The organism is Amycolatopsis sp. NPDC088138 (assembly GCF_044741685.1).
Lineage (GTDB): Bacteria > Actinomycetota > Actinomycetes > Mycobacteriales > Pseudonocardiaceae > Amycolatopsis.
Map to the genome: position 1 here is coordinate 1 of NZ_JBIUTB010000002.1, position 55537 is coordinate 55537.

A 55537-nucleotide genomic window follows, 5' to 3' on the forward strand; every position below is an offset into this window, starting at 1 on the left:
TATTTTTTGTCCTTCTGGTGCGTGGCTTGGCTGGAAAACCCTTGTTTACCATTGGGGGTTTCGGGCCTTGGGGGTTACCCGCCCCGGGGGGGCCGGGCGGGGCCCCCCCCGGCCCGGCCGTTCGCGGGTTCCGTGGGTGCTCGCCGTGCCCGCCACGCTCGCGCTGGCGCTGGTCGTGCTCCCCGTCGTCGGGCTGCTGGTGCGCTCCGACCTCACGCGCTTCCCCTCGCTGATCGTCACGCCGTCGTCGCTGCACGCGCTGCGGCTGTCGCTGATCACCGCCGCGCTGTCCACTGTGGCCTGCGTGCTGCTCGGGGTACCGCTGGCCGTGGTGCTCGCCCGAGCCCGGTTCGCCGGCGTCCGCCTGCTTCGCTCGATCGTGCTGCTGCCGCTGGTGCTGCCGCCCGTCGTCGGCGGGCTCGCGCTGCTCTACCTGCTCGGCCGCAAGGGCTTCCTCGGCATGCTGATCACCACGCTGACCGGGGAGTCGGTGCCGTTCACCACGGGCGCGGTGGTCATCGCGCAGACGTTCGTCGCGATGCCGTTCCTCGTGGTCAGCCTCGAAGGAGCGCTGCGCGGCTCCGGCGACCGCTTCGAACAGGTCGCCGCGACGCTCGGCGCGCGGCCCTGGACCGTCTTCCGCCGGGTCACGCTGCCGCTGCTGCTGCCCGCGCTCGGCTCCGGCGTCGTCCTCAGCTTCGCCCGCGCGCTCGGCGAGTTCGGCGCGACGATCACCTTCGCCGGCAGCCTCGAGGACGTCACGCGCACGCTGCCGCTCGAGGTCTACACGCAGGCCGAAGTGGACGTCGACAGCGCGGTGGCGCTCGCCCTGCTGCTCATCATCGTGGCGGTCGTCGTGATCGCCGTCGCGCGCCCGCGCTCGTGGGAAGGCGGCCTGCGATGAGCCTGGCCGCCCGGATCGACGTCGTCCGCGGCTCGTTCGAGCTCTCGGTGGACCTCGACGTGCCCACCGGGACGGTGCTGGCGCTGCTGGGCCCGAACGGCTCCGGCAAGTCGACGGTGCTGGGCTGCCTGGCCGGGCTGGTCGCGCCCCGGTCCGCGGAGATCACCGTGGCCGGCCGCTCGCTGGCCGAGCTGGCGCCGCACCGGCGGGGCATCGGCCTGCTCTCGCAGGACGCCCTGCTCTTCCCGCATCTGTCCGCAGTGGACAACGTCGCCTTCTCACCCCGCTCGACCGGCGCCGGCCGCCGCGCCGCCCGCGACCTCGCCTACTTCTGGCTGGCCGAAGTGGACGCCGTCGAGCTCGCCGACCGGCGGCCCGGCCAGCTGTCCGGCGGGCAGGCCCAGCGCGTCGCGATCGCCAGGGCGCTCGCTGCCCAGCCCGACCTCCTGCTGCTCGACGAGCCGTTCGCCGCTCTCGACGTCGACGCCGCGCCCGCGATCCGCGGCCTGCTGCGGCGGGTCCTGAAGACCGGGCCGACGACCGTCCTGGTCACCCACGACCCGCTCGACGCGCTCGCGCTCGCCGACCACGTCGCGGTGATGAACGACGGCCGCGTCGTCGAACGCGGCCCGACCCGTGACGTGCTGTCCGCCCCGCGAACGGCGTTCACCGCGCGGATCGCCGGCCTCAACCTGGTCGCCGGCACAGCGGTCGAGGATGGCCTGCGGACACCTTCGGGCGACGTCGTTTCCGGCATCCCGGCGTCCGATGTGGTCCAGGGCGAGCCGGCGGTCGCGGTGTTCCCGCCGAACGCCGTCGCCGTCTACCCCCACGACGGTGAGCACCGGGGGAGCCCGCGCAACACGGCCGACGCCGTCGTCGCGGCCCTGGAGCCGCACGGGCCGGTGATCCGCGTCCGGGCCGAGGCCGGCGGTTGGGCGCACGGCCTCACCGCCGACCTCACCCCGGCCGCCGTCGCCGAGCTCGCGCTGGAACCCGGCTCGGCGGTGACGCTGTCGGTGAAGGCCGCGACCGTGAGCGTGCACCCGGCCGCGACCTCCTGAGCCTGCCGCTCAGCCGTCGTGGTGGTGGCCGCCACCGGGGTGGACATGGAACTTCGCCACCTCCGGCGGGTGCACGACGAACGGCCGCATCATGCCTTCGTCCTCGTGGTCGAGGATGTGGCAGTGGTACATGAACTGGCCGGTGCCACCGCCGAACTGCCCGGCCACGCTCACCCACTGGCCGGGGTTCACGATGATCGTGTCCTTCCAGCCCTCCTCGTACTTCTCCAGCGCGACGTCGGTGAACCCGGTGAGCGGCGCGGTCGTGCGCGCCGACGCCTGGTCGAACGTCGTGGTGAAGGCCCGGCGGAAGAGCGCCTGGAACTCCGTCAGGTGGATGTGGATCGGGTGCGCCGGCCCGCCGTTCGCGACGTGCAGGATGTTCCACACCGCCCACCGGTCGTGGTCGATGAAGATGCCGGTGGTGTCGTCGAAGATCTTCCCGATCATCCGGAACGTCCGCAGCGGCCCGGCCGGGTCCTGCAGCTGGATGATCCCCGCACCACCGGGGTCGGGGGTGTCCAGCTCCTCGAGGTCCCACATCTCCGGGTGGCCCTCGGTGTTGAGCAGGAGCGCGACCCAGACGTGGTCGTGGTCCTCCGGCAGCGTCGAGCCGTGCACCAGCCGCCGGTAGGACGTCGAGATCTTCTCCGGCAGCCGGAACGGGTCGTGCTTCGCGCGGGCGTCGACGCGGAACTCCATCAGGTCCGGCTCGACCGTGCCGAGCCGCGGGTCGGCGTTGCGCAGCTTGAGCTTGCGGCCCTTGAAGCGGCTGAAGTCGATCAGGACGTCGAAGCGCTCGGCCGGGGCGACGGTCAGGCCGCCGGCGGGCAGCGCCGCGGGCGCGGGCAGCAGGCCGCCGTCGGTGCCGATCAGGCGGACGGCGTCGTTCACCGGCTGGTTGTCCTCGTCGACCAGGTTCAGCGTGTAGAACCGCGAGTTGGCCGCGTTGAGCAGCCGGAAGCGGTACCACCGCGCCTCGACGTCCAGGTGCGGCCAGATCACGCCGTTGACCAGGTTGAACGGGCCGGTGAACGGGATCATCGGCCCGTTCGGCACCACCGGGACCTTGAACAGCAGCTGCCCGGTGAGCGCGCCGGTCGCCGGGTCGGTGTCCAGGTTGCGGTCGGTGATGATGAGCGGGATCTCGTGGTCGCCGTGCGGCAGGTCGAGCGCGTCCTCCTCGTCGTCCCGGATGAGGTACATCCCGGCGAGGCCCGTGTGGACGTTGAAGCGGGTGATCGCCATCGCGTGGTCGTGGTACCAGAGCGGCATCGCGGGCTGGACGTTCTGGTACTCGGTCAGCTGCGAAGTGCCCTTGAGGCCGGCGTTGTGCGCCCAGCCGTCGTTGCCGGCGTTGGTGCGCGCGCCGTGCAGGTGCACCACGGTCCACGACGGCAGGTCGGCGACGCCCTCGATGACCGAGTAGCCCGGGCGGTCCAGCTCCCGGCCCGGGCGGCTGGTCGGCGCGTCCGTCACCGGGCCCTGAACGGCGACGAGCGGAAACTCGCCGTCGATTTCGTTGGACCACGAAATCCGCAGTTGTTTGCCGGTGCGCACTTCGATCGTCGGACCCGGGAAATGGCCCGCGTACGTCCACAACGTGCTCGGCGGCAATTGTGAGTGCAGCCGCTGGTGCTTCACGACCAGCGGAATGGTGATCACGTCGTGGCCCCAGGAATGCGGCCGCAGCGCCGGCGGAACGCGCAGCGGGTCGAGGAACTTGGTGAGTCCCCAGTTCGGCGCGGTGATCGGCCCGGTCGTCGCCGGGCGCTCGATGATTTCGGTCATGCGATTTCTCCCCCTCGCTGTGCGGGGGCAGGACGAATTGCGCCACGACGTTTCCGCCGGCGACGTGCGAAGTAATTCCCCCGAACCCCCTCGTGTGCCGGGCACGCGACTCCCCTCGCGATACCCGCAATTCCCACTGTATCGCTTTTCGGTGAAGAACGCAGGTGTCTCGCGCGCGTGATAGGTTTCGCGCATGGATGAGCGCCGGTGGACGTATCTCTCCGACATGGATGGCGTCCTGGTGAAGGAGGAGCACCTCGTTCCCGGGGCCGACGAGTTCCTCGCCGAGCTGAAGTCGAACGGCATCGACTTCCTGGTGCTGACGAACAACTCGATCTACACCCCGCGCGACCTGCGGGCCCGGCTGGAGCGCACCGGGCTCGACATCCCCGAAGAGGCGATCTGGACCTCGGCGCTGGCGACGGCGAAGTTCCTCTCGTCGCAGCGGCCGAACGGCTCGGCGTACGTCATCGGCGAAGCGGGCCTGACCACGGCGCTGCACGAGGTCGGGTACGTCCTGACCGAGCGCGACCCGGACTACGTCGTCCTCGGCGAGACCCGTACGTACAGCTTCAGCGCCATCACGCGGGCGATCCGGCTGATCGAGGGCGGCGCGAAGTTCATCGCGACCAACCCGGACGCGACCGGCCCGAGCGTCGAGGGCTCGATGCCCGCCACCGGTTCCGTCGCGGCGCTGATCGAGAAGGCCACCGGGCGCTCGCCGTACTACGTCGGCAAGCCGAACCCGCTGATGATGCGCTCGGCGCTGCGCCGATTGGGTGCGCATTCGGAGTCGACGCTGATGATCGGCGACCGGATGGACACCGACGTGCATTCGGGCATCGAAGCCGGCCTGCAGACGATTCTGGTGCTCACCGGCATATCCACCCGGGAGTCGGCCGAACGCTATCCGTATCGGCCGACCCTGGTGATCGACTCCATCGCCGACCTGATCGGGCGAACCGCGGACCCGTTCGGCGAAGGCTGATCGACGTCGAAACGGAAGCAGGGCTTATCGTCAGCGGATGAGCAACTCCACGTACGTTGTCGGCGACGTGCACGGCCACCGGGATGAACTGGCCGATGCTCTGCGCGCCGAGGGGTTGGTGGACGACGAAGACAACTGGTCAGGGGGCGAGGACCAGCTGTGGTTCCTCGGTGACTTCGTCGACCGCGGCCCGGACGGGGTCGGCGCGATCGACCTGGTCATGCAGCTCGAGGAACAGGCGGCCGAGGCCGGCGGCCTGGTGCAGACGCTGCTGGGCAACCACGAGATCCTCGCGCTCGGCATGTACCACTTCGGTGACGAGCCCGTGCCGTCCGACTTCGGCCCGCGCAGCTTCGCCCGCAGCTGGGAGATCAACGGCGGCCTGCTTTCCGACCAGGACCGGCTGACCCCGGAGCACATCGAGTGGCTGGCCGCGCGCCCGCTCGCCGCGCTCGCCGCCGACCACCTGCTCCTGCACTCGGACACCCTGGAGTACCTCGACTGGGGGGATTCGGTCGAGGCGATCAACGAGTCCGCCCGCGAGATCCTCACGGGGTCGGACATCGAGTCGTGGTGGGACGTCTGGCGCCGCATGACGACGCGCTACGCCTTCCGCGGCCCGGAGGGTGAGGAAAACGCCCAGAAGCTGATGGACGCGCTCGGCGGCTCGCGCATCGTCCACGGGCACAGCGTCATCGCGGACCAGCTGGGCATCCACCCGACGCAGATCGAGGGCCCGTTCCTGTACGCCGGGGGCAAGGCGCTGGGTGTCGACGGCGGCCTGTTCGTCGGCGGCCCGTGCCTGGTGGTGCAGCTGCCGTACGAGCCGGAGCCGTGATCAGGGGAGCTCGACGATCTCCTTGCCGAGCGGCATCAGGGACACCGGGATCATCTTGAAGTTCGCCACGCCCAGCGGGATGCCGATGATCGTGACGCACAGCGCGATGCCCGTGAAGACGTGCCCGATCGCCAGCCACAGCCCGGCGAAGAGGAACCAGATCACGTTGCCGATGAAAGACGGGGGGCCCGCGTCACGCCGGTCGACCACCGTGCGGCCGAACGGCCAGAGCGCGTAGCGCGCGATCCGGAACGAGGCGAGCCCGAACGGGATCGTGATGATCAGGATGCAGCAGATCACGCCCGCGACCAGGTAACCCAGCGCCATCCAGAAGCCGCACAGCACGAGCCAGATGATGTTCAGCAGGGTGCGCATCAGACGTGCAGCTCCCCGCTCACGACCGTCACGGCCTGGCCGGACAGGTGGACCCGGTCGCCGTCCTGGCGCGTCCGGACGATCCCGCCGCGCGCCGACGCCTGCTCACCGGTCAGCTCGGTTCGGTTCAGTCGCTCGGACCAGTAGGGCGACAGGATGCAGTGCGCCGAGCCGGTGACGGGGTCTTCGTCGACACCGACACCGGGCCCGAAGAACCGGCTGACGTAGTCGACGCCGTCGACGTCCCCGGCGGCCGTGACGAGCAGTCGGCCCTTCCAGGTGGCCTTCAGCTCGTCGAGACGGGGTTCGAGGGTCCGGACGGCCTTGGCGTCCGGGAGGACGGCGAAGAGGTTGTCGACCCCGCGTCCGGTGCGCTCGATCTCGACGCCGGGGAGGATCGCGGACAGGTCGTCGTCGGTGTCGGCGGGCGGGTCGGAGGGGAAGTCCAGCTCGACCCAGCCGTCGGCGGCTTTCGCGCGCAGCTCACCGCTGAGGGTGGTGTAGACCTGCTCGCCGCCGAGGACGTGCGTGGTGGCGACGGTGGCGTGCCCGCACAAGGCGACCTCGGCCGCCGGAGTGAACCACCGCAACGACTTGGGCCCGTCTCCGGTGGTGACCACGAAGGCGGTCTCGGAGTGCCGCATCTCCGCGGCGACAGCCTGCATCCAGGCGGCGTCGGCGGGCGCGTCGAGGAGCACGACCCCGGCGGAGTTCCCGGCGAAGGCCCGGTCGGTGAAGGCGTCGACGATGAAGAAGCGCATGCTTCCACTGTATCCAGGGCTTTTGTCCTGGTGGTGGTGACGCTTTTCTCGCGGGACCAGGGCAACCCCTTAGGGGTTACGCCTCCCCGATGGTCGGCCGGACGATCTTCTCCCCGTCCGGCCCGCGTTCCGGCTTGAGGTCGAAGAGGTCTTCCTCGAGCTGGATCTTGTTCTTGTGTTCCTTGTCGTCTTCCTTCTTCTTGCCGGCGCCCGCCCCGGCCGCACCGGCACCGCCGGCCTTGCCCTTGGCCGCGGCGGCCGCGGTAGCCCCGCGCTCAAGCCGTTCCCCGGTGCCCTTGGCGCCCGTCTTACCGCCCTCGCCCGCGGTCTCCTTCGGCCCGCCGGTGGCCCCGCCACCGGAAACCCGAGACCCGGCAAAGCCACTACCGGCCCGCCCAACCCCGGACTTGCCGCGCGTGATGTCCCCGCCGGCGCCACCCGCCCCGGGCGCACCGCCCGGAGGAATGGCGAGCCCGTCGGGCCCCATCCGCGGAAAGGCGCTGGGGCTCGGAGCCCCGCGGAAGCCGGTGTTGCCGCCGCCGAAGCCCCCGGCGTTCCCGGTCCCGCTGGCGGTCCCAGGCCCCACGAAGGTGCTCGGCGGCGTAGTCCCCGGGGGCGTGGTGCCGGGGAAGCTGCCGCTGGTCCCGCCAGTGCCGCCGACCCCACTGAAGCCGCCGGTCCCACCGGTTCCGCCGGTGCCGCCTGAGCCGCCGATGGTGGGGGTGCCGGTGAAGCTGGTGCTGCTGGTGCCGTGGAACCCGCTGGCGGTGGTGCCGTCACTGGAGCCCAGCTGAGGAGGCGGCGAGTAGGTGGGCTGAGTGCTGGCGGTCTCGTGGTAGGTGCCGTCGAGACCCTGGAGAACCTGCACGGCCTGCTGGTGCGCGGCATCGGCCTGCTGCTGCTTGGCGGCGACGCCGTTCATGGTCTGCGCCCCGCCGATGAGATCGCCGGCCTGGTACTGCTTGGTCGCCTTGTCGACTTCGGCCTGCTGGTTGAACCCAGTGGGCTCGGGCATGTTCTTCTGCGCGTAGTCGGCGGCGGCCGCCTGCTGGGAATAGCGGTTGGAGCTGAGCTGGGCCGCGTTGGCCGTGTCGGCGGTGTAGGTGGCGGTGTTCTGGAAGAAGCCGTGAGCCTGCGCGGCCCCGGAACCCTGCCACTGCACTTCACTCGAGTTGACGGCGTCGTTCGCGGCGTTGGAGACGTCGGCCAGCCAGTTGCCGAGCTTGTTGGCGACCCGGCCGCGGTCGTCGAGGTCCCCGGGATTCATGTTCTCGTGGACCATGTTGTAGAGGTCTTCGTGACTGCTGGCGGGGTAGTTCTGCCCCGGCGCGGGCGCGTCCCCGCGGGTGGCCCGGTCGTGCAGCAGCTGCTTGCCCTGCTCGACGGAGTACTGCGCAGCCTGGTTCTGCGTCTGCGGCGTGACTCCGTCACGGGCGTCGCCCTGGTCTTCGGCGCCGAAGTGGTGCACGTTCTGCTGCAGCTTCTGCTGCGTCTGGGCGTAGAAGTCACTTTCGTACTGCCGGTGCTCGGCGTGCTCGTGCGCCATGGTCACTCGCTCCCGCGAAGCTTGGCGAAGGTCTGGCTGTGCGCGTCCTCGGTCTCGCTGTAGTTCTTCCGGGCGATCGTGAGGGCCTCTTTGACCTGCTTGAAGCCGTCGATGAGCAGCTCGAGGTTGGGCACGAGCGACTCGGGATCGCCGACCGCGACCTTGACGTTGAAGTTCGCGACTTCCTGGGCGTAAGTGCTGTTGCCCATCTTCGCCGCTTGGCCGAGAGCGAGCAGGTCGGCTTTGATGTCGCTGTAGCCGTCGATGAAGGTGTCACACACCTTTTGATAGCGCTGCAAGCCTTCTTCGTTGATGGCGAACCCGCCGTTCTGGGCGAGTGACTTGAACTGCTGCGCGCCATCGTTGACCCGCTTCGCGCCCGCCGCGTCCACCGGGACGTCGAGGAGGCCGGACAGGAAATTGTTGCCGGCGTCGCCGGCCGGAGGTGTGGGAGGTGGCCCTCCGAACTGGGCTCCCGTGGCCATCGGTCCCTCCCTAGACGCGGCTGCGTAAGATTACCCTCTGTGTCGCACCGCTACTGTAGTAGTGACCGGGCCTCATGTCACTGACTCCGCCACTCCTGTGACGCAGTCACCAAGATCTGATCAGGGCCTACTTCGGCAGCATGGGCTCGAATTTGGTGGCGAGGTCGTTGACGTCCGTGCATGCCTGATCGGTCGTTCCGACACCGAGCGTTACCGCGACGATGGCGCGAGACTTCGGTTTGACCTCCATCTTGACGTCACACTGGCCTTTGGCGCCGATGGGTTCGCGCTCTTGGACGGCAGGGCGGTCGTTGACCGTGCCGGTCGAAGCCTTGCTCGGGTCAGCGATGTTCTCGTTGATCGTCTGACCGGCGTGCAGGGACAGGCTGACCCTGATCGAATCGTCGCCGACCTTTTTCACGGCCGTGCAGGTGCGCGCCGAGTCGGCCGCGGTCGGAACGGCGGCCGGGTAGCCCTGGTCGCGGAGCAACGCGTCAAGTGTCGTGCACGGCTTCATGTCCCCGAACGGGTTGTCCGCGGTCGCGCCGCTGGGGCTGGTCGCGGGTGCGCTGCTCGGCGGTGTGTCCGCGGCCTGCGGGGTGCCCCCGACCTTGCTGTCGCAGGCGCTCAGCGCCAGCGAGAGGGCGGCGAAGGTGATCAGTGCGGCGCGATGGCGAACTGCTCGGGTCACGACGTGAACACTACGGGTAGGCCGCGCCGGGGCGCGAGGATGCAGGTCACCGGCCCGTCGTCTCCGCGATGCGCTCGTGCAGCCACGCCCTCAGGTGACCGCCGTCCGACGGGACGAATCGCAGGCGGGTCTCGTTGCCCGGCAGGTGCTCGGTGAACGTCAGGTACCTACCGCCGTCCGAGTCGAGGAAGGTCACCGTTCCCGCGGGGCGGAGGGGGCCTTGGCCGTGGCGGGTGGACAGCTCGAAGGTGCCGTGGCGGTGCGGGGGCCAGGATGCGTACGGCGCCAGCGCGTCCCGGTCTCGTGTGCTCGGCGCCTGGCCCGCGCGCTGGGTGATCGTCACCGGGGGGAGGGGGACCGGGCCGTAGCCGGGGAGGATCCCGATCAGGGAGTCGACCAGGTGGTCCGGGCGGATCTGGACGAAGTTGATGCCGTCCGGGACCAGCTCCGAGTAGACGCCCAGGCCGTGGCCGATGGTCGCTCGGTAAAGCACCTGCCGTCCGTCCGCCAGCTCTGCCGCCCGGACGATGATCAGGACCTCCGGCTGGGTCCAGGACCTCAGGGTCTGCTCGACCTCGATGTCCAGCTTGTCCGGGCCCGCCAGGCCTCGCGCGCGCAGAGCCTCCCAGGAAGCGGCCGCCAGGCGGTCGTGGTCCTCCAGGGTGTGGCCGGCGCTGCGGATCTCGAACGGGTGCCAGCTCGCCGGGAGACCGGTTCGCCGGACCGCGACGTCGACCTCGTTCAGCCCCAGGGCGAATTCCTCCGGCACAGTGCCGAGCGTAGCGGAACCGGCACCCGGCGCTCAGATGTCCAGCTGCCGCACGCCCGTCTCGCGCTGAGCGATGACGGGCACCTGGCCCGCCGTCGCGCGCTCTCGCAGCCGGACTATCTCGTGTGGCTGCAGGCCCACCGCGACGCCGAACGCCTCCACGTCCGGGAAGCCGCCCTGACGCCGGCGTAGCTCCAGCGCCTCGTTCACCCGCTCGGGAGTCATGCCCGGCAGGTGGGCCAGCTCCGGGCCCGCGGCCGCGTTGACGTCGACTACGGGAACAGGCAGCGGAGCGGAAACAGCAGCAGGCGGGGGCGCCAAAGCCTGAACCGGCGCGTCGGCCGGGATGTACGTCTCGACGATGTCGTTCTGCCGCACGTCGCGCGTCGCCAAGCCGAGGGTGAACACGCCCGTCCCGGCCGCCGTGCGCATCGCGACGCCGCCCCGGGCCACCGACAGGATCCGCAGGTCGGTGGCGACGACTGTGCTGCGCTCGTTGAACGTCGTGCCCACCGGGCGCAGCAGCCGGGCCCTCGTGCCGACCGTCAGCAGGTTGTTCGTCCGCGCGTCCGGGACCTCGACGGCGGCCACGACCGAGCCGTTGCCCAGGTCGGTGACGCCGTGGACGTGCGCCGTGCCCTCCCGGCGTTCGAGGTAGTCCGAAGACGGCTCCTCGTACGCCGTCAGCGCGTCACCCGCCATCGGGGGGACGTCGCACTGGAAGCCGAGCAGCACCGTGCCCAGCTGCCCGGCCGGCAGCTCCGGGAGCGGGCCGGCCGGGCCGAACAGGCCCAGCACCCGCATCGGCTGGCCGACGGGACGTCCACCCCGGAACAGTCCGGTCAACGCCCCGGAGCGCAGCACGCCACGGTCCGCGCGCACCTGCACGTGGAAGCCGGTCAGCTGGTCGTACGCCGGGGCGAGCACCGCGGCGGTACCGAGCGGACGGCTGGTGTCCGGCCCGATCGTGTCGTCGGTGTACAGCTCCAGGGCGTCGCCGGGCCCGAGGTCCGTACGCCCGACGGCGACGAAGACGTCCTTCAGGAACCCGGCGTCGGTCACCGGCTCGACGTCGCTGGAGAAGAACTTCTTCCGCACCATGATCCCGAGGCGCAGGTTGTCCGCGAGGATCCGGTCGGCCCGCTTCAGCCGCGCGCGGGCGCCGCGGACCGCCCGGCCCGCGCTCACCTGGCCGCCCGGCAGCTCGCCGAGGCCGGGCAGGGTGACGCTGGCGTTGAGCGCCTTGCCGAACTCGATCAGCCCGACCCTGACCTCGGTCACGACGTGGCGGCCAGGGTGACGCTGATCGACTGGTCGGCGTTGGTCCGCTCGGACTCGACGCGCATGCCGGACCGGGCCGCGCGCTCCTTCAGCCGCGTGAGCACCGCGCGCTGCACCTCGGCGCCGTACGCCTCGTCGACGGACAGCACGAGCCGCTCGGCCTCGGCGGGGGTCAGGCCGGGGCCGTCGACGTGCGCCACCTGGACGCCGTCCGGGCCGTAGCCGAACGCGATCCGCCGCCCCTCCCACGCGCCGACGACGGTGGTTCCGTCGTCGCTGACCTGGGCGCGCAGCCCGGACAGCGCGCGGGCCAGCAGGTCGCGGTGCCGCATCCGGGTCCGCACGATGACCACCCCGGGCTGCGCCTGCGTGTGCGCGGCGATGGTGGCGGCGTTGAGCTGGGCCAGCGCTTCGCTGCGCAGCTTGAGCGTGACGCTCATCGGTGATCCCCTTCGAGCAGCGCTTCCAGTACTTCGGTGGTGGCGAACCCGTTCAGCTCGATCGCGCCGTCCGGGGCGATCGTCAGTTCCAGGCGGTTCGGGGTGGTGAAGATCGACTCGTCGTACCGGTCGGTCAGGAAGTGGAACCGCTGGTTGACCGAGCCGATCCACGGCCGCGACGTCTCGGGGCGCGAAGCCAGATAAGGCCCGTCCACCAGCAGGTCCGTCGCATCGAGCAGCTCCGACGGTGGCAGCTCCTCCAGGACGCGCCCGGTGAACGTCATCACGGACAGCCCGGCCGAGCGGACCGCGGAAGCGAACGCGCCCAAGGGTTCCGGCTGGTCGAACGGCTCGCCACCGAGCAGCGTGATGCCTTCGATGCCCTCGATCGCCAGGACGCGCGAAACCAGCTCCTGCCAAGGCAAAAGCGTGCCGCCGCGGGTCGTCCACGTCTGCGGGTTGAAGCAGCCCGGGCACCGCACCGAGCAGCCCTGTGTCCACACCGCGCACCGCAGGCCGGGCCCTTCGGCGGCGGTGACGTCGACGATCCGGTGCAGGTTCAGGAGTTCCATAACGTCTGCTGCTGCGAAGCCGTGTTCTCCGCCTGGGCGGACGTGCGCCGGTAGTCCTCGGTGAACTCCGACGTCTCCGTCTCCGCGCCGAGCAGGTCCTCCAGCAGGGGGATGTAGTCGAGGCACTTCGAGCCGGTCACGCCGTGCGTCTCCGCGCTGATCGAGCCGTCCTTGGCGATGGTCACGGTCACCCGGTGCGTCATACGTCGATCGCCCTTCCCCTCGATGGCTCCGGTCGTGGCAGCGGCTCGGGCGAGACGGCCGCGGCGACCGTGTCGTTGTCCGTGGCGGCCACCGCGCGGGTCTCCGCCCACTGCCGGATGGCCAGGATCTCGTCGGCCTGGGTGACCGACAGCGGCACCGTCGACTTCACCGCCCGCACCAGGTCGTCCCGGCGCAGCGGGCGCTTCTCGGCGAACGCGTCGACGAGCCCGGACAGCACGGCCTGCTCGATCTCCGCGCCGCTGTACCCCGCGCTGACGTCGGCGAGCTCGGCGTACAGCGCGTCGTCCACCTTCAGCTCGCTGCGCACGAAGTCGTCCGTGACGCGCTTGTTCAGGTGGATCCGCCAGATCGCGGCGCGCTCCGGCGTCGACGGAAGGTCGACGAAGAAGATCTCGTCGAACCGGCCCTTGCGGAGGAATTCGGGCGGCAGCGAGTCGACCTGGTTCGCCGTCGCCATCACGAACACCGGCGCCGTTTTCTCCTGCATCCAGGACAGGAACGTGCCGAACACACGCCGCGCGGTGCCGCCGTCACCACCGCCGCCCGCGCCGGCGAGGCCCTTCTCGATCTCGTCGACCCACAGCACGCAGGGCGCGATGCCTTCGGCGGTGCGGATGACCGTGCGCATGTTCTTCTCGCTGGAGCCGACCAGCCCGGCGAAGACGCGGCCGAGGTCCAGGCGCAGCAGCGGCAGCCGCCACATGTTCGCGACGCACACCGCGGAGAGGCTCTTGCCGCAGCCGGGGACACCGGACAGCAGCAGGCCCTTCGGCGCGGCCAGGTTGTACGCCGCAGCGGCGGGCGTCCAGGTGCCGGTGCGCTTGGTGAGCCAGCGCTTGAGCCGGTCGAGGCCGCCGACGGCGTCGAACCCGGTCTCGGCCGGGACGATGTCGAGCATCCCGGACCGGCGCACGGCCTGGCGTTTCTCGGCGAGGATCAGCTCCAGGTCGCTGGGGTCGAGGCCGCCGCCCTCGACCAGCGCCCTGGCGAAGGCGTTTTCGGCCTCCGGCAACGTCAGCCCGCGCGCGGCGGCGACGATCATGTCCCGGTCGTCGCGGTCGATGCTGATCCGGACGTGCTGGCGGTGCGCGGCGACCATGCCGTCCAGCAGCTCGCCGATCTGCTGCCGGTCGGGCAGCGGGAACTCGACGACGGTGGCGTCGTGCTCCAGCTCCGGCGGCACGGGCAGCGACGGCGACACCAGGATCAGGCTCAGCGGCACCGGGCGGGTCTTGAACGCGGCCGCGAGCTCACGCAGCCGCCGCACGACCTCCGGGTCGGGCCGGTGCCCGCCCTCGGAAACCAGCGACGGGTGCAGGTCGGCGAAGACGAAGACGGCGGGCTCGCTCCAGCCGTGGACCCGCTCGAGCGCGGCCGACGCGCTGCGGGTGTCGGCGATCGGCGGACCGCCCGCCGGGGCCAGCCCGGTGGTCGACGACCAGACGTAAACGCGGCGCGGGGTGCGCAGCCGGGCACCGTCCTCCGCGACCGCGCGGATCTCCCGCACGACCCGCTGCTCTTCGTGCGTTTCGACGACCAGCAGCGGGTACCGAGCTTGCAGCAACTGGGTCAGCTCGTCGCGAAACCCCTGGCCGGCCATCGATCGCCCCCTCGATTCGGGTCCGGATGCTACCAGCGGCCCGGGCCCGGAGCGGATCATTCGCCGAATCCGTCTACTGTGGACTCACTTGCCGAGCCACGTGCTGCCGAGGTCGGTGTGCGCCGGGTCCATGTCGATCGACGCGGGGTCGTCCGGCAGCCGCGTGTACAGCCGGATCGCCAGGCCGTCCGGGGTGCGCAGGTCGACGAGGTGGCCGGCGAACCCGGCCAGGACGGGCGAGTGCGCCACGCCGGCGGCGTCGAAGTGCCGCACCCAGTCGTCGAGCGCGCCGCGGTCGGCCACGGCGAAGGTGACCGGGTCGTACCCCGTGGTCGCCGCGGCCGCCTCGGGCCACTGGCGGAGTTCGACGGGGACGTCGAGCCCCGGCAACCGCACGATCACCCCGAACAGGACGCCGTCGTGGTCGCGGTGGTCGAAGTCCGGCAGCCGCTGCGCGCCCAGTGCGGTGCGAAACCAGTCGAGTGTCACGGCCAGGTCGGCGGCCGGGAACTTCAGGTGGTGAACGCCGCTGAGGGTCGGGCTCATGTCCTCGAGCGTAGGAGGCGCCGACGTTGGCGCACTGAGCTGGGGTTTCCTAGACTGCGGTCGCAGTCATCGCAGACTTCAGGAGGCACCATGCCTGACGCGCCCGCCCTGCCGAGTTACGGCTCGGGGATCTCGGATGCCCCGCTGCTCGGGGACACCATCGGCGACAACTTCGATCGGACGGTGGCGGCGCACGGCGACCGTGACGCGCTGGTCGACCGGTACGCCGGCCGCCGGTGGACCTACCGCGAGCTGGCCGCCGAGGTGAACGCGCTGGCGCTGGGGCTGCTCGCGCAGGGCATCGGCAAGGGCGACCGGGTGGGCATCTGGTCGCCGAACCGGGCCGAGTGGACGTTCCTGCAGTACGCGACGGCCAAGATCGGCGCGATCCTGGTCAACATCAACCCCGCGTACCGCTCGCACGAGCTGGAGTACGTGCTCAACCAGGCCGGGGTCAAGCTGCTGGTCGCGTCGGACAAGTTCAAGACGTCCGACTACCCCGCGATGGTCGACGAGGTGCGGGAGAAGTGCGCGCGGCTGGAGCACGTCGTGCTGCTCGGCGGCGAGAGCTGGCAGGCGCTGATGGACGCCGGCTGGCAGGGCGACCCGGCCTCGCTCGTCGAAAAGCAGGCCGCGCTCTCGGCGGACGACCCGATCAACATCCAGTACACCTCGGGCACCACCGGCTTCCCCAAGGGCGCCACCCTCAGCCACCACAACATCCTGAACAACGGCTACTTCGTCGGCGAACTGTGCAACTACACCGAAGCCGACAAAGTCTGCATCCCGGTGCCGTTCTACCACTGCTTCGGCATGGTGATGGGCAACCTGGCGTGCACCAGCCACGGCGCCTGCATGGTCATCCCGGCCCCGGCGTTCGACCCGAAGGCGACCCTGGAAGCGGTGGCGGCCGAGCAGTGCACGTCGCTCTACGGGGTGCCGACGATGTTCATCGCCGAGCTGAACCACCCGGACTTCGCGAGCTTCGACCTTTCTTCACTGCGCACCGGGATCATGGCCGGCTCGCCGTGCCCGGTCGAGGTGATGAAGCAGGTCATCGACCGGATGGGGATGGCGGAGGTGTCGATCTGCTACGGCATGACCGAGACGTCCCCGGTGTCGACGCAAACGCGCGCGGACGACTCGATCGAGCGTCGCGTGTCGACGGTCGGGCGGGTCGGGCCGCACCTGGAGAGCAAGGTCGTCGACCCGGAGACCGGGCTGACCGTGCCCCGCGGCGTGCCGGGTGAGCTGTGCACGCGCGGGTATTCGGTGATGCTCGGGTACTGGGAGCAGCCGGACAAGACGGCCGAGGCGATCGACGCGGCCCGCTGGATGCACACCGGCGACCTGGCGGTCATGGACGACGACGGGTACGTCAACATCACCGGCCGCATCAAGGACATGGTCATCCGCGGCGGCGAAAACCTGTACCCGCGCGAGATCGAGGAGTTCCTCTACACGCACCCGGACATCCTCGACGCGCAGGTCGTCGGCGTCCCGGACGAGAAGTACGGCGAAGAGCTGATGGCGTGGGTCCAGATGCGCGAAGGCGCTTCGCCGCTGACGGCGGAGAAGGTGCGTGAGTTCTGCGAAGGCAAGCTCGCGCGCTACAAGATCCCGCGGTACGTGCACGTCGTCGAGGAGTTCCCGATGACGGTGACGGGCAAGGTCCGCAAGGTCGAGATGCGCGAGAAGTCGATCACGTTGCTCGGCCTGGAAGCCGCGGCCTCGGCGAAGCACGCCTAAACCGGCCGGACGAGGCAGGCGTGTTCCCGGCGCGCCGGAGGGGGATCACTCCCGGACGAGTGGGGTGACGGGGCTCCGGCGCGGAGGGGGAACCATGCCGTCCTACCTGAAAAACCTCGCTGTGGGGGCGCTGCTCGCCGCGGTGTCGCTCGGGCTGCCCGCGGTCGCGAACGCCGCCCCGGCCGGGCCCGTCGACCTGGGCACCCTGCCAGGAGACCAGTTCAGCGACGTCGCCGCGATCAACACCGCGGGGGTGATGGTCGGCGTCTCTATGCCGCGGGACGGGCGACTGATCTACCACCCCGTGAAGTGGGACGAGCAGGGCCGGATCACCGCCCTGCCGACGCTCGGCGGCGAGCAGGGTGAACCGCGCGCGGTGAACGATGCCGGGGTCGCCGTGGGCTGGGCCTGGGACGGGGTGGACGGGGTGCGCGCGGTCCGCTGGGCCCCGGACGGTTCGATCACCGCGCTGCCCTCGCCCGGTGACGCGGGCGCTGCCGACATCAGCGAAACCGGGGTGATCATCGGCGGTGGCTCCGACGGTCACGGTGGCCAGGTTTCCCTGCGCTGGGACCGGAACGGCCGGAGCGTCGCCCTCGCACCCCTGCCGGGCGGCGGCGAGACCGACGCGACCGGGATCACCGCGGACGGCTCGCTGATCAGCGGCATCGCCTACGACGCGGCGGACCACCCGCACGCGGTGCGCTGGAACGCCGCGGGCGTCGTCACCGATCTCTCGCCCGGGTACGCCGAAGCGTCGGTGTCCGCGATCAGCGACGCCGGGGTGATCACCGGGACCGTCACCGAAACCGGGCAGGCCAGGCCGGTGGTCTGGGGCCGTGACGGGCGCATGACCCCGCTCGGCTGGCCGGCGCCGCCGTCCTACGCGCAGCCGCGCGCGATCAACTCCGCCGGGGTGGTCGTGGGAGCCGGAGACGTCGAGTTCGCCCAGGACCGCGCCGTGCGCTGGGTGCACGGCACGGCCACGGTGCTGGAAGCCGACCGGCGCTCGCAAGCCGTGGCCGTCAACGCGGCCGGCACCGCCGTCGGCTACGTCGATTCGGTGGCCGCACGCTGGGGCGCCGACGGCACGGAGACGAGCCTCGGCATCCTGCCGGGCGGCGACGCCAGCCGGGCCACCGGGATCGGGCGGAACGGGACGATCATCGGCATGTCCGACACGGCCGACGCCTGGCACGCCGTCTACTGGCCGGCGAGCTGACCCACGCCTAAACCGGGCAAGACGCTCGGGCGTTGGCCCTTCGCGAATCTCGCGAAGGGAGGGCGGAGCAATGATCATCCTTAGCTGGGAGTGGTGAGCTGAAAGCCGTGAAGGGCACCTTCAGGGACAAATAAGCCCTGAAGGTGCCCTTCACGGCAAGCGCGTCAGGAAACGGCGGCCGCCGCCGCTGCGATCGCCTTCTCGTCCTCTTCGCCGAACGTGTCCTCCAGCTGCTCCGGCGAGTAGTCCAGGTCGATCTGCGCCACCGGCATGCCGCGCGCCGACTCGATCGCGCCCAGGCGCCGCTGCGCGCGGTCGGCCGCGTACTGGAGGATCTCCTCCGGGTCGTTGTCGAACGGCACTTCCTCGAACTGGTCCTGCACCCACTGGATCATGTTGAGCGCGTGGGGAAGCAGCTCGCCCATCCGCTGCTGCACGGCGTCCCACAGCGAGTCGTCCGCGGCGACGTGGCGGCGGCAGGTGAACGTGCCCCACGCCATGTGGCGGCGCTCGTCGTCGCCGATGCGGCGGACCAGTTCCTGCATGCCCGGCAGGATGTTCTGCTGGGTGCAGATCAGCTGCCACGAGTAGTAGCCGGTCAGCGCGAGGCTGCCTTCGATGACGTGGTTGTACGTCACGCTCGCCCGGATCTGGTTGAGCGGACTGGGATCGTCCTCCAGCGCCCGCAGCGACTGCGGCAGCTCTTCGTAGAACAGCTTGCGGTAGTGGGGGTTCTCCGCGACGTACGGGTGCAGGTCCCCGGTCAGCCCGACGGCGTCCATCCAGCGCCGGAACACTTCCGTGTGCTTGGCTTCCTCGAAGCAGAACTGCGTCAGGTACATCTCGTCGCCGAACCGGCCGGTCGCCGACATCGCCCGCATGAACGGCTGGATGTCCTCGGTGACGGCTTCTTCGCCGGCGATGAACTGGGCGACCAGGTACGTCGTGCTTCGCTGCTGCTCGGGGTTGAGGGTGTCCCATCCTTCGCGTTCCCGGCTGAAGTCGATGTCCGCCGGGTTCCAGAACTTCTTGTTGCCCTTGGTGAACAGCCGCAGCGGGAACGAGTCCCAGTTCAGGCCGCCCTTGCGCAGCGAGGAGAAGCCGGTCCGCAGTTCGGCGAGCGTGTCGGTCATCGTGTCACTCCATTGTGGACGAATCTGTGGACGAATTGTGCACGAAATGGCGGATCGCGGGGGCCAGCACGGCGGTGACGGAGTCGGCCGCCTCCGCCGCGGAGTGCGTGGGGAGCACCAGGTGCGACAGCGAGAGCCGCACGACGGTTTCCGCGAGCAGGGCGGCCGATTCGGCGGTGAGTCCCGGTTCCAGCTCGCGGTACTGCTCAGCGGCCAGTTCGGCGGCCGCGCTCAGGATCGGCTCACCCTTGGTCGTCAGCAGCGGCAGCAGGTCCTCGCCCGCTTCGGTGCCGAGCGCCGCCGCGACCAGTCGGTTCTCCCGGGCGTGCTCGATCGTGTAGACGACGGCGCAGTGGATGCCGGCCAGCAGGCCGCCCGCCGTCTCGAACCGCTGGCGGATCCCGTCGAGGAACTCCGCCGCGGTGCGCAGCGCCACCGCCTGGGCCAGCGCCGCCTTGTTGCCGAACTCGTTGTAGACGGTCTGCCTGCTGACCCCGGCCTTCGCCGCGACGTCGGCCATCCGCAGCGCCGCGTAACCCCGGTCCGGCAGCAGGTCCCCGGCGGCGTCGAGCAGCGCTTCCCGGAGGGACGCCCTGGTCCGGTCAGTGAAGCTGGTCACACTCTCACCTTGACACAGATCACTCCGCTGTCAAGACGCTGTACATGATCGGTTGCTGTGTAAATGTGTCGGTGGTGGCAGCTACGGTGCTGGTGTGGGCATCACGGTGGGCTTCGACCTCGACATGACACTGATCGACGCGCGGCCGGGCATGGCCGCGGCGATGAACGCACTCGGCGCCGAATCCGGCCTGCCGCTGGACGGCGACGCGTTCGCCGCCAACCTCGGCCCGCCGCTCGACGACATCCTGCGCGGCTTCGAAGCGCCCGAGGAACGCATCCCCGGCCTCGTCGACCGGTTCCGCGCGCTGTACCCGGACATGGTCGTGCCGAGCACGGTCGCGCTGCCGGGCGCGGTCGAGTCGCTCCGCGCGGTCCGGGCCGCGGGCGGGCGCACGCTCGTCGTCACCGGCAAGTACGGGCCCAACGCGCAGCTGCACGTGGACGCGCTCGGCCTGGACGTCGACGAGGTCGTCGGCGAGCTGTGGTCGACGCGGAAGGCCGAGGCGCTGCTGGCGCACGACGCGCGGGTGTATGTCGGAGATCACGCCGGCGACGTCCGCGGCGCGCTCGCCGCCCGGGCGGTCGCGGTGGGCGTCACGACGGGTCCGTGCGACCGCGCCCTGCTGCTCAGCGAGGGCGCGGACGTGGTGTTCGAGTCCCTGACGGAGTTCCCGGACTGGTTCGAACGGACTTTCGCGACCGTGCCCTAGCTCTTGGCCCGGGCTTCCTTGACCAGCGCGATCAGGCCGAGGAGCAGGCCCAGCGGCGTGATGATCCCGGCGCCGGCCGAGAGCCAGATCGGCAGGTTCTCCAGACCGGCGGCGAACATGATGAACACCGTCAGGACGGCGAGCATGCCGAGGCCGAAGAGGCCGATGCCGATCCGCATGAGGAACGGTTTACCGGGGGCGGCCACGGCGGCCTCCTTTGTCGCGGTCGTCATGAACCAGAGGGTATCCGCAGGTATCGACTTCTCCCCAGGGCATGTGGCGAGATACCCTTCCAGGAGCGCGCCCTGGGTACGCCCACCGGGCGCGTTCGTCGTGAGCGGGACAGCAGAAGGACTGGTGAGGGAAGTGCCGACCGGCAAGGTCAAGTGGTACGACGTGGAGAAGGGGTTCGGTTTCGTCACGCAGGACGACGGTGGCGCCGACGTCTACATCCGCAAGGCCGCGCTGCCGCAGGGCGTCGAGGGGCTCAAGGCCGGGCAGCGGCTCGAGTTCGGCGTCGCCGACGGCCGCCGCGGGCCGCAGGCGCTCTCCGTCCGGCTGCTCGACCCGCCGCCGTCCGTCGCCGAGGCCCGCCGTCGCCCGGCCGAGGAGCTGCACGGCCTGATCGAGGACATGATCAAGCTGATCGAGCTGAAGGTGCAGCCGGACCTGCGGCGCAACCGCTACCCGGACAAGAAGAACACCAAGCAGATCGGCGAGATCATGCGCGCCGTCGCCCGGGACCTCGATCCCTAAACCGCCGTCAGGCCTGCGGCTGGTCCAGCCGCAGGCCCCAGACGTCGCTGGGCAGCAGGCCGGACTCGCCGGTGCCCGCGTTCAGCACGGCCGTGTACCGCTGCACGTCGACCGCCGAGATGCGGTCGGCGGGCGTCGGCGGCGTGACCGTGTACGCGTAGCGATCCAGCGAGGTGAACGGGATCGGGTCGCTCTGCTTGAACTCGCCCTGCGGCGTGACGTACTCGTAGACGATCTGCCACGGTGCCCCGGCGACCTCGCCGGGCACCGAGATCTGCACCGGCTTGCCCGGCCGGACCTTCAGCGTCTGCGCCGCGCCCTTCGCGCTGCACGGCTGCGCGAGCTGCTGCGAGTAGTCGCAGGTGAGCACCGGCGTGGTGTTGATCGTGTGGCCGTCGGCGTAGAAGGTGACCTCGGCCGGGCCGGGTGCCGAACAGCCGGTCAGCACCGCGAACCCACCGGCCGCAAGGAGGGCCACCACCCGGGAACGTCGCATGCGCCGGAGCCTACCGGCGGGGCCTCGGGTCCCCGGGCAGGCCCTGCGCCGGGAAGCTGCCGGTCGGCTCGGGGCGCAGCGGGCGATCGCCGCCGAGGCCCGGCACGAGCGAGCCGCCGCGGCGCACCAGGTACGTCTGGGTCATCCCGACCGCCAGCAGGATCGTGATCACCATGAAGCCGATCCAGTAGGTCGGCGGCAGCAGCAGCCCGACCGCGCCGCCGAAGCACCAGGCCAGCTGCAGCACGGTCTCCGAGCGGCCGAACGCCGACGCGCGCGACTCCTCGGGCAGGTCCTCCTGGATCACGGCGTCGAGGCTGATCTTCGCCAGCGCGCTGGCCGTCGCGCCGATCAGGCCGACGATCGCCGCCGTCGCCAGGCCGGGCAGCAGCGTCGCCACCAGCGCGGCGAGCACGCAGCCCGCCACGCAGCTGACGATCACCTGGTCCGGGCTGCCGAAGCTCAGCCGCGAGCCCAGCGCGTTGCCGAGGAACCCGCCGGCCCCGGCCGCGGCGCCGATGATCCCCAGCAGCAGGAGCTGCATGAACGGGCTGTGCCCGGTGCCCTCGGTCTGGGCCTTCACCGCGAACGCGGCGAACATCATCAGGAAGCCGGTGAGCACGCGCACCGAGCCGTTGCCCCACAGCGCGACGACGATGTGGCGCCCCAGCGGCTGCCGTCGTTTCTTCTCGGTCGGGTGCGCCGAAAGCGACGTCGGGACCTCGCCCTCGGTCGCTTCGACCCAGGCCGGGATCCGCATCGACTGCACCGCCGCGGCGACGCAGATCAGCGCGGTGAACCAGAGTGCGCCCGCGGCGCCGGAGATCGCGTTGATGCCGCTGGCCACCGCGCCGAACACACCCGCGGCGACCAGGCCGAACGTCGTCAGCCGGGCGTTCGTCTTGGACAGCGTGATCTCCGACGGCAGCACCCGGGGCGTCACCGCGGCCTTGAGCACGGTGAACGACTTCGAGAGCACCATCATCCCGAGCGCGGCCGGGTAGAGCAGCCAGTCGTCGAAGTGCAGCGCCATCACCACGGCCATCAGGCCCTGGCCGATCGACGACGCGCACATCGCCAGCCGGCGGCCACGCTGCACCTTGTCGAGCGCCGGCCCGATGACCGGCGCGACCAGCGCGAACGGCGCGATCGTGATGAGCAGGTAGAGCGCCACCTTGCCCTTGCTCTCGCCGCTGGTCGCGGCGAAGAACAGGGTGTTGGCCAGCGCGATCGCCATCGCCGCGTCGCTGGCGTAGTTCAGCATCACGGCGTAGGTCAGCGAGGTGAGGCCGGACTTCTCGGCGCCGTCGGCCTTCGTGGCGCGCTGGAAGGCGCCGACGGCCTGGCCGGTCAGCTGCCGGCTGCGCATCGCCGCCACGCGCGTGACGGTGATCTTCTTCGGCAGCTTCGGCGTGCCACCCGGGGTCCGCGGTTCCTCACGCGGCGGCAGTGGTTCGGGCTCCGGCGGACGCGGCTCGCCCGCGTAGCCACCGGTGTCGTAGTGCTCGTACTCACCGCTGCCTGGACGCCGTTCCCCCTGGTAGAAGCTACTGGGATCGCGCCGGACCTGCTCGGTGCGGTTCGGGTCGTGGGCCGGCGGGTACGGCCGGGCGCCGCGCGGCGGCGGCGGTGGCTGGTGCCGGGTCGGCGCGGCGGCGGTCGGGGCCTCGTTCGCGTCGGGGACGAACCCGGCGCGCGGCGGCTCGCGCCGCTGTGGTTCGTGTCGCTGTGATTCGTGCCTGGGCGGTTCGTGCCGGGGCTGTTCCTGCCGCGGCGGTGGCGGCGGGACGGGGCGTTCGACCCGGGTCGGGGCCGGGCGGTCGGCCCGGGTGGGCGCCGCTTCCTGCCAGGACCGGGCCTGCGCCGCGCCGGGCTCCGGCGTCCAGCGCCGTTTGCTCTTCCGGCCGCGCTGCTGACCCGGCCGGCCACGAGTGCCGTCGGAGTCGGAGCGGGAGCCGAAGAGTGCCACGTGACCAATCCTGCCTTACCCGGGGGCCGCCCCGCCTGCTCTTCCGTGCTTTAGGGGTGTTGCGGGACGAACCTCACCCGGAACGTGACCCGCCACTGCTTGCCGGTGAGGAGGAATTCGCCGGTTCCCGGCACGGCGGCGATGCCATTGAGCACGGCCTCCGGATCGGTCGCTTTCGCCTGGGCGCGCAGCTGACCTGCGTCGATCGTCCCGGTGACGTGCCCGGTGGCGGCGTCGATCCGCAGGATCGTGTCGGTGTGCCAAACGTTTGCGTAGACGTCGCCGCCGACGCACTCCAGCTCGTTGAGCTGATCGCGGCCGACGTCGACGCTGCCGGTGACGGCGAAGGTCTTCGGGTCGCGGAAGGTCAGCGACGCCGAGCCGTTGCTCATCACCAGCCGTCCGCTGTCCTGGTGGCACAGGCCCCAGCCCTCACCCTGGAACGGCACCCGCCGCAGCTCGGCGAGGGTCTTCGTGTCGCGTTCGATCGCGAAGCCGTCCTGCCAGGTGAGCTGCCAGAGTGTCGGGCCGAGGACGGTGACGCCCTCGCCGAACAGCGGCGCCGGCAGCGTGGCCGTCGTCGCGGGCGGTCCGCCGGGCGGCCCCGCGGTCAGCTGCGACTGCCCGGACAGGCCGGTGCTTTCGTAGAGCGTGCCGCCCGCGAACTCGAGGCCTTCGGTGAACGCGGCGGGGTTGTGCGGCAGCGTCGCGACCACCTGGACCGTGAGTTGTTCCGGGCCGGGCGGCGTGGCGGGGGTGCCGGCGCAGCCGCCGAGCGCGGCGGCCAGCAGCAGCGTGGTGAGGATCGGCGTGCGCACGTTGAACAGCCTGGCACGGGCGCCGCGGGTGCGTGCGGCACAATTGGCCGCATGACTCTGCTGCTGACCCTGGACGACGGCTCCGTGCAGCGCAAACTCGCCGATGCGGTGGGTTTCGCGCGTGCCGCGGTGCTGGAGGAAGCGCCCGAGGAGCAGATCGGTGCCCACGTCGGCGCCGGCCGGGAGGACGCGGTCTCGGCGAGTCACCTGTTCGAAGCCCAGGTACCCGGTTATCGCGGCTGGCGCTGGTCGGTGACGGTCGCCCTGGCGGGCGATGACGAGCCGGTGACGGTGAGCGAAGTCGTCCTGGTGCCCGGCCCGGAAGCGCGGATCGCGCCGGCGTGGGTCCCGTGGGAGCGCCGCGTCCGTGCGGGTGACCTGGGCGTCGGCGACATCTTCCCGACGGACGCCAGCGACCCCCGCCTCGCCCCGGCGTACCTCCAGTCGGACGACCCGGCGGTGGAAGAGGTGGCGCGCGAGACGGGCTTGGGCCGCATCCACGTCCTGTCCCGCTACGGCCGCGAAGACGCGGCCACCCGCTGGCACGGCGGCGAGTTCGGCCCCCGGTCGGACATGGCCCGTTCGGCGCCGGGGGTGTGCGGAACGTGCGGTTTCTTCGTCCCGCTGGCCGGTTCCCTGCGCGGCGGCTTCGGAGCGTGCACGAACGACATCGCCCCAGCGGACGGCCACGTGGTCGACGTCGAGTACGGCTGTGGCGCGCACTCCGAGGTGGAGGTCGAGGTGACCTCCTCGATCCCGGTGGCCGAGCTGGTCTACGACGACTCCCTGCTGGACTTCGACCCGGCTGAGGTCGAGCCGGTTGCTTCTCCCGCGCCTGCTGTTTCCGCTCCCGTCGCTTCCGACGTCTCCGGCACGGTGGCGCCCCCGACGGTGGCCGAGGTCGAGGCGGTCGCGCTGGTGGAAGCCACGGAAGCGGTGGAGTCCCCGGCAGCCGAGTCCGAGACGGGCTTGGCGGAGGCGGACCTGTCACCGGCGGAGGTCGAGCCCGAGGTAGTCGAGCCCGGGGTAGCGGAGACGGTCGTTGAGCCGCAGGCCGCGGTGCCGGAAGCGGCTGAGGTCACGGCTCCGGAGCAGGTTGAGGTGGCCGAGCCGCAGGCGGCTGAGGCCGCGGAGCCGGTGGCCGCTGCTGAGGTCGAACCGGAGGCCGCGGAAGCAGTTGCCGAGCCGGTGGTGGTTGCTGAGGCAGCAACGACGTCGGCGCCGGAAGCCGAGGTTGACCCGGCGACCGCCGAGACTGAATCGGTGGCAGCCGCGGACGACTCGATTGTGGCTGAGCCGTTGGCGGCGGAAGCCGAGCCGACTGAGGTTGGCCCGGTGGCGGCTGAGTCTGGATCGGTGGCTGCCGGGGGCGAAGCAATCGTGGCTGAGCCGCTGGCGGCGGAAGCTGAGCCGACTGACGTTGAGCCGGTGGCGGTCGAGTCTGGATCGGTGGCGGCCGGGGAAGCAATCGTGGCTGAGCCGTCGGCGGCGGAAGCCGAGCCTGCCGAGGTTGACCCGGTGGCGGCTGAGTCCGGATCGGTGGCAGCCGGGGGCGAAGCAATCGTGGCTGAGTCGCGGGCGACGGAAGCTGAGCCGGCTGAGGTTGAGCCGGCGACCGCCGAGACTGAATCGGTGGTGTCCGAGGGCGACTCGGTTGTGGCTGAGCCGGTTGCGGCGGAAGCCGAGCCCGAGGTTTCGGAGCCGAGCCAGGTCGAGGCGGCTGCCGGGGCGCAGTCGGTTGTGCCTGAGGCCGAGCCGGAGACGGTTCAGGCTGCGGTGACCGATGCGGGTGCCGAGTCGCAGGGGACCTCCGGGACCGAGCAGACCGAAGCCGTTTCGCCGGAAAACCTGACCTCCGCGGCTGAGCCGCAGGCGGTCGAGGCCGCGAACGCCGCTGTCGAGCAGCAGTCCGCCGAACCGGAGGCTGCGAGCGAGGGGCCGGAGCCGACCCGGACCGATGTGGTCGACGAGCAGCCGGTTGGCTCCGAAGCCGAACAGGTCGATGTTGCCGAGTTGCCTGCCTCCACGCCCGAGGCTCGGGAAACCACGGTGGGCGAGGCCGGTGCGGCCGAGCTTTCCGTGGTGACCGCCGAGACGGTCTCGGCCGAGGCCGAGGCGACCGACACGGTTGTCGGGTCGGCTGTGACCGGTGCCGAGGTCGAGGTGCCGGAAGCCGTGCTGACCGACTCCGTCGTCACCGAGGCTGCCGAGCCGGAGGCTGGGCCCACTCAGGGCGAACTGACCTATGTGGTGGTGACTGATTCGAACCAGGACCCGAGTGCCGACTCGAGCGAGACTGCGGACACCGAGACCGATCACCGCAGCGAACGGTGACCGGCTCCGTGCCTGAGCCGCGCGATCCCTTCGGCACCGCGCGGCTCCGGGACGCGACCCTGCGCTCCTGGCAGGATTCGCCCACCCGGCTCACCGAGGACACCAACGTCGAGCGCGACCTGCGTGTCGGGGCCTACCGGGATCGGCTCTTCGTCGAGCTTGCGCAGAACGCCGCCGACGCCGCTATGGCCGCGGGGACACCTGGGCGCGTCAAGGCGTCCCTTGTGGACGGTCAGCTCCGGTTCGCCAACACCGGTGCTCCGCTCGACGCGCGTGGGGTTGCGTCCCTCGCATCGTTGCGGGCGTCGGGGAAGACCGGGGACACCGTCGGGCGGTTCGGGGTCGGGTTTGCCGCTGTGCGCACCGTTTCCGACGAGCCTCAGGTTCTGAGCACCACCGGCGGGGTCGTCTTCTCCGCCGATCGCACCCGGGAAGCCGCCGGGATCGTTGGTGACGTTCCCGTTCTGCGGCTGCCGTGGCCGACGGAAACCGCCGTCCCAGAAGGATTTGACACCGAAGTTCGCCTGCCGCTGCGGGACGACGTCGACGGGCAAAGTCTTCTCGACGAGCTGAGCAAGGACGTCGGCGATCTTCTGCTCGCCCTGCCGTGGCTCGCCGAGTTCGATGTGGACGGTCGCGTTTGGACACGCACCGCCGACCAAGACGTGGTCGAGATCCGGGGCCCCGCAACGGAAACCCGGTGGCTGACCCATCGTGGTGACGTCGTGTGGGCTGTCCCGGTTGATGTACAAGGCGCGCCGATTCCGCTTGAAGAAGACGTTCTCCGCGCACCCACCCCGACCGACGACGGGCTGTCGTTGCCCGCTCGGCTGCTCGCGCCGGTGCCGGTCGAGCCGTCGCGGCGCCGGGCGCTGCCCGGGCCAGAACTGAAGCAGGCACTGGAAAAGGCCGCCAGGGAGTACGTCGATCTCGTCCGGCTGCTGCCGCCGGAGCACCGGTTCGCGCTCGTGCCCGTACCGGGCTTTCCGAAGTCCACAGTGGACGCGCAGCTGCGTGAAGACGTGTTGACGGTCCTGTCGGACGAACCGTGGTTGTCCACTCAGGACGGCCGCGAGGTCTCCGGTCGTCAGGCGCGGGTCCTCGACGTCGACGTGCTCGGCCTGCCCGCGTTGCTGACGGACGTCTTTCCCGGCCTGCTCGACGAGGCCCCGAACGTGCTCAAAGCCGTTGCTGTGCAGGTGATCAGCATCGAAGAGGTGCTGGAGACGCTCACCGGTACCAGCAGGGAACCCGGCTGGTGGCACGACGTCTACAAGGCACTGAACGTCGCCGTCGAGTCGCACGCGCTCGCCGCGTCCAGGCTTGACGGCTTGCCCGTGCCGCTTTCGGACGGTCGTACACTGCCTGGTGCGCGGGGGAGTCTGCTGGTCGACGGCTCGGCCGAGCTGCTCGAACTGCTGTCCGATGTGGACATTCCGGGGCTGCGGCTCGTGCACCCCGCGGCGTCGCACCCGCTGCTGGAACGCTTGGGCGCCAAGCACGCCGACGCACGGGAGCTGCTCAACGCCGACCAGTTGCGTGACGCCGTCGAGCGCAGTGTCGAGGACGTGCGGTCCGGTTTGGACGGGACGACCCTCGCCGGTGCGGTGCTCCGGCTCATCGCCGACTGCGGTGACGACGCTCCACGGTGGACGGGCGCGCTCGCGTTGCCTGCCACCGACACCTGGCGTCGCGCCGACGAACTCGTGCTCCCGAACTCGCCCCTCATCGACATCTTCGACGAGGAGGTCTTCGAGGAGGACGGCACGCTCGACGTCCTCGACGAGGACTTCGCCGAGGACTGGCCGTCCGAGACGCTGAAGGCCGCCGGTGTGCTCGACTCGTTCGCGCTGGTGCAGGACGACGAGCCGCACGAACCCGACCACGACCTCCCGGACGAGGAAGCCTGGTGGGACGCGCGGACCGAGCCGCCGTCGACGCTGGTCGCGATCCGGGACCTCGACCTCGTCGCCGACGACTCCTGGCCCGCGGCCCTGCGCCTGCTCGCGGCGCGACCCGAAACGTGGCACGCCCTGCGTATGCCCGGCGGGCACGCGGCCTGGTGGATCGCGCAGTACGCCGTGCTCGGCGGCCTGGCACCGAACGAATGGCGCCTACCGGACGCGGACCTCGCCGGGCTCTACGACGAGGTCCCCGACGTCGGGCTCACCGAAGATCTCCTCAAGACCGCCGGTGTGCGCAAGGATCTCGCGCTGTCCACAGTGGATGAAGCGATCGACGTCCTGCGCAGGCTCGGCGACGCGGACCGCACGATCTCACCCGGCCTGATCACGCGCGCCTACGACGCCGTCGTCGAGTCCGGTTTCCAGCCGGCCGCCCCGGACGCCGTCCGCGCCGCGGACGGCTCCGTCGTGGAAGACGCGGTGGTCCTGGACGTGCCGTGGTTCGCCGGGGCGCTCGAACCGGACCAGTACGTCGTCGCGCCCGAAGAACCGGACAGGCTGGCGGACCTGCTCGATCTGCCGCTGGCGAGCACCACCCCGGCCGAGGTCATCACCGAGGGCGAGTACGCGCCGTGGGCCGAGCTGCCCGCGCTCAAGCTCGTCGCCGACCAGCTCGGGATCCCGCTGCCCGACGGCGGGGTGCTGGTGCACGACCCGCTGACCGTGTCGATCCAGGTCACCGAGCACGACGTCCAGTGGTGGCACGACGGCCGCCTGCACGCGGCCGACACGTCGGAGGGCCTGGCCCGCGCGTTCGCCTGGGCGACCGGGCGCTGGCCGGACCGCCACCTCATCACGGCGCTGCTCGACGACCCGTCGCCGCGGACCTTGCTGGCATAAGACTCAAAGACGCTGCGCGGAACGAGAGCCGCGGCGGGCGGCGGCGCGCTGCCACAGGATGATCGCCAGCCCGATGAACCCGAGCACGAACCCGGACAGCGCCGTCTGCACCCACAGCCCCGAAGTCGTGAAGAAGAGCACCACCAGCGCGACGGTCCAGATCGTGGTGCCTACGATCACCACCGGCGTCAGGTCGGTCAGCCTCTTGGGCAGCTCCGGCGTGTGCCGCAACGAGCCCGTAACCTCCGGTGGATTGCTCGGATCACTCACGAGGTGCAGGGTACTCCGCAGCAGCGAGAGAATGGGCAGGGCGAATGGCGGAGCAGGAGACGACCCCCACCGGGACGCCGGAGGTGGCCGGCACCGGGACGTCCACACTGGACCGGTTCTTCAAGATCACCGAGCGGGGGTCGACCGTCCCGCGTGAACTGCGCGGCGGCCTGGTCACCTTCGTGACGATGGCCTACATCGTGGTGCTGAACCCGCTGATCATCGGCAGTTTCGCCCCGGACGACGCGGCCGCGCACAAGGACCTGCTCGGCGGGATCCTGCCGGTGCCGCAGGTCGCCGCCGTCACCGCGCTGGTCGCCGGGGTCATGACGATCCTGATGGGCCTGGTCGCGAACTACCCGTTCGCCATCGCCACCGGCCTGGGCATCAACAGCCTGGTCGCGGTCACCATCGCCCCGCAGATGACCTGGCCGGAGGCGATGGGCCTGGTCGTCATCGAGGGCGTCATCATCGTCGCGCTCGTGCTCACCGGCTTCCGCACGGCGGTGTTCAAGGCCGTGCCCGCGTCGCTGAAATCCGCGATCGCCGTCGGCATCGGCGTGTTCATCTGCCTGATCGGCCTGGTGGACGCCGGGTTCGTGCGCCGGCTGCCGGACGCCGCGCACACCACCGTCCCGGTCGGCCTGGGTATCAACGGCTCGATCGCGAGCTGGCCGACCGCGGTGTTCGTCGTCGGGCTGCTCGTCACCGGCATCCTGGTCGTGCGCAAGGTCAAGGGCGCGATCCTGATCGGCGTGCTGTCCTCGACGGTGCTGGCCATCGTGGTCGAGGCGATCGTCAAGGCCGGGCCGTCCAAGGGCACGAACCCGAAGGGCTGGAACCTCGGCTACCCGGCGCTGCCGGACCAGGTGCTCGGGCTGCCGAACCTCTCGCTGGTCGGCGACGTCTCGTTCGGCGCCTGGTCGCGGCTGCCGATCATCACCGTCTGCCTGCTCGTGTTCACGCTGGTGCTGGCCGACTTCTTCGACGCCATGGGCACCATGACCGGCCTGGGCAAGGAAGCCGGGCTGATCACGAAGGACGGCCAGCTGCCCAACGTCGGCAAGGCGCTGTTCGTCGAGGGCCTCGCGGGCGCGGCCGGCGGTTTCGGGTCGGCGAGCTCGAACACGGTGTTCGTCGAGTCGGCGGCCGGCATCGCCGAAGGCGCCCGGACGGGCCTGGCGAACGTCGTCACCGGCGTGCTGTTCATCGCCGCGATGTTCCTGACGCCGCTCTACCAGGTGGTGCCGGTCGAAGCGGCCGCGCCGGCGCTGGTCGTGGTCGGCGCGATGCTGATGGCGCAGGTGCGCGACATCGACTTCACCGACTACGCGATCGCGCTGCCCGCGTTCCTGACCATCGTCGTCATGCCGTTCACGTACTCGATCGCGAACGGCATCGGCGCCGGCTTCGTCAGCTACGTCGTGATCCGCGCGGCCACCGGCAAGGCCCGCCAGGTACACCCGCTGATGTGGGTGATCGCGGTGGCGTTCGTCGCGTACTTCGCGGTCGGCCCGATCCAGGCGGCCTTCAGCTGATCTTCAGCGCGTTGTCGAGGACGCTCCGGTCGCGCTCGAAATCCGCGGCCGGGGCCTCGAACCGGATCGTCACGAGCGCGTCGCCGGCGCCGAGGCCGATCACGGTCACCCGCCGGGGCACGCCGTCGCGCTCGTAGGTGAAGTCCCATTCCGCGGTGTCGCGTTCGGCGATCGGGGCGTGCTCGGCGACCGCACCCTGACCGTTCGCCACGGCCTGGAGACCACTCAGTGCGTCTTCCTGCGTGATCGGCACCCGGTCGGTCTCGAGGAGCAGGCCGCCCTTGCGGTAGCTCGCGCGCTCCTTGTCGTGGGTCACCGACCAGGTCGAGGGCACCGGGATGTGGAGCGTCTTGCCGGGCTCGTCGGGGAGCGGGTAGATCGCCACGGCCTCCGCGGCGACGCCGGTCGCGGCCGACGGTGGCGGTGCGGCCGCCGGAGCGTCGTTGTTGCCACACCCGGCCACCACGGCCAGCAGCGCCATGCCGACCACGGCCGGTTTCTTGTTCATCGGACCCCCAGGTTCCTCCGTCGGGAAGGACGCGCGGACCTCTCCCCGGTTGCGGGTTGACGGAGATCACCTGAAGGGACGAAGTTTCGTAAGGTATGCTAACTATATGTCCGGCGACACGCACGAACGCTCCTTGGCGAGCCGTCTGCGTCTCGCGGTGGTCCGGCTCAACCGCCGGCTGCGGGCACAGCGCGTCGGGGACGATCTGACGTTGACGCAGGTCGCCGCGCTGTCCACCTTGCACAAGTGCGGTGCGCTGACCCCCGGGCAGCTCGCCGCGAAGGAAGGCGTCCAGCCGCCCTCGATGACGAGGGTGATCGCCGCGCTCGAGGAGATGAAGTTCGTCGAGCGGCGGCCGCACCCGACCGACGGCCGGCAGGCCATCGTCGAGTTGTCCGAGAGCGGGCTGGCCTACGTTCAGCGGGCCATCTCCGTCCGGGAGGCGTGGCTGGACAGGCAATTGGCGGAGCTCGGCGACGAAGAGCGTGAAGTGCTCTCGAAAGCCGCCGAAATCATCGACAGGATGGCGGGGAACTAACCACGGTGACCACCACGGGTAGCGAAACAGAACGATCGATCGAAACCACTGCTACCCGGGAAACGGCACCACCGCTGCCGTCCGCGTCACCGCCGTCCGATGCCGTGCCCCAGCGCCGCGGCAGCATGTTCGCCTCCCTGCGGATCCGCAACTACCGGCTGTTCTTCACCGGCCAGGTCATCTCGAACATCGGCACCTGGATGCAGCGCATCGCCCAGGACTGGCTGGTGTTCACCCTCAGCGGCAACAACCCGATCGCCCTCGGCGTCGCCGTCGCGCTGCAGTTCGCGCCGACGCTGTTCCTCTCGCTGTGGGCCGGCGTCCTCGCCGACCGCGTCGACAAGCGGCGCCTGCTGACCTGGATCCAGGCGGTGGCGTGTTCGCAGGCCGTGGTGCTCGGGGTGCTCGACCTGACCGGGCTCGTGGCGCTGTGGCAGGTCTACGTCCTGTGCTTCACGCTCGGCATCACGGCGGCACTCGAAGTGCCGACGCGGCAGTCGTTCGTCGCCGAGATGGTCGGGCGCGACCAGATCGCGAACGCCGTCGCGCTGAACTCCTCGATCTTCAACATGGCCCGGATCGTCGGCCCGGCGATCGCCGGGTTCGCCATCACCTGGATCGGCACCGGCTGGCTGTTCATCGCGAACGCGGCCAGCACGGTCGCCGTCATCACCGGGCTGATCCTGATGAACCCGGCCAAGCTGTTCCGCGTCGCGGCGGTGCCGCGCGAGAAGGGCCAGCTCGCCGAGGGCCTGCGGTACGTCCGGCGCCGCTCGGACCTGATGACGGTCATGGTGCTGGTGCTGTTCGTCAGCACGTTCGGCATCACGTACTTCAGCTCGCTGCCGATCGTCGCGGCGAACGTCTTCCACACCGCCGCCGACGGTTACGGCCTCCTCTCGACGCTCGTCGCGGTCGGCACGTTCACCGGCGCGATCATGTCGGCCCGCCGCGGCACGAAGGGCCGGCCGCGGGTGCGGCTGATGCTGGTGTCGGCCTTCTTCCTGGGCGTCTTCGAGCTGATCACGGCGTTCATGCCGAACTACCTGACGTTCGGCCTGGGCCTGATCCCGCTCGGCTTCGCCACGATGACGTTCCTCAACACGGCGAACTCCCTGGTGCAGACGTCGGTCAGCCCGGAGATGCGCGGCCGCGTGATGGGCCTGTACGTGCTGGTCCTGATCGGCGGCAACCCGATCGGCGGCCCGATGGTCGGCTGGATGGCCCAGGCGTTCGGCGGGCGGTCTCCCTTCTACATCGGCGGCGCGGTCTCGGCGCTGGCCGCGGTGGTCTGTGCGATCGTGCTGATCCGGCGGGGTGGCGTGTCGTGGCCGGTGCGGCGCGGGTTCGGGCTGCGAGTGCTGAAGCGGGCGAAGGTCTAGCCGGTCGGCTCGCGCACTCAGCCGGTCGGCTTGCGTGCCTGGAGGGTCGGTTCGCGTACCCAGTCGGTCGGTTCGTGTGCCTGGAGGGTCGGTTCGTGCGGCTCGGGGTCAGTGGCCAAGTAACCCCGAGACCAGCGACTCGGCCCACGCGCGAAGCTCCTCGTCGGATTTCCGCGGGGACGTCCACGCGAGCTCGACCTGCTGGGGTGATTCGTCGCTGAGCCGGATTACCACTCGCCTCAGACGTCACCCGTACGAGTGAGATCCGGGTCTCCGCGAGAGACCTCTTGTCGGAGAGGTGAGGTTAGGCTAACCTCATACATGTCCGCTTCGTGGTGGGAGCGGCAGTCAGTTCGGGAACGGACGGAGCCCCGGCCCTGGGAACCCCAGGCCGGGGCTCCGTTCATTGACGGGTCAAGGCAGTGTCGGGCTGAGTGAAGGGCTCGTCAAGGGGTTCTCACCCGGGAGCGTGGGCAGCCGCTGCAGCGCCATCCCGAAGTACACCCGGTAGGCCGTGCGCACCGCGTCGTCGCCGGTCAGGCGGACTTCGTGGCGGACGCCGTCCACGGTTTCGATCAGCTTGGCGCCCGAGAGCGTCACGCGGCCCTGGGACGTCGGGCGGGAGCACGTCAGCGACCGCGTGAAGTGCGACTCCGGGGACGTCGACTGCCACCACGCCATCGGCACGAAGTCCGCGAGCGGGCGCGGACGGTGCTCCAGGCGGTACTGCGGCTTCCCGTCCAGCAGGACGTCGACGTCGCCGTACGGCGCGTCCAGCACCAGGAAGTCGCCCTCCGGGTCGGCCTGGGCGTCCACGCCGGACAGGCGCAGCGGGTGCCGGGCGAACCGGCCGAAACCGACGTCGAGCAGCCACGGCTCGTCGAGCTCGACGACGACCGCCGCGTGGTCCAGCGGCGGGCCGAGCGAGCCGTCCGGGCGGAACACCTGGGCCGCGTGCAGCGAAGCGTCGTACCCGAGCTCGCGCAGCAGGGCGGCGAACAGGCCGTTGAGCTCGTAGCAGAACCCGCCGCGGCGGCGTTCCACGATCTTGCCGAACAGCGCCTCCTCGGTGAGCTCGATCGGCTCGCCCAGGTGGACGCTCAGGTTTTCGAAGGGGACCGCCGCCAGGTGGCGTTCCTGAAGGGTGCGCAGCGTCGCGAGGTCGGCCGCCGCGGGCCATGCGACGCCCAGCCGGGCCAGATACGCGTCAACGTCCATGCCCCATAGCCAAACACCTCGACCGCGCTCGAGGTCAAGCTAATTCACCCGGAGACGAAAACGGGGCCCTCCACAGTGGAGGACCCCGTTCGCGAACCGCGTGCTCAGCCGAGCAGCAGGCCGTTGCCGCCGGCGACGGCGTTGTCGAAGCGCTTGCTGATCTCGGCCCAGTTGAAGATGTTCCACAGGGCCTCGACGTACTTCGGCTTCACGTTCTTGTAGTCCAGGTAGAACGCGTGCTCCCAGACGTCGACCAGCAGGATCGGCACGGTCGGCAGGATCAGGTTGTTGTGGTGGTCGCGCAGCTGCTGGGTGATCAGCGTCTTGCCGATCGGGTCCCAGGAGAGCGCGCCCCAGCCGTTGCCCTGGATCGTGGTCGAGACGGCGGTGAACTGCGCCTTGAACTTGTCGAAGGACCCGAAGGCCTCGTCGATCGCGGCGGCCAGCTCGCCGGTCGGCTTGTCGCCGCCTTCCGGCGACAGGATCTTCCACCACACGACGTGGTTGGCGTGGCCGGCCAGGTTGAAGGCCAGCGTCGTCTCGAGACCGACGATGCCGCCGAAGTCCCCGGCGTCGCGGGCTTCCGCGATCTTGTCCAGGGTGTCGTTCGCGCCCTTGACGTAGGTCGCGTGGTGCTTGCTGTGGTGCAGCTCGTTGATCTCGCCGGAGATGTGGGGCGCCAGGGCGCTGTAGTCGTAGTCGAGATCGGGGAGCTCGTAGCGGGCCATTGGCCCTCCTTCTTCTTCGACACAAGTTTCCGGTATCGAACCTAGTAGCACACGGCCGCCCGCGGCGAGCGGGGGCACGTCGTCGTCACTGCTTGGGACGACGGGTTCGACAGTGGCGTACCCGAGGGCACTCCACCCGAAACCGAGCCTGCAACCTGGACCTAACTGGAGGTCAACGAGCTGTGACGACGGTCATTCAGGCCGTGCGGAACTCGTCCAGCCGCTGGGCGAGCTCGTCGAACACCGCGACGTTGCACTCGAACGCCACGAGTGTCTCGTCGATCACCCGGGTGCGCTCGGCCTCGCTCCACGGGGCGTTGTCCAGCTTCGCCCGGTAGGCGTCGCGGAACTTCGGGGCGCTGCCGATGCCCTCGAAGTGGTAGAAGAGCGTGCCCGCGTCGGCCACGTCGTACGTCTTCTCCAGCAGGCGCCGGATGGCCTGGCCGCCCGCGATGTCGCCGAGGTAGCGCGTGTAGTGGTGGGCGACGTACCCGCCGGCCCACGACGACGCCTCCTCGACGCGCGCGACGTACGCCTGCGTCGAGGCCAGGGGCGAGATCGCCGAGCGCCAGTCCGGGCCGACGAGGTGGGCCAGGTCGAGCTCCAGGTTCGGCAGCCGTCGCAGCTCGTCGAAGACGAACTCGCCGGCCACCGGGTCGGCCGCCAGCCGGTCGCTCGCCGCTTCGATCGCGCTGTAGATGAAGTGGTACTGGATCGCCAGCTGGGTGTAGCCGTCCTGCGACAGCTCGCCGCCCAGCAGGGCGCGCATGTACGTCGAGTAGTTCGCCTTTTCGTGCACCTGCAGCGTCGAGGCGCGCAGGGCCGCCGAGAACGGACGGGTGTCCAGGTCCGTGGTCACCGACATGATGGGCCTCCCGGCGATCGATCTGACACACTGTCAGAAAGAGCCTAGGCCATAACCCGCGGTAAGGCTACCCTAAATCTCCTGCGCGCCGACCGCTCGAAGCACGAACCGGACGGCCGACTCGACGACGTCGTCGCGCTGCTCCGGCGGCCCCTCGACCAGGGCGCGGTTGCCGAGCGCGGCGGTGATCATCGCGATCTGCACGTCCGGGTCCTCGGCGGGCCAGCGCCCCAGGTCGACCCCGCCGGTGAGGATCGCGCGCAGCCGGTCGGTGATCGGGTCGGCGTGCGCGCTGATCCGCCGGTACGCCGCGGGGGCCAGCGCCGACGCGAGCGCCGTGCCCGGTGGCATGTGGTACTCGGCCAGCACGCGCAGCTGGAGCCGGACGAACGTGCCGAGCTGGTCCACCGGGTCGGCCTGGGCCTCGACGGCTTCGGTCAGCCGCGTGACGTACCGGGCGGCCTCGTCCTCGACGAAGGCGACGAGCAGGCTCTCCTTGTCCGGGAAGTGGTTGTACAGCGCGCTCCGGCCGACCCCGGCCGCGGCGGCGACCCCGGTGAGCGAGATCGCGTCGAAGCCGCGTTCGTACAGCTGGGCGCGCAGGACGTCGAAGACGCGCGCGCGGACTTCGCGACGGTGCGCTTCCAGCGACCCACCGAGAATCTTCGGCATCGGCCCAGGCTAGTGCGGATCAGTCGTCCACGGGCCAGGTGTGCACCGGCTCGCCCGCTTCCGACAGCTCCAGGTACCGCCCGAGCATCCGGGTCAGCGCCTCCTCCCGGTCGAGCCCGCGCTCCTCCGCGCGCACGACGTAGTCGCGCTGCCAGGTCGCCCCGGTCCGCCGCGCGAGGCACCGCCGCTCGATGATCCCGAGGTAGCGCTCGCGGGCCTCGTCGGAGACGTCGGAGCGGCGCAGCCCCTCGTGGGCCAGCGGGAGCAGCACCCGCAGCGCGAGCTCGTCCGGCGGGATCCAGCCGATGCCCGGCCAGTACAGCTGCGCCTCGAAGCCGCGACGGGCGCCGGCGTAGAGGTTTTCCTCCGCCGCCTGGAACGACATCTGGCTCCACACCGGGCGTTCCGCCTCGGCGAGCGCGCGCTGGGCACCGTAGAAGAACGCCGCGTTCGCCACGGTGTCGACGACCGTCGGCCCGGCGGGCAGGACGCGGTTTTCGATGCGCAGGTGCGGCAGGCCGTCGACGACGTCGTAGACCGGGCGGTTCCAGCGCCAGATGGTGCCGTTGTGCATGCGCAGCTCGGTGAGCTTCGGCGCCTGGCCGGCGTCGAGGGCTTCGATCGGGTCCTCGGCGTCGGTTTCCGGGAGCAGGCCGGGGAAGTAGCGGACGTTCTCCTCGAACAGGTCGAAGATCGACGTGATCCAGCGCTCGCCGAACCACACGCGCGGCCGGACGCCCTGGTTCTTCAGCTCTTCGGGCCGGGTGTCGGTCGCCTGCAGGAACAACGGGATGCGCGTCTCCTGCCAGAGCGCCTTGCCCAGCAGGAACGGCGAATTCGCGGCGAGCGCGATCTGCAGCCCGGCCAGGCACTGCGCCGCGTTCCAGTGCGCGGCGAATTCCTCCGGCGCCACCTGCAGGTGCAGCTGCACGCTCGTGCACGCCGCTTCCGGAAGAATGGATTCCGCATAGCTGCGCAGGCGTTCCGGTTGCTGGCCCGGCAGCGCGGAGCCCTCCATCGCCAGCACGGTCCGTTCGCCGCGCGCGGCGAAGATCTGGTCGTTCAGCGTGGCGTACCGGGATTTGTTGGTGAGCCACTTCTGGTCGAAGTGCTCGTGCTTCAACGTCGGCAGGATGCCGATCATGGCCAGCGACGACCCGGTGTCACGGGCCTTCGCCGACGCGGTGCCCAGGTACGCGCGGAGGTCGTCTTCGAGCTGGAGCGCCGAATCGCCGGCCAGCGGCCGCGGCGGCACGTTCAGCTCGAGGTTGTGCTGGCCCAGCTCGGTGGTGAACGACGGGTCGTCGAGCGCCTCCAGCACCGCGGTGTTCGTCATCGACGGGCGTAGCTCACGGTCGACCAGGTTCAGCTCGACTTCGAGCCCGATGTTCTTGCGCGGGAACGAAAAACTGCCGTCGGTGAGCATCCGGGCCAACGTGTCGAGACAGCGCTGCACCTTGCGGCGATACCGTCCTCGATCGAGCGTGTTGAACGGTTGTGCCGCCAGGTCCATCCCCATGACCATCCCTGCTTTGCGTCGGCGTGGAAACTAGTACGTGTTCCAGGTTCCCGGCGGATAACCGTTTCACAGCGGTTGAATCCGTGCTAGCGGCCAAACTGGTGCTGTCCGTCACCAGGAGTTAACCGACAGCAAAAAGAACCCGTTCGTACCAGAGCCGGGTGGACGTTCGGACCAGTGAGCCGCCCGGCAAGCGGATGACACACTGTGCGGATGGCCGTGATCCACATCGACGACTCCGGCGACCCGAGACTCGACGACTTCCGCCACCTGTCCACTGCGGACCGCCGCCCGGACCGGCCTGGTGGCAAGGGACTCGTCATCGCCGAGGGCACCGTCGTGGTGTCCCGGCTGCTCGCTTCCCGGTACCCCGTACGGGCTCTGCTGGGCGTTGAACGGCGTTTCGCCGAGCTGGCCGGAGAACTCGCCGGGACGGACGTGCCGCAGTACGTCACATCCGCGGAGACGATGGCCGACGTCGTCGGGTTCCACCTCAACCGCGGGATCCTCGCGGTCGCCGGCCGGCCCGCGCCGCTGACGGTGTCCGACGTGGTGACCGGCGCCGGCACGATCGCGGTGCTGGAAGGTGTGGGGGACCACGAAAACCTCGGCTCGCTGTTCCGCAACGCGGCCGCGCTCGGCGTGGGCGGGGTGCTGCTCGGCCCCGGTTGCTCCGACCCGCTGTACCGGCGCAGCGTGCGCGTTTCCATGGGACACGTCCTGCGCGTGCCCTTCGGATACCTGACGGACTGGCCGGGCGGGCTCGACGACCTGCGGGCGCGCGGGTTCGCGGTGGCCGCGTTCACCCCGCGCCCGGGCTCCGTCCCACTCCGTGAACTGCGCGAGCACGCGCCCGGTCCGGTGGCCCTGCTCTTCGGCGCGGAGGGGCCGGGACTGACCGAATCCGCGCTCGCCGCTGCTGATCACGCGGTGCGGATACCCATGCCGGCCGGAGTCGACTCCCTCAATATCGCCACGGCCGCCGCCGTCGCCTTCTACGAGCTGGCGTCGGGTGACTAAGGTGCCTCCTAGTGTTTCGGGGGACTCGGGCGGGGTGAAGGGACACCATGGAGCTGCGGATCCGCGGTGAGCGCGCGGTGCTGGCCGGGCCCGGTGGTGTGCAGGCGCGCGAGGTGGACCCGTACAAGCTCGCGATCGGCGGCGACCTGGCGCAGGCGCTGCACGAGTGGGCGCGGGTGGCGTCCGCCGTCTCCGCCGACTCGGGGGAGGAGGCGGCCGCCGTTGTCTCCCAGCGCGGCCGTCAGCTCGCCGGCCGGCTGGCCGCGGTGATGGGCACGGCCGTGCGGTTCGTCGACCCGGTGACCGGCGCCGACACCGTCGTCGAGCCGCCGCCGCGGCAGTCCGAGACCGGCCGGAAGCTGGTCCGGACAGTGCTGGGCCCGCCGGGACCGCCCGGCGAGCCGACCCCGTGGGTGACCGGGCTGACCATCTCGGCGTTCATCGCCGCCGTCGTCGTGGTGGCGATGCTGGCACTGGCGACGACACTGGCGCGCGAAACCAGCGGCTGGCTGGCGCTGGCGGCGTCGGTGATCGTGACGGCCGGGATCGCACCGTCGCTGTGGCTGATCCGCCGCACCCCGATCCTGCGCTGGGCCGCCTACGGCGCGGCCGGCGGCGTGCTGATCGCCTGGGTCGGCGTGCTGGTGATCGCCTTCGGCGGCGCCTGACCCGGCCGGAACGGGGATACTGGCGCGATGGAGCAGCTTGATCGGTTGCGGAAGCTCTGCCTCGCGCTGCCGGAGGCGACCGAACGCGACAGCCACGGCGAGCCGACGTGGTTCGTGCGCGGCAAGAAGACGTTCGTCAGCTTCGCGAACCACCACCACGACGACGGCCGGCTCGCCTTCTGGTGCCCGGCGGCGGCCGGGGTGCAGGAGGAGCTGGTGCGCACCGAACCGGAACGGTTCTTCCGGCCGCCGTACGTCGGGCACCGAGGCTGGCTGGGCGTGCGGCTGGACGTCGACGTCGACTGGGCCGAGATCGACCGGATCGTGCGGGAGGCCTACCGCCTGGTCGCGCCGAAGTCGCTCGCGGCGCTGGTGGAGTAGGACTCAGCCGCGCTGCGAGCGGACCCCGAGCAGCACGTCCTCCCAGGACGGCACGATCGGGTGGTTCTTTTTGGCCTTCGGCCGCGCCGGCTCCTCCGCGCCGGCCGTCTCCTCTTCGGGGTCGGCCGGGACGCGGGGGATCTCGCGGGTGTCGTCGTCCGGGTCCGGCTCGGCGGCCGGCAGCTCGGCGTGGTCCGGCGCCACCGAGTCCAGCGTCGGCTGGAACTCCGCGTCGCGGGCCGGGTTGAGCGCGCGGACCGTCCGGGGCGGGCGGTAGGCGTTCGGGTCCAGCAGGACCTCGGCGTTCTCGTCCAGCGCCGTCACCGTGCCGCCGTGCGCTCCCGGCGAGAACGCCCAGTGCGCGCGGTTGTCGGAACGCCCGGCCTTCCAGCGCAGCACGACGACCCAGCGGCCGTCGTCGCCCTTCCAGGAGTCCCAGGTGGCCTGGGAGTAGTCGTGCCCGCGCACGCCGAAGCCGTACGCGACGACCTCGCCGAGCGTCTGCACGTCCGGGCCGTCTTCACGGACCGGGTGCGCGCTCTGCGCGAGCTCGGCGGTGCGCGATCGCTCGAGCAGCACGGGGTAGGCGTAGCGCTCGACGCGCTGCTCCGAGATCCCGGCGCCGCTCGCGACCTGCTGGACTGATTCGCCGGCGCGGATTCGCGCCTGGATCTCGCGTGGCCGCATCTGGCTCTCCAACTCGATTTCGATCTGGCCGAGGCGGGTGATGTCACCCCGCGCCGCCGCGCGCAGTCTCTCATCGGCCGGGAGGAGGAATTGCGTACGGCTCGCCGGGTCTTCGCACACGATGGACTTACCGTCCTCGTGCAACCCGACCACTCGCAGCGTGCGCATTGTTCGCCTTCCCCGATGCTTCACCGTTGTGGGTGCCCACGTTAGAACGGCGCGTCGGCTTGACGTGCGAGGCGCGCCGAGTCTTCACCCAAGTGACCACTCTTCATTTCGTGACTCTCGCATCATCCGTGCCCTGGTCAGCGGCATCCGTGTGACACGCCGACCACGCAAAGTCACGATCGAGTGGATCGTCACGTCCGTCGTTGCCAATTTTTCACCGTCTGGCCCAACGCGGCTGGGCCCTGTGGTTGTTGGGACTGTTGTGACTACTGGGACGCGTGGGACGTCGGGGGGTTGCCGCTCACGAGGGCAGGCGGACGGTCACGGTCAGGCCGCCTCGTTTGCCGGGCTGAGCCTCCGCGGTGCCGCCGTGGGCGTGGGCGACCGATCGGACGATCGAGAGCCCGAGTCCGGCGTTGCGCGTGTCGCCGGTCCGCTCGACCTGCCGGGTGGCGGTGCGAGTGCTGGGCGCTGATCTCACGGGGGCAGGCGGACGGTCACGGTCAGGCCGCCTCGTTTGCCGGGTTGGGCTTCGGCGGTGCCGCCGTGGGCGTGGGCGACCGAACGGACGATCGAGAGCCCGAGCCCGGCGTTGCGCGTGTCGCCGGTCCGCTCGGCGCCGTTGATCCGGCGGAACGGCTCGAAGAGCGTCGGGACGGCTTCGGGTGGGACCACCGGGCCCGAGTTGCGGATCTCCAGCGCCGGGTCGCCGCGGACCTCGGCGTACACCCAGCCGCCCTTGGCGTTGTACGTGATCGCGTTGACCAGCAGGTTCGTCACCAGCCGCTCGAGCAGCACCGGGTCGCCGGCCACCGTCCGCGGCCGGAGGCGGGTCTCCACCTTGACGCCCGCCGACTCCGCCTGGGCCGACGTGGCCCGGACGACCGACGCGACGACCTCGTCGAGCCGGACCGGGGCGCGCGCGGTCAGGCCGCGGTCGCTGCGGGCCAGCACCAGCAGGCCTTCGATCATCCGCTCGCTGCGCTCGTTGGTGTGCAGCAGGTGCGTGCCGAGTTTCCGCAGCTCCGGCGCGACTTCGGGGTCGGCCATCGCGACCTCGATCAGCGTCCGCTGCACCGCCAGCGGCGTCCGCAGCTCGTGGGACGCGTTCGCGACGAACCGCTTCTGGCTGTCGAACGACTCCGCGAGCCGGTCGAGCATGCCGTCGAAGGTGTCGGCCAGCTCCTTCAGCTCGTCGGGCGGGCCTTCGAGGTTGATCCGCCGGTCGAGCTTGCCCGCCTCGAGCCGCCGCGCGGCCGAGGTGATGTCGTGCAGCGGCCGCAGCGCCCGGCCCGCCATCAGCCAGCCGAACAGGACGGCGAGCGCGGCCGTCGCCACCAGCGCGATCGCCGAGTTGACGACCAGGGTGGACAGCGTCGAGGACCGGTACTCGTCCAGCGAGCCGCTGACCAGGCGCACGGCCATGCCGGCGGGTGCCTGGACGGTGTTGTCCGGGATCCCGTACGTCATGTCGGCGGCCGAGCCGAGGGACGCCGTCGCGAACCGGGCCGGGTCCGGCAGCGTGCCCTGCACCAGCAGGTAGTCGATGACGACCAGGACCAGCCCGGCCAGCAGGAACAGCCCGCCGTACCAGGCGGTCAGCTTCGTCCGGACCGACAGCGCGTTCACGGCGTGCCGAACCGGTAGCCGGCGCCGGGCACCGTCTCGATCACCGGCGGGTCGCCGAGCTTGCGGCGCAACGTCATCACCGCGACGCGCACGGCGTTGGTGAACGGGTCGGCGTGCTCGTCCCACGCCTTGTCCAGCAGGTCCTCGGCGCTCACCACCGTGCCCTCGGCCCGCATCAGCACTTCCAGCACGGCGAACTCCTTCGGCGAGAGCTGCAGGAACCGGCCGTCGCGCGCGGCCTGGTGCCGCGGCAGGTCCAGCACGACGCCGTCGCGCTGCAGCACCGGCGGCAACGCGGGCCGCGCGCGCCGCGACAGCGCCTGCACCCTGGCGACCAGCTCGGCGAACGCGAACGGCTTGGTCAGGTAGTCGTCGGCGCCGAGGCCCAGCCCGGCGACCCGGTCGGTGACGTCGGCGGCGGCCGTCAGCATCAGCACCCGCGCCTCGCCGCCCGCCGCGACGACCGCGGCGCACACCTGGTCGCCGTGCACCTTCGGCAGGTCGCGGTCGAGGACGACGACGTCGTAGCCGTGCACCCCGACCCGCTCCAGGGCCTGTTCACCGTCGTAACAGACGTCGACGGCCATCGCGAAGCGGCGGAGGCCCTCCGCGACCGAGTCGGCGAGCAGCCGCTCGTCCTCCACCACCAGCACACGCACCCGCCCAGTCTGCCCAGGCGGGCCATAAGCCCCGCATAAGCGACTTCGCTTAGCGCGCCGGAATCCCCCGATCCGTAGACATCGGACCCACCAGGAGGAAAGGAGCGAGCGATGCGAACACGCCTGACGGTCATCGCGGCGATCGGCGCCGCGGTGCTGCTCGCGGGGTGCGGGGCCAAGCCGGACGACGGGTCGAAGGTGGCCTCGATCTCGGGGCCGTCCTCGTCGGCCCCGGCCAAGGCCGCGGACAACAAGAGCGACGAGGACAAGATGCGCGACTTCGCCAAGTGCATGCGCGAGCACGGCGTCGACATGCCCGACCCGAAGCCGGCGGGCGACGGCGGGATGGCGGTGACGCTCGGGGGCGACGCCAAGGACCGGGGGAAGCTCGACGCGGCGCAGAACGCCTGCAAGAGCTTCATGCCCAACGGCGGCGAGATGAAGCCGCCGAGTCCCGAAGAACTCGACAAGATGCGCAAGGACGCCAAGTGCATGCGGGACCACGGCATCGACATGCCGGATCCCGACCCGACCGGCAAGGGTGCGACGCGGATGGGCGGCCCGGGCGACGACCCGTCGAAGTTCGAGGCCGCGGCGAAGGCGTGCGGGCTCGGGATGTCGGTGCACGCGGAGCCCGCCAAGTGACCACGGAAACCGAACCGAAGCCACGACGCCGTGGCCGCGCGCGCTGGTTCATCGCCGCGGCGGTGCTCGTCGTGGTGGTGGGCACCGGCTCCGCCGTGATCCTGACGCGCGTCTCGTCCGCGACGTCGGTGCAGGAGGCCGCCCCGCCGTCCGTCGAAACCGCGGAGGTGGCCAAGACCGACCTCAGCGAAGAGGAGGAGGCCGACGGCACCCTCGGGTACGGCGAGGAGTCCTCGGTCGCCGGCCGCAAGCCCGGCACGATCACGTCGCTGCCCGCCGCCGGCGCGGTCCTCACCCGCTGCCAGGCGGTGTACGGCGTCGACGCGAAACCGGTGCCGCTGTTCTACGGCACGCTGCCGTTCTACCGCGACCTCGCCCAGGGTGCGGCCGACGGCGCCGACGTCAAGCAGCTCGAGGAGAACCTCAAGGCCTGCGGTTACGGCGGGTTCGGCACGCCGGACAAGAAGTTCACCTCGGCGACGGCGGCCGCGCTGAAGAAGTGGCAGAAGGCGCTGGGGCTGGACCAGACCGGCGCGTTCGGCCAGGGCGACGTCGTGCTGGCCGCGGGTGAGCTGCGGGTGTCGGCGTTGTCGGCCAAGCTCGGTTCGCCGGCTCAGGGCGAGGTGCTCAAGACCACCGGCACCGTCCGCTCGGTGCAGGTCAAGCTCGACGCGGCCAAGCAGGACCTCGCCCAGCAGGGCGCGAAGGCGTCCGTGACGATCAACGGGAAGACGTCGAAGGGCACGATCACCGACGTCGGGAAGTCCGCGGTCGAAGGCAAGGACGGCGCGGGCCAGGACGACGGCAAGCCCAAGATCACCGTGACCGTCCAGCTCGACGACCCGGCCGTGGCCGGCACGCTCGACTCGGCCCCGGCGACCGTCCGGTTCACCAAGGACGTCCACTCCGGTGTGCTCGCGGTGCCGGTCGGCGCGCTGCTCGCGCTCGCCGAAGGCGGTTACGCCGTCGAGGTCGACGAGAACGGCAAGCGGCGGCTGATCGCCGTCCAAACCGGACTGTTCAGCGGTGGCAAGGTCGAGGTCAGCGGCACCGGCCTGGCCGCGGGCATGCGGGTGGTGACGACGTCGTGACGCCTGTCCTGCGTGTCCACGAGGCCACGCGCACCTACCCCGGCGGGGTCGCCGCGCTCGACCGCGTCTCGCTCTCGCTGGAGGACGGCGAGATGGTCGCGATCGTCGGGCCGTCCGGGTCCGGGAAGTCCACGCTGCTGCACCTGATGGGCACGCTCGACCGGCCGTCCGCCGGCCGGGTCGAGCTGCGCGGCCACGACGTCGCCGAGCTGTCGGACCGGAAGGTCTCGGCGCTGCGCTCGCGCTGGATCGGGTTCGTGTTCCAGCAGTTCTTCCTCGACGAAGGGATGAGCGCGGTGGACAACGTCTGCACCGGCCTGCTCTACGCCGGGGTGCCGCGGCGACGGCGGCGCTCGCGGGCGCTGGCCGCGCTCGAGCGGGTCGGGCTGGGACACCGGGCGTGGCACCGGCCCGGCGAGCTGTCGGGCGGGGAACGCCAGCGCGTCGCGATCGCCAGGGCGGTCGTCAACGACCCGGCGATCCTGCTGGCCGACGAGCCGACCGGCAACCTCGACACCGGCACCGGCGCCGCGGTGCTCTCGTTGCTCGGCGAGCTGTCCACCGGCGGCACGACGATCGTCGTGATCACCCACGACCGGGAGATCGCGGCGGGCATGCCGCGGCGGATCGAGCTGCTGGACGGGCGCCTGCGCCTCGACACCGGACTGGTGGGTGCGCGATGACACTCGTGACGCTGCCGGAACCGGCGCGGCTCAAGCCGCCGGACGTCGTCGCGCTCGGCGCCCACGGCATGCGGACGCGCCCGGTGCGTGCCGTGCTTTCCGCGCTGGGCATCGCGATCGGTGTCGCGGCGATGGTCGCGGTGCTGGCGATCCCGGCGTCCGGCGCGCAGGCGCTGCACGACCGGCTGGCCGCGCTCGGCACCAACCTGCTCACCGCCGGGCCGGGCCAGACGTTGTTCGGGGCCGACGCGACCCTGCCGGACGACGCCGTTTCGATGGCGAAGCGGATCGGGCCGGTGACGGCGGTGACCGGCACCGGGACGACGTCGGCGAGCGTGCGGCGCAGCGACAAGATCCCGGTGGACGAGACCTCCGGGCTCGGTGTCTACGCGGCGCGCCCGGACCTGCTCGGGGTGCTGGGCGGGAAGGTGCGGTCGGGGGCGTTCCTGTCCCCGGGCAACCAGAACTACCCGGTGACGGTGCTCGGGTCGCAGGCCGCCGCGCGCCTCGGCATCGACCATGTCGACCCGGCGCGGCCGCCGCAGGTGCTGATCGGCACGCAGTGGTTCACCGTCGCCGGGATCCTCGGTCCGATGCCCCTGGCGCCGGAGATCGAACGGTCGGCCTTGGTCGGCTGGGACGTCGCGAAGCGGCTCCTCGGCTTCGACGGCCATCCGTCCACTGTGTACGTCCGGGCGAACGAGTCCGCAGTGGACGGTGTGCGGTCGGTGCTGGGCGCGACACTGAACCCGCAGGCGCCCAACGAGGTCGAGGTCCGCCGCCCGTCGGACGCGCTCGCCGCGCAGAAGCTCACCGACAACACCTACAGCGCGCTGTTCCTCGGTCTCGGCGGCGTCGCGCTGCTCGTCGGCGGGGTCGGGGTGGCGAACACGATGGTCATCTCGGTGCTGGAACGGCGTCGGGAGATCGGCCTGCGCCGCGCGCTCGGGGCGACGAAACGGCAGGTGCGCGGGCAGTTCCTGGCCGAGTCGGTGCTGCTGTCCGGGCTCGGCGGCCTGGCCGGCGTCGTCACCGGGGTGCTGGTGACCGCGGGGTACGCGCTGAGCCAGGGCTGGCCGGCCGTGCTGCCGGTCGGCGCGCTGGCGGGCGGAGTCGGCGTCGCGGCCCTGGTCGGGGCGGTCGCCGGGGCGTACCCGGCGGTCCGCGCGGCCCGGCTCGCCCCGACGCGAGCCCTCGCCTGAGACGGCACTTTCACGTGAAAGTGACGGAGGAGGCCCCCTCCGGGTCACTTTCACGTGAAAGTGCCGCTACCTTCACGCGTGCTCTGCACCGGGATTGAGCACGGTAAAAGATTCCCCGACCACGGCCCGCGGCGTTGAATACCGGTCACATCGTTGATCGAAGGGCGGCTGCCGTGCGGGTCGAGGCGAACAGACGAGACTTCCTTCGCTGGCTTGCCACGACGGGCGCGGGGCTCGCCGCCGCGGGGGTCGCCCCGGCGCTCTTCGCCCAGGAAGCCGCCGCGGCCGGCACGGACGTCGTGGTGGTGCTCGGGGCCACGGTCGTCGACGGCACCGACGCACCCGCCCGGCCGCACTCGGCGGTCGTCCTGGTCGGCGACCGGATCGCCTGGGTCGGCCCGGCCGCCGAGGTGCCGCACCACGCCGGGGCCACGGTCGTCGACGGCCGCGGGCGCTACGTCGTCCCCGGCCTGTGGGACATGCACGCCCACGGCATCGACTACGAGAAGCTGTGGCCGCCGATGTTCCTGGCCAACGGCGTCACCGGCATCCGCGAGATGCAGGGGTACGACGAGAACCGCGCCACCCGCGACAAGATCGTCCGCGGCGAGCTGCTCGGCCCGCGGGTCGCGCTCGCCAGCGCGATCATCGACGGCCCGGTCAGCCTGCTCGGCCCGCCGATCACCCAGGTCGCGACGCCGGAGGAGGGCCGCGCGGCCGTCCGGACCGCCCTCGCGCAGGGCTCCGACTTCGTCAAGACCTACTTCTACCTGCCGAAGGACGTCTACGCGGCGATCGCCGACGAGTGCCGCCGCGTCGGCCTGCCGTACGCCGGGCACTGGCCGTACCGGCTCAACCAGCTCGACGCCGCGAAAGCCGGGCAGCGCAGCTTCGAGCACAACTTCGGCGTGCCCATCCACACGTCCAGCCGTCGTGACGAGATCCTGGCCCGCCTCGACGCGACGCCGTTCGACCCGAACGCCAAGCGCGACTTCTTCAACCTCGCCCGCGAGCTCGACCGGCAGGCGGCCCAGGCCTACGACCCGGCCACCGCGGAACGCCACTTCGCCGGGCTCAAGGCGCTGGACTGCTGGATGAGCCCGACGTTCGCCGTCAACCGCGTGATCTCGCGGCCGGCCGACGCCTACACGCAGGACCCGCGGCTCAAGTACGTCTCCCAGGACATCATCGACTACTGGGCCGACCGGCTCCCGCTGTTCACGCCGGTCACGCCCGAGCAGATCGCCCAGCAGGAGGCCTACTTCGAGGCGCAGCTGCGGCTGGTCGGCGCCGCGCACCGGGCCGGGGTGGGCGTCATCGGCGGCACCGACTGCCTGAACCCGTACGTCTACCCGGGCTTCAGCCTCCACGACGAGCTCGACTTCCTCGTCGAAGCCGGGCTCTCGCCGCGGCGGGCGCTGCAGGCGGTGACGCGCGACGCCGCGCGGTTCCTCGGCCGCGAGTCGACCACCGGCACGGTCACCGCCGGCAAGGTCGCGGACCTGGTGCTGCTCGACGCGAACCCGCTCACCGACATCCGCGCGGTCCGCCGGATCAACACCGTCGTCACGGCGGGCCGGGTCCTCGACCGGGCGCGGCTGGACCACATGCTGGCGGACGTCGTCACCGCGGCGCAGCAGCCGACGGCGACCGCGAACAGCAGGTCAGTGGGCTTGCCGGTGCGTGGCTGCTGCTGAGCGCCCGGTAATCTCGGCCGGTCGAAGGACTGGCTGAGGGGGACGTGTGACGGTGGCGGGCTGGTCGGGGCGGAAGCTCGCGTGGGTGCTGGCCGTGCTCGAGATCGCGGCCGTCCTGCTGGTCCTCGTGCTGAAGCGGTTCGACGGTCTCGACCTGGAGGTCTACCTGGGCGGCGCGAAGGCGCTGGCCCAGCAGGGCTCGCCGTACGACGCCTGGGTGCCGACCACGCACCAGATCTTGCTGCCGTTCACCTACACGCCGTTCGCGGCGGCGGTGTTCCTGCCGGGCACGCTGCTGCCGTTCGCGGTGACGATGAAGCTGGTCAGCATCGCCTCGATCGTCGCGACCGGGGTGGTCGCCTACCTCTACATCGCGACGCTCAACGGTTCGCTGACCGACCCGTCGAAGGTCCACGGCCGGGCGGTGGCGGCGCTCGTCGCGATCGTCGCGCAGCTGGCCGGCGCCCTGCTCGAGCCGGTGCGCTCGACGCTCGGCTTCGGGCAGATCAACGCGCTGCTCATGCTGCTGGTGGTGCTCGACGTCCTGCTGCCGGGCGACCGCGGGCGGACGAAGGGCCTGCTGATCGGCGTGGCCGCGGCGATCAAGCTGACGCCGGCGGTGTTCGTCGTCTACTTCCTCTTCCGCCGCGACTTCAAGTCGGCCGCGCGGGTGGTCGCCGGGTTCGTGGCGGCCGGCGCGCTGCTGTGGCTGATCCGGCCGTCGGCGTCGTTCACGTACTGGACGAAGCTCGTCTTCGACGCGGGCCGCATCGGCGGTGTCGACTACGTCGGCAACCAGTCGCTGAAGGGCCTGGTGACGCGGATCGGCCTGCCGGAGACCGCCGGGAACGCCGGGTGGCTGCTGGCCGCGCTCGCCGTGATGGCCCTGGTCGCGGTGGTGATCGTCCGGGCGGCCGAGCCGGTGCTCGGGCTGACGGCGTGCGCGCTCGGCGGGCTGCTCGTGTCGCCGATCTCGTGGACCCACCACTGGACGTGGTGCGTCCCGATCCTGGTCCTGGCCGGCTACTACGGCGTCCGGTCCTGGCGCACCGACCGCGTGGTGACGTGGTGGGCGGGCGCGGTCGTCGCCGCCGGCCTGACGCTCTTCATCTGGGGTCCGATGTGGTTCGCCCCGCGCCCGGCGCCCTCAGTCGGCTGGTGGCTGGCCACCGAGTCCTACGAACTCTTCGGCCTGCTCCTGCTGGTCCTGGCGGCTTTCGCTGCCCCTCGCCTGAAAGCCGTGAAGGCCACCTTGAGGGACTCAGAGTCCCTCAAGGTGGCCTTCACGGACTAAAGCTGCCGGATCAGCCCAGGCGCTCGACGACGTACTCGATGCTCTGCGTGAGCTTCGTGATGTCGTCCGGGTCGATGGCCGGGAACAGGCCGACACGCAGCTGGTTGCGGCCCAGCTTGCGGTACGGCTCGGTGTCGACGATCCCGTTGGCGCGCAGCACCTTCGCCACCGCGGCGGCGTCGACCTCGTCGGCGAAGTCCACCGTGCCGACGACCTGTGAGCGCAGCTCCGGGTCCTTCACGAACGGCGTCGTGTAGCTCGTCTTCTCGGCCCACTCGTACAGCCGCGACGACGAGTCCTTCGTGCGCGCGGTCGTCCACTCGAGGCCGCCCTGGCCGTTCATCCACTCGATCTGCTCGGCGAGCAGGAAGAGCGTGGCCACGGCCGGGGTGTTGTACGTCTGGTCCTTGCGGGAGTTGTCCAGCGCGGTGGTCAGCGACAGGAACTCCGGGATCCAGCGGTCGCCGCCGCCGATCTCGCCGATCCGCTCGACCGCGGCGGGCGAGGCCAGCGCGATCCACAGGCCACCGTCCGCGGCGAACGACTTCTGCGGCGCGAAGTAGTAGACGTCGAAGTCCTCCGCCTTGACCGGGAGGCCGCCGGCGCCGGAGGTGGCGTCGATCGCGACGAGCGCGCCGTCGGAGCCTTCGGGACGGCGGACCGGGACGGCGACACCGGTCGACGTCTCGTTGTGCGCCCAGCCGACCAGGTCCGCGCCGGCTTCGTAGGCGATGTCCGGCGCGCTGCCGGCGTCGGCCTTGACGACGATCGGGTCGGCCAGGAACGGCGCGCCCTTGGTGACGGAGGCGAACTTCGAGGAGAACTCGCCGTAGGTGAAGTGCTGCGAGCGCTCGCGGACGAGGCCGAACGCGGCGGCGTCCCAGAAGGCCGTGGTGCCGCCGTTGCCGAGGATCACCTCGTAACCCTCGGGGAGGGAGAACAGCTCGGACAGCCCGGCCCGGACGCGCCCGACGAGCGACTTGACCGGCTTCTGCCGGTGCGACGTGCCGAGGTAGGTGGAGCCGGACTCCGCCAGGGCGCTCAGCTGCTCGGCGCGGACCTTCGACGGTCCGCAGCCGAAGCGGCCGTCGGCCGGCTTGAGGTCTGCGGGGATGGTCAACTCAGCGTCGGTCATGTGGCCAGTCTCTCAGGTCGGGACGGGGCAGGTTGAAGCGGTGCTGAACTGTCCGGAATGTGGAATCACCGCTGTTCCGGGCAGTGGGACGGGCGACCGTTTCGCCGGAAATCCGGTTTTCGCGGAGCTCCGTGATCGATGGTTTCACCCGCCGGGATCGGATACGGCTTGGCCGAGCACCCGCCGCGCGGCGCCGAGGTCGGGGTACGCCGCGGTGTTCCTCACGCTCTTCCTCGGCGTGACGGTCTACGGCCTGACGCGTCTCCTGCCGATGCGGCCGGTACAGCGGCGCGCGTCCTTGCGGCGCCGGCTGCTGGTCGCCACCGCGGCGGTCTGGGCGGTGGCGGCTGCGCGATCGGCCTCGTGGGCGTCCACGGTGACCGTAAAAACACGGGTCACAGCGCCTCGGCCCGCAGGTAGCTTCGCTTGCCAGAGGGCCCCGCTCACCTCGGCTGGGGGTGTGAGCGGGGCCCCTCCTCGGCGCTCAGCGCCAGCCTTCGACACCGCCCGGCACCGGCGCGGCCGGGTCGTACGGCGTGCGCGTGAAGACGAACGTCGCCAGGTCGAGGTGGGTCGCGACGCCGTCGCTGTCACGGCCCACCTCGAGCGTCTCGCCGGAGTAGTAACCGTCGAGGCCGAGGTAGGTGTCCTTGTCCGTCTCGCGGAAGCGCGAGCCGCGGCCGGGCCCCTCGGCCGGGGCCAGCAGGAGCAGGCCGTCACCCTGGATCCGCAGGTGGTACGGCGTCGGGCCCCAGTGCCAGAGCCCGGTCAGCGCCAGCAGCGCCGGGTCCACAGTGGACGGCTGCCACTCCGCGGGCAGGCGCGGTTCCAGCTCGTCGGTCATCGTGATGAGGTCCAGGGCCAGCGGCGTGATGCCGACCCCGGACGTCGAGTTGGCGAGCACCAGCGCGCCGGTCCCCGCGGCCGGGTCGACCAGGGACGCGGCGAGGAACCCGGGCATCGAGCCGGTGTGCCCGGCCAGCCGGCGGCCCTGGTAGCGCACCAGCATCAGGCCGAGCCCGAACCCGGTGGTCCAGACGTCGGTGTCGTCGACGGTCACCATCGTGCGCATCTGCTCGAGCGTGTCCGGGCTGAGCACGCCACCGGTGTGGCCGCCGAGGAACGACGTCCAGCGGCCGAGGTCTGTGGCCGTGGACCACAGCTGCCCGGCGGGCGCCATCGCGCCGGCGTCGGGGCTGGGCTCCGGCAGCAGGACGTCGGCGAAGGGGTGCACGGCGAAGCCGTCGGCGTGCGCGCCGACCGGGTGCGGCGTGGTGCGGGTCATCCCGAGCGGGCCGAGGATCTCCTCGTTGAGCACGGACAGCCAGTCCTTGCCGCGGTGGCGGGCGATGAGCTCGCCGAGCACGCCGTAACCGACGTTCGAGTAGTGGAACTTCGCGCCGGGACGGTGCTTGGTCGCGCCGTCGGCGAGGCTGCCGGCCAGCGCGTCCCAGTCGGCGCCGGGGGTGCGCTCCCACCACTGGCCGGGCGACTCGGACGTCAGGCCGGAGGTGTGGGAGAGCAGCTGGGCGACGGTCGCGGCGCCGAACGGCGTGCCCGGGACGTGCCGCTCGAGCGGGTCGTTGAGGTCCAGCAGGCCTTCGTCGCGCAGCCGCATGACGGCGGTGGCGACGAGGGTCTTGGTGATCGAGCCCAGGCGGTACTGGGTGTCGGTGCCGGGCACCTCGCCCCCGACGCGTCCGCGGCCCCCGGACCAGACGATCTCCCCGTCCCGCACCACGGCGGCCACCAGCGACGGAGCCCGGCTGGTCGCCTGCTCGCGGGCGATCCGGCGGAGCAGGGCGTGTTCGGTCGACTCAAGCATGCAGGCATTCTGCCGCGCGAGGATCAGGTGAGCAGGCGGGACGGGGTATCCCGGGTGTCCGGAGCGGCATCACGCGTGATCCGAGAGGCATCACGCGTGTCTGGGCAGGCATCGGCGTGATGCCCCCTGGATCACGAGTGATGCCCCGCCGATCACGCGCGATGCCCGGCGGATCACGCGTGATGCCGCGTTTCGCGCGGTTCCGGAACTCACACTCGGGCGGGTGGTCAGGTGAGCAGGTTCCGGGCCATCGCCGTGGTCACGGCGGCCGTGCGGTCCGACACACCGAGCTTGCCGAACGTCCGGAGCAGGTGCGTCTTCACCGTCGCCTCGCTGATGTGCAGCGCGCGGCCGATGTCCGCGTTCGTGCCGCCCTTCGCGACCAGGCGCAGCACCTCCACTTCGCGTGCCGACAGCGTCTGCGGCTCCGGGTTGCGGACGCGGTTGACCAGCTTCCCCGCCACCGACGGTGCCAGCACCGTCTCGCCGCGGGAGGCGGCGCGGATCGCGTTCGCCAGCTCCGTGCGGGACGCGTCCTTCAGCAGGTACCCCGACGCGCCGGCCTCGACCGCGCGCAGGATGTCCGCGTCCGTCTCGTACGTCGTGAGCACGACGATCCGGCGCGACGGCTGCTCACGCAGGATCCGCCTGGTCGCGCCGACGCCGTCCAGGCCGGGCATCCGCAGGTCCATCAGCACGACGTCCGGCTGCGCGACGCGGTCGAGCGCGACGGCTTCGTCCCCGGAGCCCGCTTCGCCGACGACCGTGAGGTCGGGTTCGGCTTCGAGCATGCCGCGCAGCCCTTCGCGGACGACGGGGTGGTCGTCGACGAGCATGATGCGGATCACGCGGGGACCTCCAGGGTCAGTTCGGTGCCGTCGGCGCCGCTGCGGACGCTCAGCGTCCCACCCACCTGTTCCGCGCGGGACCGCATGCCCCGCAACCCGAACCCGGTGACGCGGTCCGGGTCGAAGCCGGCGCCGTCGTCCCGGACGTCCAGCCGGACCGCGTCGTCCACAAGGGACAGCCGCACGACCACCGCCCCGGCCGTGGCGTGCCGCCGGACGTTGTTCAGCGCCTCCTGCGCCCCGCGCAGCAGGACCACCTCGGCGGCCATGGCCAGCGCGGGCAGGTCACTGTCCACTTCGTACCGGACGGCCAGCCCGGTCTCGTCGCCGAGCCGGTCGGTCAGCCGGCGGACGGCGTCGACGAGGGAGCCGCTGGTGAGGTCGTCCGGCGCGAGCGCGGCGACCATCGTGCGGGCCTCGGCGAGGTTCTCGCGCGCCGTGCGGGCGGCAAGTTCGGCGTGCCGCCGCGCCGCCGCCGGGTCGGTGTCCACTTCGGACTCGATGGCCTGGGCGAGGGTGACGATGCTGGTGAAGCCCTGGGCAAGGGTGTCGTGGATCTCGCGGGCCAGCCGCTCGCGCTCGGCCGCCGTGCCCGCCGCACGGGAGAGCCGGGAGACCTCCGCCTGGCTCTCCTCCAGCCGGTCGATCAGGTCGGCGCGTGCCCGGCTCTCCTCGATGACGTGCAGGATGAACTTGCCGGACAGCACCCCGAACACGACGAGGATCGCGGTCATCGGCAGCAGGATGTGCAGCACCGGGCCGTCGACCCCGTCGTTGACGATCGACGCCGCGGGGCTGAACAGGATCGTCGCCGTGGTCAGCACCGCCGCCGGGCGGAACTCGAGGGTCATGAACAGCAGCGGGCAGGCCATGAACAGGATGAAGCTGGCCGTCGTGTTGGCGAGCACCGCGACCGCGACCAGGGCCACGGCCACGGCGGCGAACGCCCACCGCTGCCGCACGTGCCCGTCGTCGCGGACGATCCCGCGGCCCCAGAACAGGTACGTCAGCACGAGCGCGGTGAGCGCCCCGATGGCGACGACGCTGCGGACCGGATCGGTCTCGTCCAGCAGCACCAGGACCGTCGTGGCGATGTAGGCGACCGCGAAGAGGATCTCCCAGAGCCAGTTGAACCGGTCCCAGGCGTCGCTCACTTCCCGTCGGTCCACCGGAAGCTCA

The 55537-nt window shown here is 71.1% G+C and carries 56 protein-coding genes and 1 pseudogene (1 of these 57 cut by a window edge); 22 read left to right on the forward strand and 35 right to left on the reverse strand.

Annotated features, from left to right (window positions below):
- Positions 1-136: 136 nt before the first annotated feature.
- Complete coding sequence (locus ACIOD2_RS07415) at positions 137-904, forward strand: ABC transporter permease (protein WP_400535440.1); 768 nt, start codon at positions 137-139, stop codon at positions 902-904.
- On the forward strand, positions 901-1968 hold the full coding sequence (locus ACIOD2_RS07420) for a sulfate/molybdate ABC transporter ATP-binding protein (protein ID WP_400535442.1): 1068 nt from the start codon (positions 901-903) through the stop codon (positions 1966-1968). Before ACIOD2_RS07415 ends, ACIOD2_RS07420 begins: the two co-directional genes overlap by 4 nt.
- Before the next feature lie 9 nt (positions 1969-1977).
- Here ACIOD2_RS07420 and ACIOD2_RS07425 read toward each other — a convergent pair whose 3' ends face one another.
- The gene (locus ACIOD2_RS07425; RefSeq protein ID WP_400535443.1) at positions 1978-3759 is read right to left on the reverse strand and encodes a multicopper oxidase family protein; all 1782 of its coding nucleotides are present in this window, start codon (positions 3757-3759) and stop codon (positions 1978-1980) included.
- 193 nt (positions 3760-3952) lie between these two features.
- Here ACIOD2_RS07425 and ACIOD2_RS07430 point away from each other — a divergent pair, with 193 nt between their 5' ends.
- Positions 3953-4747: an HAD-IIA family hydrolase gene (locus ACIOD2_RS07430; protein WP_323324225.1), complete on the forward strand. Its 795-nt coding sequence runs from the start codon at positions 3953-3955 to the stop codon at positions 4745-4747.
- A gap of 37 nt (positions 4748-4784) precedes the next feature.
- Positions 4785-5585, forward strand: a complete 801-nt coding sequence (locus tag ACIOD2_RS07435; protein WP_400535445.1) for a metallophosphoesterase — start codon at positions 4785-4787, stop codon at positions 5583-5585.
- Here ACIOD2_RS07435 and ACIOD2_RS07440 read toward each other — a convergent pair whose 3' ends face one another.
- The 12 genes from ACIOD2_RS07440 to ACIOD2_RS07495 form a co-directional block, all read right to left on the reverse strand.
- On the reverse strand, positions 5586-5960 hold the full coding sequence (locus tag ACIOD2_RS07440; protein ID WP_400535447.1) for a YccF domain-containing protein: 375 nt from the start codon (positions 5958-5960) through the stop codon (positions 5586-5588). It lies immediately after the preceding gene.
- The gene (locus ACIOD2_RS07445; protein ID WP_400535449.1) at positions 5960-6721 is read right to left on the reverse strand and encodes a PhzF family phenazine biosynthesis protein; all 762 of its coding nucleotides are present in this window, start codon (positions 6719-6721) and stop codon (positions 5960-5962) included. Before ACIOD2_RS07445 ends, ACIOD2_RS07440 begins: the two co-directional genes overlap by 1 nt.
- A 76-nt stretch (positions 6722-6797) precedes the next feature.
- Complete coding sequence (locus ACIOD2_RS07450; RefSeq protein ID WP_400535451.1) at positions 6798-8267, reverse strand: hypothetical protein; 1470 nt, start codon at positions 8265-8267, stop codon at positions 6798-6800.
- Positions 8268-8269: 2 nt separating this feature from the next.
- Positions 8270-8752 carry a hypothetical protein gene (locus ACIOD2_RS07455; RefSeq protein WP_400535453.1) on the reverse strand — a complete coding sequence of 161 codons (483 nt, stop codon included), beginning with the start codon at positions 8750-8752 and terminating at the stop codon, positions 8270-8272.
- 127 nt (positions 8753-8879) lie between these two features.
- Positions 8880-9443 (reverse strand): DUF3558 family protein, encoded by a 564-nt coding sequence (locus ACIOD2_RS07460; RefSeq protein WP_400535455.1) that lies wholly within the window; start codon positions 9441-9443, stop codon positions 8880-8882.
- Between the two features lie 46 nt (positions 9444-9489).
- Positions 9490-10212 (reverse strand): ESX secretion-associated protein EspG, encoded by a 723-nt coding sequence (locus tag ACIOD2_RS07465; protein ID WP_400535457.1) that lies wholly within the window; start codon positions 10210-10212, stop codon positions 9490-9492.
- A 33-nt stretch (positions 10213-10245) separates the two neighbouring features.
- Positions 10246-11493 (reverse strand): hypothetical protein, encoded by a 1248-nt coding sequence (locus ACIOD2_RS07470; RefSeq protein ID WP_400535459.1) that lies wholly within the window; start codon positions 11491-11493, stop codon positions 10246-10248.
- Positions 11490-11933: a hypothetical protein gene (locus ACIOD2_RS07475; protein WP_400535461.1), complete on the reverse strand. Its 444-nt coding sequence runs from the start codon at positions 11931-11933 to the stop codon at positions 11490-11492. The genes ACIOD2_RS07470 and ACIOD2_RS07475 overlap by 4 nt, the downstream gene beginning before the upstream one ends.
- Positions 11930-12505, reverse strand: coding sequence for a 4Fe-4S single cluster domain-containing protein (locus ACIOD2_RS07480; RefSeq protein ID WP_400535462.1), 576 nt, complete (start codon positions 12503-12505; stop codon positions 11930-11932). The genes ACIOD2_RS07475 and ACIOD2_RS07480 overlap by 4 nt, the downstream gene beginning before the upstream one ends.
- Positions 12493-12696, reverse strand: a complete 204-nt coding sequence (locus tag ACIOD2_RS07485) for a DUF2997 domain-containing protein (RefSeq protein WP_400535464.1) — start codon at positions 12694-12696, stop codon at positions 12493-12495. Before ACIOD2_RS07485 ends, ACIOD2_RS07480 begins: the two co-directional genes overlap by 13 nt.
- Positions 12697-12704: 8 nt before the next feature.
- Positions 12705-14330 (reverse strand): AAA family ATPase, encoded by a 1626-nt coding sequence (locus ACIOD2_RS07490; RefSeq protein WP_400535466.1) that lies wholly within the window; start codon positions 14328-14330, stop codon positions 12705-12707.
- Between the two features lie 84 nt (positions 14331-14414).
- On the reverse strand, positions 14415-14876 hold the full coding sequence (locus ACIOD2_RS07495) for a VOC family protein (protein ID WP_400535467.1): 462 nt from the start codon (positions 14874-14876) through the stop codon (positions 14415-14417).
- A 90-nt stretch (positions 14877-14966) separates the two neighbouring features.
- On the opposite strand from ACIOD2_RS07495, the gene ACIOD2_RS07500 reads away from it, so the two are divergent.
- Positions 14967-16625, forward strand: a complete 1659-nt coding sequence (locus tag ACIOD2_RS07500) for an AMP-binding protein (RefSeq protein WP_400535469.1) — start codon at positions 14967-14969, stop codon at positions 16623-16625.
- A gap of 94 nt (positions 16626-16719) precedes the next feature.
- The gene (locus ACIOD2_RS07505) at positions 16720-17847 is read left to right on the forward strand and encodes a hypothetical protein (RefSeq protein WP_400535471.1); all 1128 of its coding nucleotides are present in this window, start codon (positions 16720-16722) and stop codon (positions 17845-17847) included.
- Positions 17848-18011: 164 nt separating this feature from the next.
- Here the strand turns inward: ACIOD2_RS07505 and ACIOD2_RS07510 are convergent, their stop codons facing one another.
- On the reverse strand, positions 18012-18980 hold the full coding sequence (locus ACIOD2_RS07510) for a R2-like ligand-binding oxidase (protein ID WP_400535473.1): 969 nt from the start codon (positions 18978-18980) through the stop codon (positions 18012-18014).
- Between the two features lie 4 nt (positions 18981-18984).
- Positions 18985-19599 carry a TetR/AcrR family transcriptional regulator gene (locus ACIOD2_RS07515; RefSeq protein ID WP_400535475.1) on the reverse strand — a complete coding sequence of 205 codons (615 nt, stop codon included), beginning with the start codon at positions 19597-19599 and terminating at the stop codon, positions 18985-18987.
- A 94-nt stretch (positions 19600-19693) separates the two neighbouring features.
- Between ACIOD2_RS07515 and ACIOD2_RS07520 the strand changes: the two genes are divergently transcribed.
- Complete coding sequence (locus ACIOD2_RS07520) at positions 19694-20311, forward strand: HAD family hydrolase (RefSeq protein WP_400535477.1); 618 nt, start codon at positions 19694-19696, stop codon at positions 20309-20311.
- Here the strand turns inward: ACIOD2_RS07520 and ACIOD2_RS07525 are convergent.
- Positions 20308-20544, reverse strand: coding sequence for a hypothetical protein (locus ACIOD2_RS07525; protein WP_400535479.1), 237 nt, complete (start codon positions 20542-20544; stop codon positions 20308-20310). The two genes, ACIOD2_RS07520 and ACIOD2_RS07525, sit on opposite strands and share 4 nt — an antisense overlap.
- 133 nt (positions 20545-20677) lie before the next feature.
- On the opposite strand from ACIOD2_RS07525, the gene ACIOD2_RS07530 reads away from it, so the two are divergent.
- Positions 20678-21067 carry a cold-shock protein gene (locus tag ACIOD2_RS07530; protein ID WP_323325665.1) on the forward strand — a complete coding sequence of 130 codons (390 nt, stop codon included), beginning with the start codon at positions 20678-20680 and terminating at the stop codon, positions 21065-21067.
- A gap of 7 nt (positions 21068-21074) precedes the next feature.
- On the opposite strand, the gene ACIOD2_RS07535 is transcribed toward ACIOD2_RS07530, so the two are convergent.
- Genes ACIOD2_RS07535 through ACIOD2_RS07545 form a run of 3 tightly spaced genes read right to left on the reverse strand, consistent with a single transcriptional unit; the run spans position 21075 to position 24350 of the window.
- Entirely contained in the window at positions 21075-21563 is a 489-nt protein-coding gene (locus ACIOD2_RS07535; protein WP_400535481.1) for a DUF2771 family protein, read from the reverse strand.
- A 10-nt stretch (positions 21564-21573) separates the two neighbouring features.
- Complete coding sequence (locus ACIOD2_RS07540; protein WP_400535483.1) at positions 21574-23532, reverse strand: MFS transporter; 1959 nt, start codon at positions 23530-23532, stop codon at positions 21574-21576.
- Between the two features lie 50 nt (positions 23533-23582).
- Positions 23583-24350 (reverse strand): glutaminyl-peptide cyclotransferase, encoded by a 768-nt coding sequence (locus ACIOD2_RS07545; protein ID WP_400535485.1) that lies wholly within the window; start codon positions 24348-24350, stop codon positions 23583-23585.
- 51 nt (positions 24351-24401) lie between these two features.
- Here ACIOD2_RS07545 and ACIOD2_RS07550 point away from each other — a divergent pair, with 51 nt between their 5' ends.
- Positions 24402-26684 (forward strand): DUF3027 domain-containing protein, encoded by a 2283-nt coding sequence (locus tag ACIOD2_RS07550; RefSeq protein ID WP_400535487.1) that lies wholly within the window; start codon positions 24402-24404, stop codon positions 26682-26684.
- Complete coding sequence (locus tag ACIOD2_RS07555) at positions 26681-29488, forward strand: sacsin N-terminal ATP-binding-like domain-containing protein (RefSeq protein WP_400535489.1); 2808 nt, start codon at positions 26681-26683, stop codon at positions 29486-29488. Before ACIOD2_RS07550 ends, ACIOD2_RS07555 begins: the two co-directional genes overlap by 4 nt.
- Before the next feature lie 3 nt (positions 29489-29491).
- On the opposite strand, the gene ACIOD2_RS07560 is transcribed toward ACIOD2_RS07555, so the two are convergent.
- Entirely contained in the window at positions 29492-29719 is a 228-nt protein-coding gene (locus ACIOD2_RS07560; RefSeq protein ID WP_400537927.1) for a DUF2530 domain-containing protein, read from the reverse strand.
- An 83-nt stretch (positions 29720-29802) separates the two neighbouring features.
- Here ACIOD2_RS07560 and ACIOD2_RS07565 point away from each other — a divergent pair, with 83 nt between their 5' ends.
- Positions 29803-31296 carry an NCS2 family permease gene (locus tag ACIOD2_RS07565; protein WP_400535491.1) on the forward strand — a complete coding sequence of 498 codons (1494 nt, stop codon included), beginning with the start codon at positions 29803-29805 and terminating at the stop codon, positions 31294-31296.
- Here the strand turns inward: ACIOD2_RS07565 and ACIOD2_RS07570 are convergent.
- On the reverse strand, positions 31289-31804 hold the full coding sequence (locus tag ACIOD2_RS07570; RefSeq protein ID WP_400535493.1) for a hypothetical protein: 516 nt from the start codon (positions 31802-31804) through the stop codon (positions 31289-31291). The genes ACIOD2_RS07565 and ACIOD2_RS07570 overlap by 8 nt on opposite strands.
- A 106-nt stretch (positions 31805-31910) precedes the next feature.
- On the opposite strand from ACIOD2_RS07570, the gene ACIOD2_RS07575 reads away from it, so the two are divergent.
- Both ACIOD2_RS07575 and ACIOD2_RS07580 read left to right on the forward strand, forming a co-directional pair.
- Positions 31911-32342: a MarR family transcriptional regulator gene (locus ACIOD2_RS07575; RefSeq protein ID WP_323324195.1), complete on the forward strand. Its 432-nt coding sequence runs from the start codon at positions 31911-31913 to the stop codon at positions 32340-32342.
- Positions 32343-32467: 125 nt separating this feature from the next.
- Positions 32468-33724 carry an MFS transporter gene (locus ACIOD2_RS07580; protein ID WP_400537929.1) on the forward strand — a complete coding sequence of 419 codons (1257 nt, stop codon included), beginning with the start codon at positions 32468-32470 and terminating at the stop codon, positions 33722-33724.
- A gap of 414 nt (positions 33725-34138) precedes the next feature.
- Here ACIOD2_RS07580 and ACIOD2_RS07585 read toward each other — a convergent pair whose 3' ends face one another.
- From ACIOD2_RS07585 to ACIOD2_RS07605, 5 genes are all read right to left on the reverse strand, one after another.
- Complete coding sequence (locus ACIOD2_RS07585; RefSeq protein ID WP_400535495.1) at positions 34139-34942, reverse strand: arylamine N-acetyltransferase; 804 nt, start codon at positions 34940-34942, stop codon at positions 34139-34141.
- Between the two features lie 104 nt (positions 34943-35046).
- Positions 35047-35670: a superoxide dismutase gene (locus tag ACIOD2_RS07590; protein ID WP_247058440.1), complete on the reverse strand. Its 624-nt coding sequence runs from the start codon at positions 35668-35670 to the stop codon at positions 35047-35049.
- Between the two features lie 196 nt (positions 35671-35866).
- Positions 35867-36535, reverse strand: a complete 669-nt coding sequence (locus tag ACIOD2_RS07595; RefSeq protein ID WP_400535498.1) for a heme oxygenase (biliverdin-producing) — start codon at positions 36533-36535, stop codon at positions 35867-35869.
- A 72-nt stretch (positions 36536-36607) separates the two neighbouring features.
- On the reverse strand, positions 36608-37207 hold the full coding sequence (locus ACIOD2_RS07600) for a TetR/AcrR family transcriptional regulator (RefSeq protein WP_400535500.1): 600 nt from the start codon (positions 37205-37207) through the stop codon (positions 36608-36610).
- Between the two features lie 19 nt (positions 37208-37226).
- Positions 37227-38726, reverse strand: a complete 1500-nt coding sequence (locus ACIOD2_RS07605) for a glutamate-cysteine ligase family protein (protein ID WP_400535502.1) — start codon at positions 38724-38726, stop codon at positions 37227-37229.
- A gap of 213 nt (positions 38727-38939) precedes the next feature.
- Between ACIOD2_RS07605 and ACIOD2_RS07610 the strand changes: the two genes are divergently transcribed.
- From ACIOD2_RS07610 to ACIOD2_RS07620, 3 genes are read left to right on the forward strand one after another with little or no spacing between them, the layout of a single operon-like run.
- Positions 38940-39746, forward strand: a complete 807-nt coding sequence (locus ACIOD2_RS07610; protein WP_400535504.1) for a TrmH family RNA methyltransferase — start codon at positions 38940-38942, stop codon at positions 39744-39746.
- A gap of 47 nt (positions 39747-39793) precedes the next feature.
- Entirely contained in the window at positions 39794-40414 is a 621-nt protein-coding gene (locus ACIOD2_RS07615) for a DUF2537 domain-containing protein (RefSeq protein WP_400535506.1), read from the forward strand.
- Between the two features lie 27 nt (positions 40415-40441).
- A complete protein-coding gene (locus tag ACIOD2_RS07620) occupies positions 40442-40795 on the forward strand; it encodes an MmcQ/YjbR family DNA-binding protein (protein WP_400535508.1) in 354 nt (117 codons plus the stop codon).
- A gap of 3 nt (positions 40796-40798) precedes the next feature.
- Here the strand turns inward: ACIOD2_RS07620 and sepH are convergent, their stop codons facing one another.
- The 4 genes and pseudogenes from sepH to ACIOD2_RS07640 all read right to left on the reverse strand — a co-directional run bounded on the left by sepH (position 40799) and on the right by ACIOD2_RS07640 (position 43938).
- Entirely contained in the window at positions 40799-41650 is an 852-nt protein-coding gene (sepH, locus tag ACIOD2_RS07625) for a septation protein SepH (protein WP_400535509.1), read from the reverse strand.
- A gap of 301 nt (positions 41651-41951) precedes the next feature.
- A pseudogene (locus ACIOD2_RS07630) lies at positions 41952-42089 on the reverse strand (ATP-binding protein); the annotation flags it as partial.
- A gap of 38 nt (positions 42090-42127) precedes the next feature.
- Positions 42128-43279 (reverse strand): sensor histidine kinase, encoded by a 1152-nt coding sequence (locus tag ACIOD2_RS07635; protein ID WP_400535511.1) that lies wholly within the window; start codon positions 43277-43279, stop codon positions 42128-42130.
- The gene (locus ACIOD2_RS07640) at positions 43276-43938 is read right to left on the reverse strand and encodes a response regulator transcription factor (protein WP_323324182.1); all 663 of its coding nucleotides are present in this window, start codon (positions 43936-43938) and stop codon (positions 43276-43278) included. Before ACIOD2_RS07640 ends, ACIOD2_RS07635 begins: the two co-directional genes overlap by 4 nt.
- A gap of 111 nt (positions 43939-44049) precedes the next feature.
- Between ACIOD2_RS07640 and ACIOD2_RS07645 the strand changes: the two genes are divergently transcribed.
- From ACIOD2_RS07645 to ACIOD2_RS07670, 6 genes are all read left to right on the forward strand, one after another.
- Entirely contained in the window at positions 44050-44583 is a 534-nt protein-coding gene (locus ACIOD2_RS07645) for a hypothetical protein (protein WP_400535513.1), read from the forward strand.
- Entirely contained in the window at positions 44580-45674 is a 1095-nt protein-coding gene (locus ACIOD2_RS07650) for a peptidoglycan-binding protein (RefSeq protein ID WP_400535515.1), read from the forward strand. The genes ACIOD2_RS07645 and ACIOD2_RS07650 overlap by 4 nt, the downstream gene beginning before the upstream one ends.
- Complete coding sequence (locus ACIOD2_RS07655) at positions 45671-46357, forward strand: ABC transporter ATP-binding protein (protein WP_400535517.1); 687 nt, start codon at positions 45671-45673, stop codon at positions 46355-46357. The genes ACIOD2_RS07650 and ACIOD2_RS07655 overlap by 4 nt, the downstream gene beginning before the upstream one ends.
- Positions 46354-47559, forward strand: a complete 1206-nt coding sequence (locus ACIOD2_RS07660; protein ID WP_400535519.1) for an ABC transporter permease — start codon at positions 46354-46356, stop codon at positions 47557-47559. Before ACIOD2_RS07655 ends, ACIOD2_RS07660 begins: the two co-directional genes overlap by 4 nt.
- A gap of 173 nt (positions 47560-47732) precedes the next feature.
- Positions 47733-49256 (forward strand): amidohydrolase family protein, encoded by a 1524-nt coding sequence (locus ACIOD2_RS07665; RefSeq protein WP_400535521.1) that lies wholly within the window; start codon positions 47733-47735, stop codon positions 49254-49256.
- Between the two features lie 52 nt (positions 49257-49308).
- A complete protein-coding gene (locus ACIOD2_RS07670; RefSeq protein WP_400535523.1) occupies positions 49309-50550 on the forward strand; it encodes a glycosyltransferase 87 family protein in 1242 nt (413 codons plus the stop codon).
- Between the two features lie 10 nt (positions 50551-50560).
- Here ACIOD2_RS07670 and serC read toward each other — a convergent pair whose 3' ends face one another.
- The 5 genes from serC to ACIOD2_RS07695 form a co-directional block, all read right to left on the reverse strand.
- Positions 50561-51685, reverse strand: coding sequence for a phosphoserine transaminase (gene serC / locus ACIOD2_RS07675; protein ID WP_284742983.1), 1125 nt, complete (start codon positions 51683-51685; stop codon positions 50561-50563).
- A gap of 484 nt (positions 51686-52169) precedes the next feature.
- Positions 52170-53510, reverse strand: coding sequence for a serine hydrolase domain-containing protein (locus ACIOD2_RS07680; protein WP_400535525.1), 1341 nt, complete (start codon positions 53508-53510; stop codon positions 52170-52172).
- 227 nt (positions 53511-53737) lie between these two features.
- Complete coding sequence (locus ACIOD2_RS07685) at positions 53738-54358, reverse strand: response regulator transcription factor (RefSeq protein WP_323324164.1); 621 nt, start codon at positions 54356-54358, stop codon at positions 53738-53740.
- Positions 54355-55512: a sensor histidine kinase gene (locus ACIOD2_RS07690; RefSeq protein WP_400535528.1), complete on the reverse strand. Its 1158-nt coding sequence runs from the start codon at positions 55510-55512 to the stop codon at positions 54355-54357. Before ACIOD2_RS07690 ends, ACIOD2_RS07685 begins: the two co-directional genes overlap by 4 nt.
- Positions 55509-55537, reverse strand: the 3' portion of a protein-coding gene (locus ACIOD2_RS07695; protein WP_400535530.1) for an ABC transporter permease. 781 nt of this gene lie beyond the right edge of the window; only the last 29 of its 810 coding nucleotides appear in the window; its start codon lies beyond the right edge, outside the window; the stop codon is at positions 55509-55511. Before ACIOD2_RS07695 ends, ACIOD2_RS07690 begins: the two co-directional genes overlap by 4 nt.

Bases quoted from the DNA above. Each gene is read 5' to 3' on its own strand.
- ACIOD2_RS07420 (WP_400535442.1), top strand. From the start codon at position 901: ATGAGCCTGGCCGCCCGGATCGACGTCGTCCGCGGCTCGTTCGAGCTC.
- ACIOD2_RS07425 (WP_400535443.1), bottom strand. From the start codon at position 3,759: ATGACCGAAATCATCGAGCGCCCGGCGACGACCGGGCCGATCACCGCG.
- ACIOD2_RS07430 (WP_323324225.1), top strand. From the start codon at position 3,953: ATGGATGAGCGCCGGTGGACGTATCTCTCCGACATGGATGGCGTCCTG.
- ACIOD2_RS07435 (WP_400535445.1), top strand. From the start codon at position 4,785: ATGAGCAACTCCACGTACGTTGTCGGCGACGTGCACGGCCACCGGGAT.
- ACIOD2_RS07440 (WP_400535447.1), bottom strand. From the start codon at position 5,960: ATGCGCACCCTGCTGAACATCATCTGGCTCGTGCTGTGCGGCTTCTGG.
- ACIOD2_RS07445 (WP_400535449.1), bottom strand. From the start codon at position 6,721: ATGCGCTTCTTCATCGTCGACGCCTTCACCGACCGGGCCTTCGCCGGG.
- ACIOD2_RS07450 (WP_400535451.1), bottom strand. From the start codon at position 8,267: ATGGCGCACGAGCACGCCGAGCACCGGCAGTACGAAAGTGACTTCTAC.
- ACIOD2_RS07455 (WP_400535453.1), bottom strand. From the start codon at position 8,752: ATGGCCACGGGAGCCCAGTTCGGAGGGCCACCTCCCACACCTCCGGCC.
- ACIOD2_RS07475 (WP_400535461.1), bottom strand. From the start codon at position 11,933: ATGAGCGTCACGCTCAAGCTGCGCAGCGAAGCGCTGGCCCAGCTCAAC.
- ACIOD2_RS07480 (WP_400535462.1), bottom strand. From the start codon at position 12,505: ATGGAACTCCTGAACCTGCACCGGATCGTCGACGTCACCGCCGCCGAA.
- ACIOD2_RS07490 (WP_400535466.1), bottom strand. From the start codon at position 14,330: ATGGCCGGCCAGGGGTTTCGCGACGAGCTGACCCAGTTGCTGCAAGCT.
- ACIOD2_RS07495 (WP_400535467.1), bottom strand. From the start codon at position 14,876: ATGAGCCCGACCCTCAGCGGCGTTCACCACCTGAAGTTCCCGGCCGCC.
- ACIOD2_RS07500 (WP_400535469.1), top strand. From the start codon at position 14,967: ATGCCTGACGCGCCCGCCCTGCCGAGTTACGGCTCGGGGATCTCGGAT.
- ACIOD2_RS07505 (WP_400535471.1), top strand. From the start codon at position 16,720: ATGCCGTCCTACCTGAAAAACCTCGCTGTGGGGGCGCTGCTCGCCGCG.
- ACIOD2_RS07510 (WP_400535473.1), bottom strand. From the start codon at position 18,980: ATGACCGACACGCTCGCCGAACTGCGGACCGGCTTCTCCTCGCTGCGC.
- ACIOD2_RS07525 (WP_400535479.1), bottom strand. From the start codon at position 20,544: ATGACGACCGCGACAAAGGAGGCCGCCGTGGCCGCCCCCGGTAAACCG.
- ACIOD2_RS07535 (WP_400535481.1), bottom strand. From the start codon at position 21,563: ATGCGACGTTCCCGGGTGGTGGCCCTCCTTGCGGCCGGTGGGTTCGCG.
- ACIOD2_RS07550 (WP_400535487.1), top strand. From the start codon at position 24,402: ATGACTCTGCTGCTGACCCTGGACGACGGCTCCGTGCAGCGCAAACTC.
- ACIOD2_RS07565 (WP_400535491.1), top strand. From the start codon at position 29,803: ATGGCGGAGCAGGAGACGACCCCCACCGGGACGCCGGAGGTGGCCGGC.
- ACIOD2_RS07570 (WP_400535493.1), bottom strand. From the start codon at position 31,804: ATGAACAAGAAACCGGCCGTGGTCGGCATGGCGCTGCTGGCCGTGGTG.
- ACIOD2_RS07575 (WP_323324195.1), top strand. From the start codon at position 31,911: ATGTCCGGCGACACGCACGAACGCTCCTTGGCGAGCCGTCTGCGTCTC.
- ACIOD2_RS07580 (WP_400537929.1), top strand. From the start codon at position 32,468: ATGTTCGCCTCCCTGCGGATCCGCAACTACCGGCTGTTCTTCACCGGC.
- ACIOD2_RS07585 (WP_400535495.1), bottom strand. From the start codon at position 34,942: ATGGACGTTGACGCGTATCTGGCCCGGCTGGGCGTCGCATGGCCCGCG.
- ACIOD2_RS07590 (WP_247058440.1), bottom strand. From the start codon at position 35,670: ATGGCCCGCTACGAGCTCCCCGATCTCGACTACGACTACAGCGCCCTG.
- ACIOD2_RS07595 (WP_400535498.1), bottom strand. From the start codon at position 36,535: ATGTCGGTGACCACGGACCTGGACACCCGTCCGTTCTCGGCGGCCCTG.
- ACIOD2_RS07600 (WP_400535500.1), bottom strand. From the start codon at position 37,207: ATGCCGAAGATTCTCGGTGGGTCGCTGGAAGCGCACCGTCGCGAAGTC.
- ACIOD2_RS07605 (WP_400535502.1), bottom strand. From the start codon at position 38,726: ATGGGGATGGACCTGGCGGCACAACCGTTCAACACGCTCGATCGAGGA.
- ACIOD2_RS07610 (WP_400535504.1), top strand. From the start codon at position 38,940: ATGGCCGTGATCCACATCGACGACTCCGGCGACCCGAGACTCGACGAC.
- ACIOD2_RS07615 (WP_400535506.1), top strand. From the start codon at position 39,794: ATGGAGCTGCGGATCCGCGGTGAGCGCGCGGTGCTGGCCGGGCCCGGT.
- ACIOD2_RS07620 (WP_400535508.1), top strand. From the start codon at position 40,442: ATGGAGCAGCTTGATCGGTTGCGGAAGCTCTGCCTCGCGCTGCCGGAG.
- sepH (WP_400535509.1), bottom strand. From the start codon at position 41,650: ATGCGCACGCTGCGAGTGGTCGGGTTGCACGAGGACGGTAAGTCCATC.
- ACIOD2_RS07645 (WP_400535513.1), top strand. From the start codon at position 44,050: ATGCGAACACGCCTGACGGTCATCGCGGCGATCGGCGCCGCGGTGCTG.
- ACIOD2_RS07660 (WP_400535519.1), top strand. From the start codon at position 46,354: ATGACACTCGTGACGCTGCCGGAACCGGCGCGGCTCAAGCCGCCGGAC.
- serC (WP_284742983.1), bottom strand. From the start codon at position 51,685: ATGACCGACGCTGAGTTGACCATCCCCGCAGACCTCAAGCCGGCCGAC.
- ACIOD2_RS07680 (WP_400535525.1), bottom strand. From the start codon at position 53,510: ATGCTTGAGTCGACCGAACACGCCCTGCTCCGCCGGATCGCCCGCGAG.